At 62.6% G+C, this 57,671-nt stretch carries 43 protein-coding genes and 4 pseudogenes (2 of these 47 only partly in view); 11 read left to right on the top strand and 36 right to left on the bottom strand.

The window, feature by feature from the left end:
• Nucleotides 1-1,910: the 3' portion of a YhgE/Pip domain-containing protein gene (locus OMP40_RS21500; protein ID WP_277534428.1), read on the top strand. Its footprint begins 241 nt before the window's first position; the window shows 1,910 of its 2,151 coding nt (coding positions 242-2,151); the start codon falls outside the window, past its left edge; it ends in the stop codon at nt 1,908-1,910.
• Between the two features lie 34 nt (nt 1,911-1,944).
• Here OMP40_RS21500 and ppsA read toward each other — a convergent pair.
• The 3 genes and pseudogenes from ppsA to modA form a co-directional block, all read right to left on the bottom strand.
• Nucleotides 1,945-4,561, bottom strand: a pseudogene (gene ppsA, locus OMP40_RS21495) (phosphoenolpyruvate synthase).
• A 222-nt stretch (nt 4,562-4,783) separates the two neighbouring features.
• Complete coding sequence (modB, locus tag OMP40_RS21490) at nt 4,784-5,443, bottom strand: molybdate ABC transporter permease subunit (protein ID WP_277534426.1); 660 nt, start codon at nt 5,441-5,443, stop codon at nt 4,784-4,786.
• 12 nt (nt 5,444-5,455) lie between these two features.
• A pseudogene (gene modA, locus OMP40_RS21485) lies at nt 5,456-6,308 on the bottom strand (molybdate ABC transporter substrate-binding protein).
• Nucleotides 6,309-6,477: 169 nt separating this feature from the next.
• Here modA and OMP40_RS21480 point away from each other — a divergent pair.
• Nucleotides 6,478-7,480: pseudogene (locus OMP40_RS21480) on the top strand (substrate-binding domain-containing protein).
• A gap of 591 nt (nt 7,481-8,071) precedes the next feature.
• Here OMP40_RS21480 and OMP40_RS21475 read toward each other — a convergent pair.
• The 10 genes from OMP40_RS21475 to OMP40_RS21430 form a co-directional block, all read right to left on the bottom strand.
• Nucleotides 8,072-9,232: a response regulator gene (locus OMP40_RS21475; RefSeq protein ID WP_277534424.1), complete on the bottom strand. Its 1,161-nt coding sequence runs from the start codon at nt 9,230-9,232 to the stop codon at nt 8,072-8,074.
• Between the two features lie 19 nt (nt 9,233-9,251).
• Nucleotides 9,252-9,911, bottom strand: coding sequence for a sensor histidine kinase (locus OMP40_RS21470; RefSeq protein WP_277534422.1), 660 nt, complete (start codon nt 9,909-9,911; stop codon nt 9,252-9,254).
• Between the two features lie 636 nt (nt 9,912-10,547).
• Complete coding sequence (locus OMP40_RS21465) at nt 10,548-12,323, bottom strand: hypothetical protein (protein WP_277534420.1); 1,776 nt, start codon at nt 12,321-12,323, stop codon at nt 10,548-10,550.
• A gap of 269 nt (nt 12,324-12,592) precedes the next feature.
• The gene (locus OMP40_RS21460) at nt 12,593-13,243 is read right to left on the bottom strand and encodes a nitroreductase family protein (RefSeq protein WP_277534418.1); all 651 of its coding nucleotides are present in this window, start codon (nt 13,241-13,243) and stop codon (nt 12,593-12,595) included.
• A 162-nt stretch (nt 13,244-13,405) separates the two neighbouring features.
• Entirely contained in the window at nt 13,406-13,609 is a 204-nt protein-coding gene (locus OMP40_RS21455; RefSeq protein WP_277534416.1) for a hypothetical protein, read from the bottom strand.
• Complete coding sequence (locus OMP40_RS21450) at nt 13,596-14,684, bottom strand: alpha/beta hydrolase (protein ID WP_277534414.1); 1,089 nt, start codon at nt 14,682-14,684, stop codon at nt 13,596-13,598. The genes OMP40_RS21455 and OMP40_RS21450 overlap by 14 nt, the downstream gene beginning before the upstream one ends.
• A complete protein-coding gene (locus OMP40_RS21445) occupies nt 14,629-15,405 on the bottom strand; it encodes a hypothetical protein (RefSeq protein ID WP_277534412.1) in 777 nt (258 codons plus the stop codon). Before OMP40_RS21445 ends, OMP40_RS21450 begins: the two co-directional genes overlap by 56 nt.
• Before the next feature lie 490 nt (nt 15,406-15,895).
• Nucleotides 15,896-18,658, bottom strand: a complete 2,763-nt coding sequence (locus OMP40_RS21440) for an SLC13 family permease (protein ID WP_277534410.1) — start codon at nt 18,656-18,658, stop codon at nt 15,896-15,898.
• Between the two features lie 488 nt (nt 18,659-19,146).
• Nucleotides 19,147-19,521, bottom strand: a complete 375-nt coding sequence (locus tag OMP40_RS21435) for a DUF3898 domain-containing protein (RefSeq protein ID WP_277534409.1) — start codon at nt 19,519-19,521, stop codon at nt 19,147-19,149.
• Nucleotides 19,522-19,609: 88 nt separating this feature from the next.
• Nucleotides 19,610-20,527, bottom strand: coding sequence for a DUF3900 domain-containing protein (locus OMP40_RS21430; RefSeq protein WP_277534407.1), 918 nt, complete (start codon nt 20,525-20,527; stop codon nt 19,610-19,612).
• Between the two features lie 185 nt (nt 20,528-20,712).
• Here OMP40_RS21430 and OMP40_RS21425 point away from each other — a divergent pair, with 185 nt between their 5' ends.
• Nucleotides 20,713-21,333: a GyrI-like domain-containing protein gene (locus OMP40_RS21425; RefSeq protein ID WP_277534405.1), complete on the top strand. Its 621-nt coding sequence runs from the start codon at nt 20,713-20,715 to the stop codon at nt 21,331-21,333.
• A gap of 166 nt (nt 21,334-21,499) precedes the next feature.
• On the opposite strand, the gene OMP40_RS21420 is transcribed toward OMP40_RS21425, so the two are convergent.
• Nucleotides 21,500-22,183 carry a Uma2 family endonuclease gene (locus tag OMP40_RS21420; protein WP_277534403.1) on the bottom strand — a complete coding sequence of 228 codons (684 nt, stop codon included), beginning with the start codon at nt 22,181-22,183 and terminating at the stop codon, nt 21,500-21,502.
• Nucleotides 22,184-22,414: 231 nt separating this feature from the next.
• Here OMP40_RS21420 and OMP40_RS21415 point away from each other — a divergent pair, with 231 nt between their 5' ends.
• Nucleotides 22,415-22,786, top strand: coding sequence for a DUF3889 domain-containing protein (locus tag OMP40_RS21415; RefSeq protein ID WP_277534401.1), 372 nt, complete (start codon nt 22,415-22,417; stop codon nt 22,784-22,786).
• Nucleotides 22,787-23,105: 319 nt separating this feature from the next.
• On the opposite strand, the gene OMP40_RS21410 is transcribed toward OMP40_RS21415, so the two are convergent.
• From OMP40_RS21410 to OMP40_RS21360, 11 genes are all read right to left on the bottom strand, one after another.
• A complete protein-coding gene (locus OMP40_RS21410; RefSeq protein WP_277534400.1) occupies nt 23,106-24,386 on the bottom strand; it encodes an extracellular solute-binding protein in 1,281 nt (426 codons plus the stop codon).
• A gap of 55 nt (nt 24,387-24,441) precedes the next feature.
• Complete coding sequence (locus OMP40_RS21405; protein WP_277534398.1) at nt 24,442-26,037, bottom strand: response regulator; 1,596 nt, start codon at nt 26,035-26,037, stop codon at nt 24,442-24,444.
• Nucleotides 26,038-26,051: 14 nt separating this feature from the next.
• On the bottom strand, nt 26,052-26,987 hold the full coding sequence (locus OMP40_RS21400; protein ID WP_277534396.1) for a sensor histidine kinase: 936 nt from the start codon (nt 26,985-26,987) through the stop codon (nt 26,052-26,054).
• A complete protein-coding gene (locus tag OMP40_RS21395) occupies nt 26,915-27,886 on the bottom strand; it encodes a cache domain-containing protein (protein ID WP_277534395.1) in 972 nt (323 codons plus the stop codon). Before OMP40_RS21395 ends, OMP40_RS21400 begins: the two co-directional genes overlap by 73 nt.
• Nucleotides 27,887-27,909: 23 nt before the next feature.
• Entirely contained in the window at nt 27,910-28,722 is an 813-nt protein-coding gene (locus OMP40_RS21390; RefSeq protein WP_277534393.1) for a carbohydrate ABC transporter permease, read from the bottom strand.
• Nucleotides 28,723-28,734: 12 nt separating this feature from the next.
• Complete coding sequence (locus OMP40_RS21385; protein ID WP_277534391.1) at nt 28,735-29,655, bottom strand: carbohydrate ABC transporter permease; 921 nt, start codon at nt 29,653-29,655, stop codon at nt 28,735-28,737.
• A 93-nt stretch (nt 29,656-29,748) separates the two neighbouring features.
• Nucleotides 29,749-31,083 carry an ABC transporter substrate-binding protein gene (locus OMP40_RS21380; RefSeq protein ID WP_277534937.1) on the bottom strand — a complete coding sequence of 445 codons (1,335 nt, stop codon included), beginning with the start codon at nt 31,081-31,083 and terminating at the stop codon, nt 29,749-29,751.
• A gap of 1,206 nt (nt 31,084-32,289) precedes the next feature.
• Nucleotides 32,290-33,897 (bottom strand): family 16 glycoside hydrolase, encoded by a 1,608-nt coding sequence (locus OMP40_RS21375; protein WP_277534390.1) that lies wholly within the window; start codon nt 33,895-33,897, stop codon nt 32,290-32,292.
• 175 nt (nt 33,898-34,072) lie between these two features.
• Nucleotides 34,073-35,485: a 6-phospho-beta-glucosidase gene (locus OMP40_RS21370; RefSeq protein WP_277534388.1), complete on the bottom strand. Its 1,413-nt coding sequence runs from the start codon at nt 35,483-35,485 to the stop codon at nt 34,073-34,075.
• Between the two features lie 25 nt (nt 35,486-35,510).
• Complete coding sequence (locus OMP40_RS21365; protein WP_277534386.1) at nt 35,511-36,440, bottom strand: N-acetylglucosamine kinase; 930 nt, start codon at nt 36,438-36,440, stop codon at nt 35,511-35,513.
• A 61-nt stretch (nt 36,441-36,501) separates the two neighbouring features.
• Nucleotides 36,502-37,464 (bottom strand): LacI family DNA-binding transcriptional regulator, encoded by a 963-nt coding sequence (locus OMP40_RS21360; RefSeq protein ID WP_338131198.1) that lies wholly within the window; start codon nt 37,462-37,464, stop codon nt 36,502-36,504.
• A gap of 348 nt (nt 37,465-37,812) precedes the next feature.
• Between OMP40_RS21360 and OMP40_RS21355 the strand changes: the two genes are divergently transcribed.
• On the top strand, nt 37,813-40,353 hold the full coding sequence (locus OMP40_RS21355; protein WP_277534384.1) for a PAS domain S-box protein: 2,541 nt from the start codon (nt 37,813-37,815) through the stop codon (nt 40,351-40,353).
• A gap of 95 nt (nt 40,354-40,448) precedes the next feature.
• Nucleotides 40,449-41,603, top strand: a complete 1,155-nt coding sequence (locus OMP40_RS21350) for a winged helix DNA-binding domain-containing protein (protein WP_277534383.1) — start codon at nt 40,449-40,451, stop codon at nt 41,601-41,603.
• Nucleotides 41,604-41,812: 209 nt separating this feature from the next.
• Here the strand turns inward: OMP40_RS21350 and OMP40_RS21345 are convergent, their stop codons facing one another.
• Together OMP40_RS21345 and OMP40_RS21340 are read right to left on the bottom strand one after the other, a co-directional pair.
• On the bottom strand, nt 41,813-42,268 hold the full coding sequence (locus OMP40_RS21345; protein WP_277534381.1) for a threonine/serine exporter family protein: 456 nt from the start codon (nt 42,266-42,268) through the stop codon (nt 41,813-41,815).
• A 15-nt stretch (nt 42,269-42,283) separates the two neighbouring features.
• Nucleotides 42,284-43,045: pseudogene (locus tag OMP40_RS21340) on the bottom strand (threonine/serine exporter family protein).
• Between the two features lie 126 nt (nt 43,046-43,171).
• Between OMP40_RS21340 and OMP40_RS21335 the strand changes: the two are divergent.
• Together OMP40_RS21335 and OMP40_RS21330 are read left to right on the top strand one after the other, a co-directional pair.
• Nucleotides 43,172-44,218: a glycoside hydrolase family 130 protein gene (locus tag OMP40_RS21335; RefSeq protein ID WP_277534379.1), complete on the top strand. Its 1,047-nt coding sequence runs from the start codon at nt 43,172-43,174 to the stop codon at nt 44,216-44,218.
• 212 nt (nt 44,219-44,430) lie between these two features.
• Complete coding sequence (locus OMP40_RS21330) at nt 44,431-45,498, top strand: asparaginase (protein WP_277534378.1); 1,068 nt, start codon at nt 44,431-44,433, stop codon at nt 45,496-45,498.
• Nucleotides 45,499-45,663: 165 nt separating this feature from the next.
• On the opposite strand, the gene OMP40_RS21325 is transcribed toward OMP40_RS21330, so the two are convergent.
• The 3 genes from OMP40_RS21325 to OMP40_RS21315 form a co-directional block, all read right to left on the bottom strand.
• Entirely contained in the window at nt 45,664-47,067 is a 1,404-nt protein-coding gene (locus OMP40_RS21325) for a transposase (RefSeq protein ID WP_420872005.1), read from the bottom strand.
• A 432-nt stretch (nt 47,068-47,499) separates the two neighbouring features.
• On the bottom strand, nt 47,500-47,904 hold the full coding sequence (locus tag OMP40_RS21320; protein WP_277534374.1) for a GGDEF domain-containing protein: 405 nt from the start codon (nt 47,902-47,904) through the stop codon (nt 47,500-47,502).
• Nucleotides 47,891-49,051 (bottom strand): histidine kinase N-terminal 7TM domain-containing protein, encoded by a 1,161-nt coding sequence (locus OMP40_RS21315; protein ID WP_277534372.1) that lies wholly within the window; start codon nt 49,049-49,051, stop codon nt 47,891-47,893. Before OMP40_RS21315 ends, OMP40_RS21320 begins: the two co-directional genes overlap by 14 nt.
• A gap of 257 nt (nt 49,052-49,308) precedes the next feature.
• Here OMP40_RS21315 and OMP40_RS21310 point away from each other — a divergent pair, with 257 nt between their 5' ends.
• Nucleotides 49,309-49,893, top strand: a complete 585-nt coding sequence (locus tag OMP40_RS21310; protein ID WP_277534370.1) for a hypothetical protein — start codon at nt 49,309-49,311, stop codon at nt 49,891-49,893.
• A gap of 26 nt (nt 49,894-49,919) precedes the next feature.
• Here the strand turns inward: OMP40_RS21310 and OMP40_RS21305 are convergent, their stop codons facing one another.
• Entirely contained in the window at nt 49,920-50,828 is a 909-nt protein-coding gene (locus OMP40_RS21305; RefSeq protein ID WP_277534368.1) for an AraC family transcriptional regulator, read from the bottom strand.
• 117 nt (nt 50,829-50,945) lie between these two features.
• Between OMP40_RS21305 and OMP40_RS21300 the strand changes: the two genes are divergently transcribed.
• A complete protein-coding gene (locus tag OMP40_RS21300; RefSeq protein WP_277534366.1) occupies nt 50,946-51,752 on the top strand; it encodes a phytanoyl-CoA dioxygenase family protein in 807 nt (268 codons plus the stop codon).
• Between the two features lie 144 nt (nt 51,753-51,896).
• On the top strand, nt 51,897-52,838 hold the full coding sequence (locus OMP40_RS21295; RefSeq protein WP_277534365.1) for an NHL repeat-containing protein: 942 nt from the start codon (nt 51,897-51,899) through the stop codon (nt 52,836-52,838).
• On the opposite strand, the gene OMP40_RS21290 is transcribed toward OMP40_RS21295, so the two are convergent.
• The 5 genes in view from OMP40_RS21290 to OMP40_RS21270 are tightly spaced (at most 25 nt apart) and all read right to left on the bottom strand, a layout consistent with a single transcriptional unit that may run on beyond the window.
• Nucleotides 52,781-53,746, bottom strand: coding sequence for an SDR family NAD(P)-dependent oxidoreductase (locus tag OMP40_RS21290; protein ID WP_277534362.1), 966 nt, complete (start codon nt 53,744-53,746; stop codon nt 52,781-52,783). The genes OMP40_RS21295 and OMP40_RS21290 overlap by 58 nt on opposite strands.
• Nucleotides 53,747-53,771: 25 nt before the next feature.
• On the bottom strand, nt 53,772-54,851 hold the full coding sequence (locus OMP40_RS21285) for a zinc-dependent alcohol dehydrogenase (RefSeq protein WP_277534360.1): 1,080 nt from the start codon (nt 54,849-54,851) through the stop codon (nt 53,772-53,774).
• Nucleotides 54,848-55,825, bottom strand: coding sequence for a C-terminal binding protein (locus OMP40_RS21280; RefSeq protein ID WP_277534358.1), 978 nt, complete (start codon nt 55,823-55,825; stop codon nt 54,848-54,850). Before OMP40_RS21280 ends, OMP40_RS21285 begins: the two co-directional genes overlap by 4 nt.
• A complete protein-coding gene (locus OMP40_RS21275; RefSeq protein WP_277534356.1) occupies nt 55,822-56,556 on the bottom strand; it encodes a cyclase family protein in 735 nt (244 codons plus the stop codon). Before OMP40_RS21275 ends, OMP40_RS21280 begins: the two co-directional genes overlap by 4 nt.
• On the bottom strand, nt 56,553-57,671 hold the 3' portion of the coding sequence (locus OMP40_RS21270) for an alpha-L-rhamnosidase-related protein (protein WP_277534354.1). It continues 153 nt past the right edge of the window; the window shows 1,119 of its 1,272 coding nt (coding positions 154-1,272); the start codon falls outside the window, past its right edge; the stop codon is at nt 56,553-56,555. The genes OMP40_RS21275 and OMP40_RS21270 overlap by 4 nt, the downstream gene beginning before the upstream one ends.

Raw genomic sequence — 57,671 nt, 5'->3', positions numbered from 1 at the left:
TGGCGGACAACCCGAGCGTCGGATGGACGTTCGCAGGCCGGGCCGAGGCGATGCGGGGCGTGAAGCACGGCGACTACTACGCGGCGATCGTCATTCCGGACAATTTCTCCGCGAGCCTGGCCACCATTCTGGCCTCGGAGCCGTCGCCCGCGACGCTGGACTATTACGTCAACGAGAAAATCAACGCGATTGCGCCGAAAATCACTTCGAAAGGCGCCACCGGCATCGTGCAGGAGGTCAGTCAGAGCTTCGTCGAGACGGCGAGCGGCATTTTGTTCGGCTTGTTCAACGAAGCCGGAAGCGAGCTCGAAGCCAGCCTGCCGTCGATCGAAAGGGTGAAGGCGCTGCTGTTCAAGCTTGAGGCGGCCTTCCCCGAGATCAATGCCGCCGCGGATACGGCGCAGCGCGACGTCGGGCTCGCGAGCGGCGTCGTGGCCCAAGCGCAAAAACGCCTGCCCGACGTGGCCGCGCTTGCCACGGAAGGTCAGACGTTGGCGGAGAAAACCGGCGCCCTGCTCGCTCAAAGCCGCGCGGCGCTGGCGCAAATGGGGCCGCAGATCAAGCAGGATCTGCTGAGCCTGCAGCAGCTTGCGGGCGCGGCCCGCTCGGCGACGGCGCTGCTTCAGGCCGCGAACCCGGACCTGGATGCGGCCGCGACGGCGGCGACCGGTGCGGCGAAGCGGCTGCGGACCGGCGCGGACGTCGCCGGGCGTCTCGGCGGCCTGCTCGAGCAGCTGGACGCCATGTCGGGCGCGTCGGCGCTGTCCGCGCCGGCAGCCAAGCTGAAGCAGGCGCAAGCCGGCATGCTCGAGCAGGCGAAGCTGCTCGAAGGCATCGCGGAAGCGGCCGGGCGCGGCGAAGCGCCCGCGGAGGCGCTGGCAGGCCGGCTGAATGCGCTGGCCGGCGAGGGAGAGACGCGTCTGGGCGAGCTGCTCGGCGCCTACGACGGCGAGATCGCGCCGCGCATCGACGCGGCGCTCGGCAAAGCCGCGGACGCCGCCGACAAGGCGCAGGCCGTGCTCCAGGATGCGTCGGCCGCGATGCCCGACGCGAAGCGCGTGCTCGCGGACGCGGCATCGGCGCTGACCTTGGGCGGAGCGGAGCTGGCCAAGGCGAAGGCGGAGCTGCCGGCGGCGCAGCGCAAGATCGGCGAGATCGCGGACAAGATCCGCGCGTTCGAGAAGGACAACAACCTCGCGGACATCATCAAGCTGCTGCGCCATAACGCGCAAAAGGAAAGCGCGTTTTTCGCGGCACCCGTCCTGCTCAAGGAAAACAAGCTCTACCCGATCCCCAATTACGGGTCCGCGATGTCTCCCTTTTTCACCACGCTGTCGCTTTGGGTCGGCGCCGTGCTGCTCGTATCGGTCCTGACGGTCGACGTAGACGAGCCCGGCGTCTCCTACCGTAGCCGGCACGTATACTTCGGCAGATATCTGACGCTCGGGACGCTCGCCGTGCTGCAATCGCTCTGCGTCACCTTGGGGGACATCTACGTGCTCGGCGCCTACGTCGCGCGCCCGGGTTGGTTCGTGCTGTTCGGCATGCTGCTGTCGGCGGTGTTCATGCTGATCGTCTACACGCTCGTCTCGGTGTTCGGCAACGTCGGCAAGGCGCTGGCGATCGTCATGCTCGTGCTGCAGCTCGGCGGGGCGGGCGGGACGTTCCCCATCCAGATGGCGCCGCCCTTCTTCCAGAAAATTCACCCGTATCTGCCGTTCACCTACGCGATCTCCATGATGCGCGAAGCGGTCGGGGGCATTCTCTGGGACATCGTGCGCCGCTGCCTGGCGTTCACGGCCGCGTACGCCGCCGCCGCCCTCGTGCTCGGGCTCGCGCTCAAGCGTCCGATCAACCGCCTCCTGGCCGCTTCGACGCGCAAAGCGAAGGAGAGCCGGCTGCTGCACTGAAGCTCGGCGGCCGCTGCATGAAGGTCTGTCAGGTTCAGCCTTCCAACAGCTCGATATAGCCTTCTGAGCCGTTCACGCGGATCCGCTGCCCGTCTCGAATCAGCCTGGTCGCGTCCTCTACCCCGACCACCGCCGGCAGTCCGTATTCGCGGGCGATGACCGCGCCGTGCGTCATCAGTCCGCCTACTTCCGCGACGAGTCCCTTGATCGATACGAACAGCGGCGTCCAGCCTGGATCGGTGAAGGCCGTGACGAGGATATCCCCCTCCTCCAGCGCGGCATCCGCCATATTCAGGATCACCCTTGCCCGGCCTTCGATCACGCCCGCGGACACGGGCAGACCTGCGATGGCGCCCGCAGGGAGCCGGTCCCGCCGGTAACGGCCGCGGACGATCTCGCCGTCCGAGGTCATGACGCGCGGAGGCGTCAGCTTCTCGTACCACTTGTATTTCTCTTTCCGCTCGCCGACGATTTTTTTGTCCAGCAGCCGGGTACGCGCGACCTCCCGAAGCTCTTCGAAGGTCAGGTAGTAGATATCCTCTTTTTCGTCTATGACCCCGTCCTGCGTCAACCGTTCGGCTTCTTGAAGCATCGCCTGCTTGTATATAAAGTAACGGCTGACCATGCCGTATTTTGGATACTCGCGATAGCCGATATAGCCGCGGAGCAGGTCGATCCGTCGCTTTGTCTCTTCCGCCTTCCGATCGCCCTCCGGCAAGGCGCGCAGCCGCTCCAGGAGTTCCCGCTCTTTGTCCCGCGCCTCCCGAAGCCCCTGCTCGAACTTGCGTCTGCCTTCGTGCGGCGCGAATTTTTGGATATGCCCCAGTAGGATCGGCACCAGCTCGAGCGGCCGTTCGCTCCAGCGCGTTCGGGTCAGGTCGATCTCCCCCCGCGCACCGCATGCCGTATTTGTCCAGATAAGCTTCGATCGCCTCCCGCGATTCCCGGCCGCCCGGGAGCTCGGTGAGCGCCTCTAAAAAGCGGTCGTCGACCGCACGCTGTAAATAGGCGACGACTTGCGGATACGGACGGATCGCGTCCGCCACGTCCAGCAGCGCAAGGCCCATCTCCGAGGTGATGTTGTTCGGCACGGATTGCGACAAGACGTCCGCCGCGTTGCGCTCGCCGAGCCACAGCGCCATATGCTCGTTGATCCACGCGGCGGCATCCATGGCCGTCATAAATGTTTTCGTGCTGCGCGGGTCGAACAGCAACCTTTTTAATTCCTCGAGATCTTGTAAAATAAATTCAAACAAAGCCGGCCCGGACTTCGACCGGATCGCCTGCTTCAGCGCTTCGATCGAGGCTTCCCTTTCCGCGATCAGCCCGGAGACGATCGCAGGATCGAGCTCGGGAGGCGTTTGAGGGGCCGGCGGCAGCCCGAGGGCGTCGCTCCGAGGCCCGGTCTGCTCGTCCGCCGGCAACAGCTTCAAAAAGCCCTCCCGCTCGACCACGTTCGTGAGCGCGTCCTTGATGAGCGGATCCGCTTTTCCCAATACGTCGATCATCATCGTTCTGCCTGCCGACGTCGTCAGACGCGGCGTGACATCGACAAAGAGCCTGCCGCCTGCGGTGCGCATCGGCGCGTGCGTCGTCATCAGGTAGAACGACAGTCCCATCGGTTTGATCGGATCGGTCATCATCTGTTGATGGCCAACGGACAGATAGACGCGATTTTCCCGATCAGGCGCTTCGGGTATCGGATACAACGTCGTGATCGGACGGCTCTGCACGATGTAGAAGGTGTCTCCGGCCAAACACCATTCGATGTCCTGCGGGCTCCCGAAGCGTGCCTCGATCCGCCGCCCGATGCGCGCAAGGCTTACGATTTGCCCGTCGGTCAGCACCTGCGCATGCGACCGGTCGGCGTCGATCGGCCTTGTCTCCGTCCCTCCTTCTTCCCGCCCGCGAATTTCGAGCTTTTTGTCCGCAATCCGTTTGTGGACGATTGCCTCATCCAGGACTTGGTAATGGTCGGGCGTGACGAGACCCGACACCAGCGCTTCGCCAAGCCCGAAGCCGGCGTCGATGGACAGCAGCTTGCGATTGGACGTGACGGGATCGGCTGTGAACAAAATGCCCGACGCTTGCGGGAAGACCATGCGCTGAACGACGACGGACAAGTATACGCGGCTGTGATCGAACCCGTTTTGCATCCGGTAGACGACCGCCCGGTCGGTAAACAGGGAAGCCCAGCAAAGGACGATATGCCGGAGGACGGCATCCACGCCGACAACGTTCAGATACGTGTCTTGCTGGCCGGCAAACGAGGCATAGGGCAGATCCTCGGCAGTCGCGCTCGACCGCACGGCATAAGCGTGCGCTTCGCCAAGCCGCGAGAGCCGGCGCTTCACGTCCGACACGACTTCGTCGGGAAGCGTGAGGCCCGCCACGATCCGTCTCATTTCTTCGCTGACGCTGCCGATTTGCGCCTGATCTTCCGCGCGCAGCCGCTTCAATCGGTCGAGCTGCGCTTGATACGCTTCATGGCCCGCCACCGCCTGTTGAAAGCCGAGCGTGGTAACGCAAAATCCTTCGGGGACCTCTACGTCTTCGATTTTCGATAAAGCGCCCAAATTCAAACCCTTTCCCCCGACCAACGCAAGCTGCGAAGGATCCATCTCCTGAAGGCCCAGTACGAAAGAACGCATGCCTATCTCTCCTTCATCGCCGAAATAAAAAACGTTTGACAAGAGTTTGCCGACATGGTACATTTAAATTGTAAGATGCGATACATTTGACTTTATTTACAAAAACATAAAGCAGATTGATTTTATCATCGGATCTGCCTTTCCGCAATAAAAAAAGAACCTGGCGATTTGCGCCAGGTTCTTTTTTATTGCTGCAGTCGCGAAACGCGATCCTGCCGCGTCTCACTTCCTTGTACGTCCGGTGAACAGCAGCAGCAGGAACGAGATACCGATCACCGCCGACGTCCAGGCCCACGCCATCCCGGTATGACCGGCGTCCACTGCCACATAGATCGCAGTCGGAACGGTCTGCGTCCGTCCGGGAATATTGCCCGCGATCATCAGCGTCGCCCCGAACTCGCCGAGACCGCGCGCGAACGCCAACACGAACGCCGTCAGCAACGCATGTCCCGCAAGCGGCAGCGTGATATAGCGCAGCACCTGAAGCTCGCTCGCTCCCGCGACCCTGGCCGCCTCCTCCGCTTCGCGGTCGACGGAGGCGAAACCGTTTTTCATCGTCTGGTAGACGAGCGGGAAAGCGACGACGACGGAAGCGATGACGGCCGCCCACCACGAGAAGACGACAGGCGCGCCCGTCAGCCACTCGATGAACCGGCCCGCGCCGCTGCGCCTTCCGAGCAGGACGAGCAGGACGAACCCGACGACCGTCGGCGGCAGCACGAGCGGGAGCATGAAGGCGGTCTCGACGAGAGACCGGGCTCTGAACCGGCGCCTGGACAAGAAGCGCGCCGCGACGGTGCCGAGCGCCAGCGCGACGACGCTCGAGATCAGCGCGACCTGGAGCGAGAGCCGAATGGGCGGCCAGAACGCATGCCAATCCATCGGGTGCCGCGCTTACCCGGCAGCGGCCGAGAATCCGTACTTGACGAAGACGGCGACCGCTTCCGGCGTTTGCAAATATTCGTAGAAGCGCCCGGCGGCATCGGCATGCTTCGTCGCCTTGACGACGCCGACCGGGTAGACGATCGGCTTGTATTGCGCCGGGTCGACCGCGAAGGCGACCTTCACCTTGCCGGACGACAGCGCGTCCGTCTTGTAGACGAAGCCGGCGTCGGCGTTGGCCGTCTCTACGTACTGCAGCACCTGGCGCACGTCCTTGCCCTGCACCAGCTTGCCCTGCAAGCTGTCCCGCAGCCCTGCGGCCGTCAATGCGTCCTTGGCGTAGCCGCCCGCGGGCACGCTCTCGGGAATGCCGACGGCGACCTTTTTTGATTGCGTCGCCCGACAGGTCCTCCAGCTTTGCGACGGGGGCCGCCCCGTCCGAAGGCACAACGACGACCAGTTCGTTTTTCAACAGGTTGCGCTGTTCCTGCACCAGCCCCTTGTCTACGAGCGCCTGCATGTTTTTGGTTGCGGCGGACAGGAAAAGGTCGGCCGGCGCGCCTTGCTCGATCTGCTGCTGCAGGGCGCCCGAGGCGCCGAAGTTGAAGCTCAGCGTCACTTCCGGATGCGCGGTCTCGTACAGCGCCTTCAGCTCGCCGAGCGCGTCCGTCAAGCTGGCCGCCGCGGACACCGTGAGCTCGGTCTCCTCCGCGGACGGCGCGTCGGTTGAAGCGGCCGTTGAAGATGCGGTCGAAGAAACCGACGGCGAGCCGTCGGAACCGTTCGCCCCTCCGCAAGCGGACAATCCAAGCACGACGGCCACATAAACGATCCAAATCGCATTAAATCTCATTTTTTTTCGCATAGCGGCTCCACACGTCCCCACTAATTATATCTATTTATAATTAAACATAATTATATATAACCGAATATAAACTGTAAACGTCTGCGTGGAGCGTTCCGTTCGACCGTTGTGCTACAATAGATTCAACAATTCGCCTTGCGGATCCTCGCCTATAAGGAGCTTGCCCGATATGACCGCCAGTATCTCCTATACGACCGAAGAGATCGCCCAAATGCTCAAAATATCGAAGCTGACCGTCTACGACCTGATTAAAAAAGGCGAGCTGCCTTCCTACCGCGTAGGCAAACAGATGCGGGTCGATGCCGCGGACCTGGAAGCCTACAAGCAGCGCATGCGTTCTCCCGCCTTGCAGGCGCAGTCTCGGCACAGGCAGCCTGCGGAAGCAGCCGCGGAAGCGGAGACGCGCGGCGCGCCGCCGGCGCGGTCCGCAGCTCCGTCGCAACCTGCAGGTTCGGCGATTCGGCCGCTGGTCATCACCGGCCAGGATATGAGCCTCGATCTGCTCGCCAAGCATCTCGAGCGCAATCCGCAAGCCGGCGGCATGCGTCCGCTGCGCGCCTACGCGGGCAGCCTGGACAGCCTGATCGCGATGTACCGCGGCGAGGCGGACATCGTCAGCACGCATCTTTACGACGGCGACACCGGCGAGTATAACCTGCCTTACATCCGGCGCATCCTGATCGGAGCGCCGTATATGGTCGTGCGCCTGCTCGGCCGCATGGCCGGCTTGTACGTCCGGCAAGGCAACCCGCTCGGGCTCGCGGACTGGGCGGATCTGTCGCGGCCCGGCCTCCGGTTGGCCAACCGCGAACGCGGCGCCGGCGCGCGGGTGCTGCTCGAGGAGCAGCTGCGGGTGCGCGGCATCCGCGCGAGCGGCATCGCCGGCTACGCCGACGAGCTGACGAGCCACATGGCCGTCGCCGCGAAGGTCGCGTCCGGGGGAAGCCGACTTCGGCGTCGGCATCGAGAAGGCAGCCGCGTTCGTCGGGCGTATCGACTTTATCCCCCTCATTCAGGAGAGCTACGATCTGGTCGCGCTGAAGACGCCGGCCAATCTGCCCTGGATCGAAGGGCTGCTCGCCGAACTGCGCTCCGATCTGTTCAAGGGAGAGCTGGCCGCGATTTCCGGCTACGATCTGTCGCGGACGGGCGAGATCGTTCACGAAGAATAGCGCCGCGGCATGAGAAAAGCCGCCTGCGGCCTTTTTTTTACGTAATGGCGCAGCGTACGGACTGAGGAGCCCTTATTTTTGTTCCGATCGCGATTTGCGGCCCGCTCGCGGACCCAGGTGCCTCTATTGCGGGATTAGAGGCCTTTTTTTAGCCTGGATCCGGGTAAATAACGACTCTCCAGTCCGAAACGATCGCAATTGCACCGATTTGTACGAAATAGCGTCATCTGAGTCCGGTCTTCGCTCGGCTTGCCTTCTGTTACTCCCGAGTTATCATTTGCATCTCACGCTTACCTTGCCGCCTAACGTCATCGTAAGGTTAGCAAGTGCAGCCAGGAAGGGCGATTGGACGTGCGTTACTTGACGGGACTGTCGCGTACTCCGGGCCGAAGAGGCGCTTAAGGGCGTTACCTGTCAGTTTTTCGAATTTATGCTTTCTATCCTATAAAAAAAGAGACCCGCGTCGCCGCGGGTCCAAAGGTTCTTGCTATATCAAAGGGGGGGGGTTGAGAATATCTTATCCCCTTCGGCTTAAGCGCGCATGAGCGCAACCTGAAGTTTCGCTTAAAATTCGCCGCGCGAAAACGAACCTCAGCCCCGCTTCCGCACCCGCAAGCCCTCGTACAGACTCAGCGTCATGTCCGACGCCTGGATTTGCAGCTCGTCGAGCCTCCGCTCCATCTCTTCGTACACGCGGTACACCTCGTCGTGCTTGCCGCTGCCCGCGTAAGCCTTCATCAAGGTGCGATAGGCTTCCTCGTTGTAAGGCGAATGCTGCAGCAGCCTGCGCCCCGCGGCGATCATCCGTCCATAGTCCCGCTGCTCCTCATAGAGCTGGGTCAGCCTCAGCAGTTGCGCTTCGATGGCAGCCTCGGTATGCCGGATCTCGTCGTCCGCCCATTGGTAGTCCTCGCTGCGGAACAGCCGTCCGCTATACAGGTTGACCGTGCGCTCGAGCTGCTCCGCGTTGTTGCCGCCCGTCTGCAAAAGACCGGCCGCCGCGGCGACGAATTCCCGGTAGTCCGAACGTTCGAGCTGCGGGGCAAGAGAATATTTCTCGTCTTCGTAAATGACGGCGTCCTCCATGCCCATCTGGCGGAAGTCGCGGCGCAAGTAGCTCACGCAAGTATGCAGATAGACCTTGGCCTTCTGGTAATGCTCGTCGGGCCACAGCTCGTCAAGCAGCACGTCGCGGTGAATGCGGCTGCCGTAGTGGACGGCCAGGTACGCGAACAGCTCCTTTTCCTTGGATGTCCGCCATTTGAGCCTTCCCTTGCCTTCTACGGATACTTGTATCTCGCCGAGCAGCTGCACCTGCAGCCCCGCGGGCGGATTGTCCGCCGCAATCGCGCTTGTGGACGCCGGCTCCGGCGATTCGGACTTCCTGCGGGCGACCGCCCGCTTCACGCGCCCGACGGTCCGGTTGAGCCGGTCCACCTCGAGCGGCTTGAGCAAATAATCGAGCGCGTCGTTCTCGAATGCCGACACGGCATACCGGTCGTAGGCGGTCACGAATACGACCTGCGTATCGCAAGCCGCCGATCCGAGCCGTTCCGCCACCTCCAACCCGTTCATCCCAGGCATCTCGATATCCAGAAACGCGACGTCGGGCTTGAGGCGCGCGATCTCCGCGATCGCTTCGATGCCGTTGCCGCAGCGTCCGATGACCTTGACGTCGCCCGTCTGGTGGAGCAGCAGCTCCAGCAGGCTGAGCGCATGCGATTCGTCGTCCGCCAACAATGCGGTGATCATTAAGATTTCCCTCCTCTCGCTAGTCGTCCTTGATCGGCAGCCTGACGGTGATTCGCGTCCCGACGTCCGGCGCGCTCTCGATAAGCGGCCGGCTGCCGTTGAGATGAGCGAGGCGCTTGGCGATGTTCGCGAAGCCGACGCCGTCCGACTCGCCCCCGGCGGTATCCATCAGCTCCCGCACCTGGCGCTCGGCCATGCCGACGCCGTTGTCCTCGACCACGATCTCCACCTCGGAGCCGCGGCGCTGCACCGACAGCAACACCCGTCCCCCGCTGAGCTTCTTGGCGACGCCGTGGCGAATCGCGTTTTCGACGAGCGGCTGGATCGTCAGCGGCATGACCTTGAAGGACATGAGACGTTCGTCCACGTCCATCTCGACGGCGAGACGATTGCCGAACCGTTCCTTCTCGATGTCCACGTAGGCGCGGACCAGCTCGATCTCTTTGTACAGCAGGACGCTTTCTTCTTTATGATCCTCATGGAAAATAATCCGTAAATATTTGCTGAGCACCGCCAGCAGCTCCCCTGCGCGCGGGCCGTCCGTATAGCAAAGCGACATGATCGTGCCCAACGCGTTGTAGAGGAAGTGCGGCTTGATCTGCGATTGCAAAAACGCCATCTCGCTCGCGGTCGCTTCCTTCGCGAGCCGCTTCATCGCCAGCTGGGTGCGAATGCGCACCCGAACTTCCGAAGCGTCGAGCGGCTTGGAGATGAAGTCGTTGCCGCCGGCCGCAAGCCCCGCCTCGACGTCCGCCGGCGTCGTGCGCGCGGCGACGAACAGCAGCGGCAGCTCGATCGGCGTGTACTGCTTGCGAATCTTGCGGCTGATCTCGTAGCTGCCCCCCTCCGTGCAGCAGCACGTCGAGCAGGACGATGTCGGGCCGGGCGCTGCCCTCGAGCCGTTCCAGGGCCTCTTCCCCCCGAGCGGGCGGTCAGCACCCGGTAGCCTTCGCTGATGAGCAGGTTTACCATCAGCTCCAGATGAAGCGGCTCCTCCTCGACGACGAGCACCGTATAGACGCCGCCCGCCTGCCCCTGCGAAGCCGATCCGGCCTGCGTCCGTTCGCCGATCTCCCGCAGGATGACGCCGTCGCGATCGACGTTCGGGGGCTTGGACATCGGCAGCGCCAGCTCGAAGATGACGCTGCCGCGCGTTTGTTCGCCGGGCAGCAAGCGCATCTCGCCGCCCATCAGCCGCGTGAGCTCGATCGCCGCGGCCAGATTGGCGCCGTAGAAGCCCGGCTGACGGGACTTCGAGTCCGCCGTGATCCCGGCGCCCCAGACGATCGCCTCGATCTGGAGGACGGACATATCGTCACGCCGGTGACCGCTCACCAGGATGGCCGTCAGATCGTCGAACTTCATGCTGTAGTCGATCAGGTTGGACAGCACCTGCATGAGCCGGTTCTCGTCCGCCGTCGCGTAGCGGCTCTCCGGATCGAGACGATGCTCGAGCCGCACGGACTTCTCCCGCGCCAGAAACCCGTTCACCTCGAAGGCGATCGCCACGCAGGCGACCAGATCCACCGGCTTGAGCGAGACCTCCAGGTGGCCGTCCTTGATCCGGGTAAGATCGATAATGTCGTTGACCAGATTGGACATCCGGTATGCGGTATTGCGGATGATCTGAAGCTTGTCCCGGCTCCCTGATGCGTCTGTCCTTCGGCAGATGCGCGGAGCTGTCGAGGAGCGACTGGGACAGGTTCATGATCCCTTGCAGCGGCGTGTTCAGCTCGTAGGACGTCCGCAGCAGAAATTCGTCTTTCAACTGATTGGCCGCCTGCAGTTCCGCCGTGAGCTTGACCATCGACTGGTACGTCGAGAAATAATTTTGCGCGAGCATCGCCACAATAAAGATGACGAACGAGAGCCCCAGCACGTCGGACAGAATGGAAGGCAAAAACGTACCGTCGCCCTGGTTCACGAAGGCCGAGCTGATCTGCAGCAGCAGCAGCGATACCAGCGCCATCAGGTACATCTTGATCTCGCGCTTCGAGTAGGCCGCAGGTTTGCTGTAGAGACCGAGCACGTAAAGGACAAGCGACATGAGCAGCAGCATGAATATCAACATAATCCCGTCCATCAAAGGGGCGTACACGTGGTACGGCACCCAGACGATGACGAGGCAGAGCAGTCCGATCGCGCCCGCCGGATAGAGCAGAAGGCGCCGTGCCAAGCCGGTCGCGTAAGCATATGCCGTATACACGTAAAGGAACGGAATCGCGAGCAGAACGGACAGATCCTTGATTTTCCACATCATCTCGAAGGGCATGCCTGACAGCAGCTGGAACAGCATGCGCTGTCCGTTCATGACGATCAGCACGGCGAAGCACAGGAAAAACAAGCCGAACGACAGGAATGGTAGACGCCGTTGGAAAAAGAAATAGAGCGACAGCGAAAAGATGCCGAACAGCAGAAAAATGATCGCGCCGGCCCACTCGAACATCGTCTGCGCCGCCCGGGACATCTGAACGTCGTCGGAAAGTCCGAGCCGCAGGGGCAACGCGATGCCGCCGGTCGGATATTCGTAGTTCGCGACCTGGATCAGCAGATCGATCTTATCTCCCAACGCGACGAACGAGACGGTATAGGGGAAGTTGCCCGGCTCGTAGCTCTTGCGGGATGCGCCCGGCGATCCGGAGGACGCAAGTTCCTTGCCGTCCACGTACATTCGGTCCGCGAACCGGATAACCTGCTTGTGGATGGACAGGGTCCGATCGGTCGGCTGAATGCGGACAGACAGGCGATAGGTCGCGTACCCGTAGCCCTTCATGTCTTCGCCGTTCCAGACGCCCGGCACCTGGATGTAGCGCTTGCCCGCAGGCTGCCTCCCGTTCGCGAAGTCGGCGGGCGTCAGCAGCCGATCCGGATAAAACGCCCACTCCCCGTCCAGTCTGACCGTCCCGTCTGCGCGAAAGTCCCAAGCGGACAAATCGAGCGTCCCCCGCTCCGCCTTAGGACCTCCCTTGACGGATTGATGCATCCCGAACATCGCCGCGCCGAGGAAAATGACGACGATCGCAAGGCCGATGAGGAACCGGTCGAGTCCGCCCGCTATATTCTTGATGCCCTGCACACCCACGTTCTTCACCGCGCCCGCCGTCGAATTTGTTGCCGTCGATTAACAACTTTGTCGTTTTATACTCTATTGTAATTCCGATCGACTGTTATAGGTAGACTTTTATAGATGACTCGCCCTGCGCTTCGGCTCCCCTTCCGGGCGCAGCGTTTACTCTCTATTTTTACATCAAAGCGCTTAACAGCCGCTTAACCGTTCTGCCGACATTCTGACATCCTGATAGATCGCAAAAGGACGAAGCGGCGCGAGCCGCTTCGTCCTTTTCAATGCCAGACTATGTTTTAGTTCAGGCCCTGGCCGTTCCAGAACGTGATCTCGTCGAGCGGCAGGCGCGCCGTCGCTCTGCCCGGACCCACTCCCTTGCCCACCGCGATGAGCATGACCGGCACGAGGGTCTCGGGAATGTTGAATTCCTCGACGAGCCGTACGGCGTCGAAGCCGCCCATCGGCACCGTGTCGTAGCCGCGCGCTTTGGCCGACAGCATGATTTGCATGCTCACGAGTCCGCCGTCGACGAGCGCGATCTGCGTTTGCTTTTCCTTGCCGAGGCTGCCGTACATCCCGATCGCGCGCTCCGTGTATTGGTCGGCGAATTCGCGGGTCATCACGCCCTTTTCCACCGCCATGTCGTTGATCTGTCCAAGACGCTTGAAGCCTTCGCGATCCGCGAGCACCGCGATGACCGCGGAAGAATCGACGATCTGCTGCTGGTTGTTCGCGATCGGCAGCAGCTTCTTCTGGAGCTCTTTGTCATGGAAAACGAAGAAGCGCCAGGACTGCGTGTTGCTGCTCGACGGCGCCAGCGTCGCCTCCGCGAGAATCTCCTTCAGCTCGGCTTCCGGGATGCTCCAGTTCGGGTCGTATTGACGTACGGAGTGGCGCTCTCTGACAACGCTGGTATAGTCGGAGACGCGGGTGATCGTTTCGCTCATGATATTCCCTCCAAATAATGACTATGTCTATTTTGAACACAGTTAACGTCGCGAGCCGGCTGCAGCGGTATCGGGGACGGCTTTCAACTGTGCTATTTCAACCACAGTATACGACCGCCACGCATTAACTGTCAACACGCGAATTACAGTTCGCATGTCGGGTCACGAACCGCCGAAGCCGATATCGTCCAGCATGACTTTGCCGGGACCGTCGCCCAGCACGAATGCGATTCGGCTGACGGCAGCCGTCTCGAATGACGGATTCGCCTTCCTCCAGGCGTCAAGCGGCACGCGGTAGGTTTGGAAAACCGGCTCATACGGCTCCCTATATTTGCCGCCGTCGACAAGCGGCTCAAGCGTGCCCAACCGGGTGATTGAAACGCGAAAAAGCGGCTGCGGCGACGCGAAATCCGCCAGCGGCAGCTCCGAATAGACGCCTTTCGCGTCCGTGAGGCCGATGCGAATGTGCGAAGCCGCTGACGCCCGGCCCCCCCTGCACCTGCAGGTCCCGCGACAGATCCGCCATCGAGAAAGAAAGCAGCGCGTTACCGGCGTCGGATGCGCCTGTCGGCAAGGCTTTTTCCCAAGTCATCGTATATTCGCCGCCATTCGTCCATTGGAGCGAAAGCCCGTGCGTGCCTTTACCGCGCCGCTGACGGTCCAGCGCCTCGGCGACCTCCGCGGTCACGCCGGCGGACGCGATCCCGGCGATGCCCGCGCCCGGCATTGCGAAGTCGGCATCCTCGTCGTCGAACCGGACCCATGCCCGGAAGTCGCCGCTTTCGTACCGGCTGACGTATCGCGTGGCCGGAAGATACGCGCTTGCCGATCGATAATCCTCGAACAACGGTTTGTAAGCATCGTCTTGGAGCAGCGTTGCCTCCAGGAAGGCTGTCAGGTAGACTTTGGCGATCCGCCGCTGTTCCTCTCCGGGGAGGGCGGGCTTGCGGAGAAAAAGTCCCGCCGGCAGGGAGCTGTCGCGCCGGCCCCAGCTCTCGTTAAACTGCCCATGGTTGGCACCCTCAATGTAGAGAGAGGCCTTGAACGCCGAACCGGCTTGCCCGGCTCCATCGGTCGCGAACGTCGCGCGCATATACTGCCTGTCCCCGAAAAAATCGTTGATATCGGCATCGGACGCGCCCTGAAGCGTCAAATAAGAGACGTCGCGAAGCCGGGCTTGCTTGCCGTCCACGACGGTGTCCGTCGGCGCGATCGCCGCGACCGACACGATCCGGTAGTCCGAAGCCCGCGGCAAGGACGCGTCGTCCGCGAACCATTGCTCCCGGTCCGCCGCCATGGCGACGGCCTGTCCGCCCCGCGAGTGGCCGACCAGCGTTATTTTTTGCAAATCCGCCTTGCCGTAGAGCGGGGAGTCCGGATCCGCGTTAAAGTCGCGGAGCTGGCCGATATGCCGAAGCAGCATCCAGGCACGAAGCTTCATATCCTGATCCGGGATGCCCGACCAGACGGAATAATTCAGGAAGTTCTCGTCGACGGATACGACGAGGAAGCCTCGGCTCGCGAGCTGCTCGCCAAGATAGGCGTACCCCCCCGTCCGAATAATCCTCCATCGCGTGATTGCCGTGGACAATGAGCACGAGCGGGAACGCCCCGTCTCCCCGCGGCAGCCACACGCTTCCGTTCAACGGAAGCGACTTCGGGCCGAACCCCCAGTACCATTTGCGAAAAAGCGTCCAGTCCTTCAAATAGGCGGAAGCGTCCGCGGTCTTGGAGACGAGCCGCGCTTCCTCGCCGAACGCGGGACGCCGGTCGTCGCCGCTGCCGTAGGTGAAGGCGTCGTAGGCATAGCTGCCGGGCAGCGAAGGATCGCCGGCCGTGAATGGACGGAAGGCGCCGACCGCCGCACCGTCGCTCGAACCGTTGCTCGAAACGTCGCTCGCTCCGTCCGCGCCGGCTGCCGAATCGGCGTCGTCCATCGAGACATGGCGCGGCCAATTCGGCTTCAGCAGCGAAGGATCCGCCGCCCAGGCGATCGCGCCGCCTATTAGCGCCAGCGCAAGGATGGAAGAGGTCCGCAGGCGCGTGCCGGTGTCCCGTCCGAGCGCGGCGGCAAGGAGCCAGCCCGTCGCTGCGGCGGCGAACGTATACGCGCATGCCAATAAAAGCGACAGAACGGCGCCCATATCGCTGAAAAACAGCAAAAAAAAAGACGAGCGCGCCCGTGTACAGCAGTCCGCCGACCGTGGCGAACGGACCGGACAGCCGGGGAACGAACGTCAGCGCCCAGGCGACGAGCAGCGAGAATAAAGCGAACGCCGCCGTGTGCGAGGATACCGCCGACACGAGATCGACCGGCGTCCCGAAGCCGGTAGGTGCCCCCAGCATGCCCGTGCCCGCAGCGGCGCCGCCCGCGATCCAGAGCCCCGCGATCGCGCCGCGCCACGGGCCGCGGTCGCCGGCCAGCGCGCGTCCAAGCCGCCGCTCCGCCGGCAGCGGACCGCGGGCGCGGCGCGGCGTCGCCAGGCCGGCTTCTCTGTCGTCCATGCGCCCCCGCCCCTTTTCTCGTCTCTCATTTTCGATGAATCTATTCAATGACTCTATTATAATGCCGGCAAGCGACGCCAACCTACGACCAAGTTCAGGAACGGCATCGGAAACTCCGGCCTTCGCGTGCGCCGTCAGCTTCTGCCGTCAGCCTCCGCCGCCAATGAGCCCGAGCCATCTCCAATACGGCACGCAGGCGACGGTCAGCAGCAGCACGGCGAGGCCGTAGCCCAGCGCGGTCAGTTGGCCCTGGCGATGCGTGAACGACCGGCCTTCCGCGCTATAGTAGGCGGTCAGATAGGTCGGAGATTGGTAGGCGAAAAAGAACGGGTCGGTCGACAGCAGGATGACGAATACGAGTACCCAGGGGTGGATGCCCGCCTGCGCCGCCAAGCCCGCGGTCGACACGACGAGCAAAATGACGGCCGCATCGTCCCGAACGACCAGCGTCACGAGAAACGACAGCAGCACGACCGAGACGAGAAACAGCGTGGGCGACCCCGAAAAAGCGGCCATCCGGGCGCCGAGCGTGTCCGACAGCGCATGCACGACGCCGACCTTTTCGGCCACCTCGGCGAAGCTGAAGGCGACCCCGATGAACAGCAGGAACGGCCAATCGATGCCTGCCTTCAGCGTCTGACCGTCGAGCACGCCGAACATGACGAGCGCCGCGAATCCGAGCAGCATGACCCAGGCATAGTCCAGACCGTGCAACGGCTGCAAAATCAGCAGCGCGATCGAACCGAGCGCCGCGGCGGCCGTCACCCGCTCGCTCCGGGTCCATCGCCCGATGAGCTTCAGCTGATCGTCGAGCACTTCCGTGCGGATGGGACGCCCGGGCTCCCGGCGGCGGAAAGTCCAGGCCATGTAGACTGCCATCGCGCCGCCGAAGACGAGGAAGGCCGGCAGCGCGTAGATCAGCCATTGGAACCAGCTTACGCCCGCCGTCCCGCCGGCCATGCCGAGCGCCATGACGTTGGTGTAGGAGCCGGTCAGCACGAACGGAGCCGTAAAGCCGTAGAACACCATCGCCGTAAGCGACAGGCCCGCCATGCCGCGCGAGCGGTCGGCGAAGCCCATCGCTTCGGACAGGGTGCGCGCGATCGGCACGCCGAGCCCGACCTTGGCCGACGAAGAAGGAATCAGCGGATTGAGCAGCGCGCCGCTCGCGACGATCCCCCAGAACTGCCCGCGGTAGCTCGCCGGAAAGAGCTTCAGCGCAAGCAGGGAAAAGCGGTACAGCAAGCCGGATTTCGTAATGGCCGCGCCCAGCGCCAGAATGAACAGCATGTAGAGCCAACTGGGCGAGGCGAAGCCGGACAGCGCGATCGAAGGCTGTACGACGCCCCCGGCCACCCACAGCATCGCCATGAACAGCGCCACGAGGTAGTCCGGCACGGCGCGCACGATCCACATGACGACCGCCGCAAGGCCGATGCCGATGAAGTCCATGCCCTGCCGGGTCAGCCCGGGGAACGGATCGGCGAAGTGAAAATACAACAAGCCGGACAGCGCCAGCGCGAGGCTGACAAGCAACGGGAGACGGCCCCGCCCGAGCAGCGCGCCCGCTTGTTCGACGAGCCGCCTGTTCTGCTCGTCCCGAAGCTTGTCTCTGGCCGTCCGCAGGCTCTGCTCCGCGCTCTCCGGCTCGGTGCCGGCGACGGCCTCGGCGAGCCGCATGTATTCGAGCGCCTTATGCGGGCGCTCCGCCCGCCTGCACCACTCGGCGCCCCAGGCGTACAGGTCGGCCGTCTGAGCCGGATCGAAGCGGGCGGACGCCGTCTCAAGCGCGGCCTCGAACCGGACGTAGCCCTCTTCGCGTCCGCGCGCGAGGCAATCGTCCAGGTAGGCGGCGAACAGCCCCGGACGTTCGAACAGCCGCTCGTCGGGGCAGCGTGCCAGCAGATCCGCAAGCGGCAGGTCCGGCGGCAGGTCCGGCGGCAGGTCGGAAGGCAGCACCAGAGCCGCCTCGGGACGACGGCGAACTGCAGCGCCAGCTCTGCCGCGCGCAGGCGGCGGTCCGGGCGCGGCCTCCAGCGCCGCGGCTGCCTCTTCGCGCGGCTGCGCTGCAGCTCCGGACGCGCCCCATGCAGGCCCGCCTTCGAGCAGCGCGAGCAGCTCCGCCCAGGCGCCGCCATCCGACAGCACCGCGGCCGCCGCGGCCAGATCGCCCTCCGCCGCGTAATAGCGCGCGGCTTCATGCGTCAATCGCGCGCGCGCGCCATGTCCGTGCCGCTCGACGTACAACTCCGTCAGGACGGCTCGAACGGCCGGCATGACGGCGACGCGCGCCGGGCGCGCCGGATCCTGGCGGATCATCGCGCGAAGCTCCGCATCCGCCGCCAGCGCGGCATCGAAGGATGCAAGCCCCGCGGCGCGTTCCAGCAGCGGCTTGTCCGCGAACGGCAGCGCCGCCGCCGCGAACATCGCTTCCGCGACCCCGGCGGGCCAGCGCGCGGCCTGATGCCGGATGCGCGCGGTCTCCGCTTCGCGCGTCTCCGTCAGCCGCGCGTTCGTCTGCGTCAGCCTGCCTGACAGCAGACGGATAAAATACGCCGACAGCATGGCATGCTCCTCGATGAGCTGCCGGAACGTCTCTTCGCCGATCTCGAAGAGCTCCGTCTCGGCGGCCGCGACGGCGGTCGCGCTGCGCGGCTCTCCGGTCAGCAGCGCCATCTCGCCGAGCATGTCGCCCTCGCGCAGCACCGTCAGCGCCCGCCGCGCGCCCTCGTCCGTCTCTACGTACAGCGCGATCCGGCCGCGCAGCACGATGTACATCCCGTCCCCCGGGTCGCCCGCGCGGAACAACATCTCGTCCGCGCGCAGCGTACGCCGCTCCAGGCGACCGAGCACCTTGGCCAGGTCCACGTTGGACAGCCCTTTAAACAGCGCGATATCCGCTATGTTCACATGCATACCTCGACTTCGGAGTAAATGAATTTCTTTTAAAACCTGACCGTTGCCTATCCAGCGACATAACGGTCCGGAGCGCCGCTATTCGCCTCGCAGCACTAGTCCCCAAGCGAGCAACATAGCGCATTTTTGCGCTATGCGGGATATGTCGCTCCCGCGTTCGCGCCGACACACTAAGTTGCATCCGCAACATAGCGCATTTTTGCGCTATGCGGGCCATGACGCTCCCGCGTTCGCGCCGACACGATAAGTTGCATCCGCAACATAGCGCATTTTTGCGCTATGCGGGACATGTCGCTCCCGCGTTCGCGCCGACGCTAACTCTTATCCACGACATAGCGCAATTTTGAGGCATAACGGTCCGGAGCGCCGCTGTTCGCCTCGGAACTTCGTTCCCTCTTGTCTGCGCCCTATCGCTGCTGCCTCCAGATAAAACAAATCCTACACGCGGACGGCCGGGCTCACCATTGCCGAAAGTTAACGCCTTAATGCCCCGGGCGCGGGCGGCCGCGCATGCGGGCCAGCACCTGCTCGATGTCCTCCGGGTGGAGGAGCTCGATCGGGGACATGCCTTTCTCGAAATGGAGCCCGTCGGCCTCGATCAGCAGCACGTATTTGCCGTTCATGCGGGCGATGTGGATCGAATCGCCGTAGTCGCTCATCTTGGCCCGGACGGCGATATCGTCGGCTTTGAACTTCAGTTCCAGATCCGGCTGGTATTCGACGATATGGGCGGTCGCCCCCATGACGTCCTCGTGCGTCCACTTCTCCTGCAGCTGCCGCTTGTCGCCGGCCGCCCAGAGCTCGAACTCGCGCGCCTCCTGCGCCCAGCTCCCGCTGCCGCGCGCAGCCCGCGACAAGCCTCCGCCTCCGCTACCGTAGCCGCCTCCCTGACCGCCGCCATACGCTCCGCCGTATGCGCCGCCGTCGTCGCCATACCCCGCCGCGTCATAGCCCGGCGCGCCGTAGCCCGATTCCGCCGACGGATCGCGCTCGCGAACGGCCTCGTATGCGCCTTGTCCGCCGGCGGCATCCGCGCCGGCCCCGTCGCCCGCGGGCCATCCGGCATCCGGACCGGCCGCCAAGCCCGGCATCGCGCCCGCGCCCCCCGTCCGCCGCATAGCCGCTCTCGTCCTCCTCGCCGTCTCCCGACCATTTGCGCTCCATATATTCCTGCACCAGGCCCAGAACCTGATCGTTCACGATCTCCGGCTTCGACTTCTCGTACGAGACGTACTTCAGGAAGTCCTCGAAGTAGCGCGCGTGCGACGCCTGATGAATCTTGAGCTCGTAAGGCTCGAGCATCCCCTCCTCAGGCATATGGGGATACTGGATCGACTTGATGTTGCGCGCGCTGATCGCCATGTCGACCTTCGAGATCAGGCTGCGCTCGTCGGAGATGCGGGCGATCTTCGATTCGAAGTCGCACTTCAGCACGAACACGAACGGCTCGTCGAACAGCTCGTTGATCTTGGCCGCCGCCACGATAAACGCGCCGCCCCGTACCGCGCTCGTGTCCATATAGCTCCGCAGCACGTCGTCGCAGGCATAGTGGAACTGCTCCTTGGTCGCGGCCACGCGCAGCCGCTGGAACAGATTGTAGTTCGGGTTGCTCTCGGGCTCCTGCCCCGGCTCCATGACGAAGCGGCCGATCTTCGTCGGCGCCGCTGCGGTATCAGGGTTCACGTCGGCCTTGCGCTTCGCGATCCGCGTGAACTCCTCGTCGAGAAACGACTTGATCTCGCTATCCTCGTAGTCGTAGTGATCCAGCGTTTTGTAGTGCTTGTACCGCTTGTTCGTGTCGGTCTCCTTGGCGCTCTCCGACTGGATGACGAAGAAGGACAAATATTGTATGGAAAATCTCATTGGATACGGTCTCCCTGCTTTGATCGAATCGATCGCTGATCGGCGGCGCTCGCCGCCCTATGCCAAGTGTACCGATCGCGGCTTGGGCTTGTCCAGCCCCGGGGCGCTTTCGATGGCGCCGCTGACACCCCGTTGTCACCGGAAGTGCCTTAAGATAACGTTAAATCAAGCAAGGAGGTCCGTCCATGTCCGCTAAAATCGACTACAAAAAGCACGACAAAGCGCTCTATTTGCCTAAAGGGGAGCCTGTCATCCTCGACGTGCCCGCCATGCCCTTCGTCGCCATCGAGGGCGAGGGGGACCCGAACCGTCCCGCGTTCGCGCAGGAGACGGAAGCGCTGTACGCGCTGAGCTACGCCGTCAAAATGTCGTATAAAGGAAGCGATGCGCCGGAGGGCTACTACGACTACACGGTCTATCCGCTGGAGGGGATATGGAGCCTGGTGGATCTGACGCGGCCCGCTTCGGACAAAAGCAATCTGAAGTATACGCTCATGATCCGGCAGCCCGACTTTTTGACCGAGGAAGGGTTCCGATACTTTGTCGGCAAAACGGCGGCCAAGAAGCCGAACCCGCTGCTCGACAGGCTGAAATTCGTGACGATGGAGGACGGCCCGAGCTGTCAAATGATGCACGTCGGCAGCTACGACGACGAGACGGCCAGCTTCGAGCGCATGGAAGCCTTCTGCGAAGAGGCCGGCTGCCGGCGCGCGTCCAAGCTGCATCGCGAAATTTACATCTCCGATCCGCGCAGGACGGCGCCGGAGAAGCTGCGGACCGTATTGCGGTTTGCGGTGGCGAAGTAGGTCGTCAGTAAAAAACAGAAACCGCCGCATGCCTCTCGCGCTATCCTGCAAATGTACATCATGCAAGGCTTGCAAAGCAGGCTTTTGCCAGCCCGTGCCGCCTCCCGCCGTCGACCTGCGCGGGCTTCCGCTTCGATTAAGCGCCGGACAGGCTAGCCTGCTTCGCTCAGTTCAGCGCGGCCAGCCGCTCCAGCACGTCGCCCTTAAACAGCTCGTCCACCGCGAAGGAGACGCACGGGAACCGCTCCGAGACGACCCGGTCCTGTTCCTCGAACAGCTCTCCTACCCGGTAGCGTCCGTCGACGAGAATGAACTGCTCCAGCGTTCGCGCGGTCGGGTCGACGATCCAGTACTCGGATACGCCGTGCTTTTCGTAGACCGCATGCTTGCGCACCCGATCGCGCTTGCGCGAGCCGGGCGACAAAATCTCGACGGCCAGATCCGGGGCGCCCTCCACGCCTCGCTTGCTGACGATTTCCCAGCGGTCCTTGCTGACGAGCACAAGATCTGGCTGCATGACGTTGGTCCTGCTCAAAATGACGTCCAGCGGCGAATACAGCACGATGTAGTCCGAGGTACAGCTTTGCAGGAGCAGATGCAACTTGCCACTGATCGCTTGATGAAAAATATTAGGTCCGGACATCAGCTCCAGCTTGCCGTCAAAAATCTCGTAGCGATTGCCGTCGTCCGGCATGTCCGCGTAGATCTCGTAGGTCACGATCTGCTCGCGAACCTCGTCCGTCTTGCTCTCCCTGGTCTCCTTGTTCTCCCTGGTCTCCCTGGTCTCCTTGCCCTCCTGACCCGCCTTGCTCTCCTTGCCCGCCTTGCCCTTCTTGTACTCGTCGTTCATGGCCCGCTCCCTCTACGGTAAAAAAAGCGCCCCGTCAAAGCGACACGGACCCGTGCGCGGCTCTGACGGGGCGCTTCCCCGTGCGTTTATTTACCAATATTATGCTGCTGCGGTCGAACCGTGTCAATCCTAATTTTCGCTGCGCCTCGCCCGACCGGCTGGGCATCATCCGCTTCGGTTGGGGCATAATGGTACGGTCGGCAACCGACGATCAAGGAGGTCGCAGCTACGATGAGTCGACACTATTCCAAGTCTGCAACAGGTAAGGTTCGCCCAGGCTTCCTGGTCGCCTGCATTGCCTTGCTGGCAGCCGCCGTCTGGATCGGCCTTGCGGTTCGCGCCGGCCGCGCGGACGCCGCGGACACGACCTATCACAAATGGAGCCTCATCGCGATCGAGGAGACGAAGCACAAGTATCCGAAGGCGGCGCTGGTCGATTATTCGCACATCGGCAGAACGCAGCTCGAAGGCGGTCTTAGCGAGGAGAAGTTCAAGCTTTGGCTCCGCCAGGCCGACCGGGAGTTCGGCGTGTACGTGACCGTTCGGTTCAGCGACGCGGAGGATCGTCTGGTCTCGGTGGACATGAGAGAGACGCCTCGCTAGGGCAGAAGCCATGGATTCCCTTTTTTGACCAAAATCGCAATTTGTCGTTTGACGGCGCGCGCACGCGTTTAATTACACAATAAGCCATGAGGTCATTGGACGCGTCGTTCCCGGGCACCGCGCCCGGGCGCTGCTGCCGACTGCGCTTCGATCACGGCGGTACGATCCGCGGGTAGACGAACCCTAGACACAGCAAGCCCGCATAGCCGCCCTGCCCCGAGCAGGCTCCGGCCCATCAACTTTCTCGTTCGTCTCCCGTCGCAGTGCGCGACAAAAGACGGCGCACCCGGCCGCCTGGCGGTTCGGGAGCGCCGTCTTTTCAATTCGACAAAATCTCGTTCAGACGCCGCTCCGCCGCAGCCAGTCCGCTTGCCGGCTCCGCGCGGTTCTGAATGATGCTCTGCAGCTCCTCCGACAAGGCCGTCAACAACGCCGCATACTTGTCCGTCCGGGGCGCCGGCTTCACGGTCCGCTGCGATTGGACGAACAGCTTGCGATAAGGCAACGCCTGATAAGCCGCGCTTGTCATAACGGCCGTATTGGCCGGGATATGTCCCGCCTCTCCCCACACGACGCTGCCGATCTCGGAAAAGTACTTAATAAAAGCCATGGCCGCGTCGCGCTTCGCGTCGGTCGCGTAAGCCGGGATCGCCAGCGTGTGCGAGCTGCCCCAATGCGCCTCGCTCCCGAAAATCGGCGGCAGCGGCATAATGCCCACGTTTAAAGAAGGATTGGCCAGGTAATGCCCCGCTTCCCAGACGCCGCCGAACCACAGCCCCGCCCGTCCTTGGTCGAAGGAATCCCAAGGCGTCTTGTCGTTCAGATCGCTCAAGCCTTCGGCGAACAGCCGCTGGTAGAAGGCGAGCACCCGCACGGCATCATCGCCCGCGATCGCCGCCCGGGTGCCGTCCGGGCTGAGTAAATCGCCCCCCGCCTCGTAGTACAGGTCCAAAAACGGCTCCTGAAAATACGGCGTGTTCACGGCCATGGGCTGCACGCCGGGCACCCGTTCGCGGATCTGCTTCAACGATCGCACGAAGCCTTCGGGCGTGGCTTCCCCGAGACGGGGCGTTTCGTCCGCTCCGAGCAATCCGGCTTGCGCCAGAATGTCTTTGTTGTAGTACAGCATATGAAAATGCGTGTCCAGCGGAATCGCATAATGCTTGCCGCCAAACGCGACGCTGTGCAGGCTGGCCGCATCGATCTCGTCAAAACGAAAGCCGGCCTGCTCCGCCGGCCCGTCAAGCTCCGACAGGCGGCCCGCCTTGACGAGCGGCGACAGCCGGTCGGCGTGGACGACCGCGACATCGGGTCCGCTGCCGAAGGAGAGCGCGGTGCCGAGCCTGGCGTAGTATTCGTTGGACTCGAGGCGAAGCTGCTTCACGAACACGGCATCCTGCGAAGCGTTGAAGTCCCCGATAATGCGCTCGACGAATTCGCCCTCTCCTCCGCCGAACGGATTCCAGAAGGACAGCACCACGGGCGCGGGGCTGTCTTCGCTCGCTCCGGGCCATACGCCGCCGCCGGACGCGGGCGCGCCGAAGCAGCCCGTCAGCAGCAGGCACAGCGAGATTGCCGGCAAACCCGCGCGCTTTCGCATCGCGCCCTCACGCTCCTTTCATTCGTTTTCCCGTTCGGCAAACGGTTACAAATCTTCACGGCCCGATATCGTTCGATGCGTCCCGATGCAGGGCGCGATATTCCGAAGGAGACAGCCCCGTTATTTTTTTGAACACCTTCGAGAAGTACTTGGGATCCGGAATGCCGACCAGACTGCCGACGTCTCCCGTTCTCATCTCTTGCCTGAGCAGCTCTTTGGCGTTGTCGATGCGAATCCGCGTCAGGTATTCGAGGAAGCTCTCGCCGACTTCCTTCTTGAACAAATTCGCGAAGTAGTTTTTGCTCAGGTGCACGAGGCCGCTTATGAATTGGAGCGAAATCTCGCGGTCGTAATATTGCCGGATATACTGGGTCGCCTTGACGATGCTGTTGCGGTCGCTGTTGTACAGGCCGGCGATATGCCGCACCAGCGCTTCGAACGACTGCTTGAACCAAGCCCTGCTCTCCTCGACCGTCTCCAGCCTGGACAACTGGTCGTAATACTGCCTTTTCAGCTCCGTCACCTGACGGTCGTCGTTCGCCACGTCAGGCCATAGCGTCGTCAGGATCATGAGCAGCTCGAAGGTGATGATATGCGCCAGATCGGGATCGCGGCGAACGGACAACCGATCGAACAGCGTATCCAGGTACGCCGCGAGCTCGGCGGATTGGAACGCGTACACCATCGACTGAATCTGGCTGGTTCCGATGCGGATCGGCTCCGCGTGCTCCGCCGGCACGCGCTTGTCGTCGGCGCCGTGGACGATGACGCGGCCGCTTCCGAGGAACATTTTCTGCTTGGCGGCTTCCGCCGCCTGGGCGTAGGACGCCTTCAGCTCCGCCCAAGCCCCGATGCGCCCCCCGATGCCGATCGCCGCCTTCATGCCGCATTCGTCCCGGAGCAAGCCAATCAGCGCCTCCGCGCGCCGCTTGACGCGTTCGAGCCCCGCTCCCGCCGCATGCTTGCCCGCGTCGCACAAGACGCAGACGTCTCCTTGCTTGTCGACAAACGCTTCATGATCGCCGTCGTCCGGCGTCCATGTCCGGCCGATCGCATCCCTGACCGCCGCTTGCCGCTCCTCGAAGCCCTGCCCGGCCGAATGCACACTGATCAGCAGCACATAAGCCGAGCGAATCGGAGCCAGCCCGGCCCGCGCGGCGCGCTCGTCGCATTCGGCCGGGTCGCAGGCCGCGCCGTCCGCCAGCTCCGCCAGCAGCCGCTCTTTGTGAAGGCGCTCCGCCTGCGGGTCCGAAGCCTCCGCGCCGCGCGACGAGGCATACAGCTTGTCCTTCACGCTCAGCAGCGCCTGCTCGAAGTCGCGCGGCATCATATCCGATTTGATCAAATACTCGGAGACGCCGTGCTTGATCGCTTCCTTCGCGTATTGGAAGTCCTCGAGGTTGCTCAAAATGATAATTTTCATGTCCGGCGCGGTCTTGCGCACCTCGGCGATCAGCTCGATCCCGTCCATCACGGGCATCTTGATATCGGTAATGAGAATATCGGGCGGCTCGGTCCCGATCAGCGCCAGCGCCTCCCTGCCGTTGGCCGCCTCTCCCGCGAGCCGCAGGCCGATCTTGTCCCAATCGATCATGGACCGGATACCGTATCTCACGATCGGCTCATCCTCGACGATCATGACGCGATGCATGCGCTCCCTCCCTCTTAGGTCATCAAGGGCAGCCGAATCCGGATGCGCGTGCCCGCGCCGAGCTCGCTCTGTATCCGGATGCCGTATCCCTGCCCGCAGATGAGCTTGATCCGCTCGTCGACGTTGGCCAGGCCGATCCCGCCCGGCTTGTCCTTGCCGCCCCCCGGCTGCTCGAGCATTCGCTGCGCCGCCTTCGGGTCCATGCCGACGCCGTTGTCCGCGATCTCGAACCGGATGCCGCCGCCCGGCTCGCGGGCGCACGCGATCTCGATCCGGCCGCCGCTCTCGCGGCCCTCGAAGGCGTGCAGGATCGCGTTCTCGATCAGCGGCTGCAAGATGAGCTTCGGCGTGCGGAGGAGCCGGACCTCCTCGGCCATCTCGACCGACGTCTCGATGTTGAAGTTGAAGCGGAACTGCTGGATGCCGAGGTAGCAGCGGACATGCTCGATTTCCTCCTCGACGGTCACCGTCTCCTCGCCCTTGCCGAGACTGATGCGGAGAAGCCGGGACAGCAGGCTGACCATCTCCGCCGCGTGGTTCGCCTTTTGAATCAATGCCGTCCACTTGATGATATCAAGCGTATTATACAGGAAATGCGGGTTGATTTGCGCTTGCAGCGCCTTCAGCTCCGCCACCCGCTTCTGATCCTGCTCGACATAGACGGCGTTCAGCAGCTCGTCGATCCGCGCGACCATCGCATTGAAGTTGCCGCCCAGTTCGTCGAACTCGTCGTACCTGCGCTTCGTCTGGTAGCGCGTGGACAGTTCGCCGTCCATGACGCGCTTCATGAGCCGAATCATCTTGAGGATCGGCTTCGTGATCGAGCCGGCGAGCACGATCGCCGCGATGATCGAGAAGGCGATGCAGAACAGGGCGATTAGCAATATAATCTGCAGGAGCCTGTCGGAATCCTGGTACAGCGCGGACTTGGAAATGACGTTGACGACCATCCAGTCGTTTGTCGCGAGCTTTTTTGACGTTGACGATCAGCTTGTCGCCCCCCGTACTTCAGCGGAAACTTCAGCTCCCCGGCGCCCGCTCCCGCGATCTGCGCGTAGCCCCGCTCGCCGAGCACCTCGGACACGGATCGCCCGATCATCGCGCTGTCCGGATAGGAGACGAGCCGGCCGCCGCCGTCGACGATGAAGCTCTGCAGGTCCCGGTTGTTGCTCGCGGCCTTGGAGACGAGCTCCTTGATGACGTCCTCGCGAATGTCGAGCACCGCGGCGATGCCGAGCGGGCTGCCGTCCGATATTTTATAGAGCTGCTTGGCCAGCGAAAAGACGTACGTGCTCTGCGAATTCAGACTGTCCACGTAGGTGCCGTACCGCGTCGGATACCAGTGGAAATCGCCGTCGTCCAGCGTCCGAAGGAAGGGGCGCGACTCTTTTTCCGTACGCTCGCTCCAGCGGTAGATCCCTTTGATATAGTGCCGGTCGGATATGAACGAAATCGATTGCACGTCCTGGTTGATCGCCACGATCGTGGACAGCTTCGTGGTGAGCGACAGGCTGTCGAGGTCGTACTGCGCCGGATCGGCATCGCTCAGCTTGCGCAGCATCGAGACGATCTCCGCGTTGCCCAGCACCTGCATCATCATTTCCTTGTAGATGCCAAGGCGCGTGTCCAGATTGTCGGCGGTCTGATCGAGAAGATGCTCGGAATATTCGGTCGCCTTCTCGTTGATCGTCGATCTGGAGATCGAAAACGAAATAATCCCCATGACCACGAGCGGCGTCAAAGAGAACAGAAATAAAAGCAGCATCCACTTGGCGCGCATGCTGCTTTTCCATATGCGTATCGGCGGCCAAACGCGTCTCCGGAGAGGCGCTTCGGGTTCAAGGTTCATGCCTCCAGCCTCTTCTCTTGCGATTATCCCTTCACGCCGGACATGGATACCCCTTGCACGATGTGCCGCTGCAGCAGCACGAATACGAGGATGGTCGGGATCGCCGCGATCGCGCTGGCCGCCATGATCAGGTTCAGGGACATCGTATTATTCGACAGGAAGGTCGGCAGCCCTGCCGAGAGAATCATATTTTCCGCCGAGGTGATCGACAGATACGGCCATAGGAAGTTGTTCCACGATAAAATGAAATAGAAGATGCCGACGGAGATCATCGCCGAACGCGTCAACGGCAGACACACGCGCCACCACAGCCCGAAGCTGCGGCTGCCGTCGATCTGCGCGGCCTCCAGGTAATCCCGGGGCACGCCGTCCATAAACTGCTTGAGCAGCAGGATGCCGATCGGATTGGTCAGGCCCGGCAGGATGATCGCCCATATATTGTCGATGAGCTTGAGATGAAGCGCGGTCTCGTAGAGCGGGATCAGGATGGCCTCCGTCGGGATGAGCAGTCCGGACGCGATCAGGACGAAGAAAATGCCGCGCGTCTTAAAGGGAAGCTTGGAAAACGAGAAGGCCGCGAGCGAGCTGAACAACACGGCGATGATCGTCGTAAGAAAGCCGATGACGACGCTGTTCCACGTCCAGCGCAAAATTTGCGAATCGCGAATGACCTTCATGTAGTTGTCGGCGTTCAGGCCCGACCAGTCCACCCAATCGGACAGCGAATACACGGTCGCGCCGTCGGGCTTCAGCGAGACGAGCAGCATCCAGACGAGCGGAAAAACGAACAGCAGCGCCAGCAGCGCCGCCGCGATATTCAAAAGCCACCTTTTCATGCGAATCTCTCCTCATCCGTCTTTCCGGTCGGTCAATTTAAACTGGATCGCGGCGATCATCAGCATGATGACGCAGAAGACGATCGACTGCGCGGAAGCGAGTCCGAACATGTCCTTCTTGAAGCCGGTCACGTAGATGTAGCGGATCATCGTATTCGTCGAATCGCCGGGTCCGCCGCCCGTCATGATCTGCACCTGGCCGAACAGCTTGAGGCTGCCGATGACCTGGTAGAAAATCTGGATTTTCATGACGCTCGACAGGCCGGGCATCGTGATATGGCGGAACCGCTGCCAGGCGCCTGCCCCATCGATCTTGGCCGCTTCGTAATGATCGGGTGGAATCTCCTGAAGGCCGGCCAGAAACAGGACCATGACGAACCCGACGGTCCACCAGTCCGTCACGATCGTGATCGCCCACCAGACGAGCCCGCGGTCGGTCAGCCAGTTAAGCTCGCCTGCGCCCAGCAAGCCGAGCAGGGCGTTGACCGGACCGTTTTTCGCGTCGAACAGATGCAGCCAGATGAAGCTGATGACCGATACGGAGAGGACGTAGGGCAGGAAAAAGGCGGAGCGGATCGCCGTTCGGAACCAAATGCGCTCGTTGATGAGGAGGGCGAGAATCAGCCCTAGCGCGATGACGGTAGGCGTGCACAGCAGCACGAAGTAAAAGGAATGCCACAAGTAGACGTAAAAATCGGGGTTGTTGAAAATTTTATCGTAGTTCGCGATGCCGACGTACTTCTCCATTCCCCGTATGCCCCAGACGTGCAGGCTCATCCATATGCCGCGGCAGACCGGCCACAAATAAAATACGGCAAAAGGAATCAGAAAAGGAACCAAATACAATACGGCCTTCAATTCGGTACGCAGGCGCAGCGGCTCGCGTCTTCGCAAAGCCGCGGCAGCCCTGCGTCCGGTGATTTGCGTCTCCATTCGCCATTCTCCTCGTATGCAGGCTTGCTATGAAGCGGGAGAGTAGCCCGCAGACGCGTCCGCGCCATGCCGGTTCCTCTCCGCCTTTGCTCTTTAGTTGTCCAGCACTTCGTTAATCTGCTTTTCCATGTCCTTCAGTCCGTCCTCCGGCGATTCGCTGCCGAAGATGATGTTCTGGAGCGACTCCGCGATCGTCGTGACGATCGTCGTGTATTTATCCGTCTGCGGCGCGAACTTGACCGTCTTCTGCGCTTCGATGAACTGGTCGCGGTACGGCAGGCTCTTGTATTCGTCGCTCGCCGTGACATTGGCGTTGGCCGGCACATGGCCCGCTTTGCCCCAGGTCGAGCCTCCGACTTCGGAGAAATACTTCATGAACTTCGCGGACGCCTCCTGCTTCTCCGCCGACACGTAGGAAGGAACGACGAGCAGGTGCGAGCTGGCCCAATGCGTCTGGCTGCCGAAGATCGGCGGCAACGGCATCGCGCCGATGTTTTTGGAGGCGTCGCCGAGCAGCACGCCCGCTTCCCAGACGCCGCCGAACCAGAAGGCCGCCTTGCCGTTGCTGAAGCTGTCCCACGGATTTTTATCGTTCAGGTCGGCATATTTGTTTTTGTAGACGTCCATGTAGAACTTCAGCACCGACAGCGCCTTGTCGTTGTTGATCGCGGCCTTCGTCATGTCGGCGTTCAGGATGTCTCCGCCCGCCTCGTAGTACAAGTTCAGGAACGGCTCCTGGAAATAAGGCGTATTGACCGCCAGCGCCTGAATGTCCGGCACCTTGGATTGAATTTGCGCAAGCGTCTTCTCGAATCCTTCCGGCGTCATCTCGCCCAGTTTCGGCGTGCCGTCTTCGTTCAGCAGGTCCGCCTTTTTCAGCAGGTCCTTGTTGTAGTAGAACATATGGAAGTGCGTGTCGAGCGGCACGGCGTAGGGCTTGCCGTCGTACGTGACGCTCTGCAGGTTGGACGCCGTGATCTGCGACAGATCTAAGCCGACCTTGGAGGCCAGGTCGTCGACCGGTACGATCTGCTTCGCCTTCACGAACGGCGAGATGCGGTCCACGTGCGCCACCGCGACATCCGGTCCCTTGCCCGAGGAGAGCGCCGTGCCGAGCTTGGCGTAATACTCGTTGGACTCCAGGCGAAGCTGCTTGACGACGACTTCCTTTTGCGAATCGTTGAAGCCCTTGATAATCTGGTCGACGAAGTCGCCCTCGCCGCCGCCGAACATGTTCCAGAACGTGATCTCGACGGCGCTGCCTCCGTTGCCCGTGCTTGCGGCCTGGCTGGATGCCGGCGCGGATGCGCTGCCGCTCGCCGGCGCGGACGATGCTGCGTTGTTATTGTTGCTGCCGTTGCCGCAGCCGGCCAGCGCCAGCGTCAGCGCCATGCCCGTCGTCAGGAGCGTCGCGGATTTCTTTTTCATTTTCACGTATGAGCCCACCTTTATGAGAGATGCGTGCCGAGAAAGCCTCGTTGTAAGTGCTTTCTTCATGCTTAACTTTAACTGCGGCGAGGCATGCGATGAACCGACGATCAGCCGCTCCTGATGCGACAAAATACAGATGTTGCCGGCGGTTCCGGCAAGGCGGGGTGGACAATGTTAAGGTTGGTGGCGAAAATTACGGTCGGGCGTGGGGATGCGAAACCCTAGGTCGGGGGGCAGGACTGCGCAAGCTTTGGGCGAGGGGCAGGGGGGGCAACCTTCGGGCGAGGCGCAAAAGAAAGCCGTTCGGGAAAAGTCGTCGCTGATGATCCGCATATTTTCGAGCGTCGCAGGGGCGGCGTTAGTGCCTTTTGGCGCTTATCGGCACCTTTTCGGGCGTCGCAGAGGCGGCGTTAGTGCCTTTTGGCGCTTATCGGCACCTTTTCGGGCGTTACAGGGGCGGCGTTAGTGCCTTTTGGCGCTTATCGGCACCTTTTCGGGCGTTACAGGGGCGGCGTTAGTGCCTTTTGGCGCTTATCGGCACCTTTTCGGGCGTCGTAGGGGCGGCGTTAGTGCCTTTTAGCGCTTATCGGCACCTTTTCGGGCGTCGCAGGGGCGGCGTTAGTGCCTTTTGGCGCTTATCGGCACCTTTTCGGGCGTTACAGGGGCGGCGTTAGTGCCTTTTGGCGCTTATCGGCACCTTTTCGGGCGTTGCAGATGCGGCGTTAGTGCCTTTTGGCGCTTATCTGCACCTTTTCGGGCGTCGCAGAGGCGGCGTTAGTGCCTTTTGGCGCTTATCGGCACCTTTTCGAGCGTCGCAGGGGCGGCGTTAGTGCCTTTTGGCGCTTATCGGCATGGAGTTGCACGGTTATTCCGTGTTACTCTGCTATCGATCGGCACTTACTACGGGAATTGCGCGGTTTTTCCATGTTACTCTGCTACCGATCGGCACTTACTACGGGAATTGCGCGGTTTTTCCATGTTACTTCGCTACCGATCGGCACCTACTACGGGAGTTGCACGGTTATTCCGTATTACTCTGCTACCGATCGGCACTTACTACGGGAATCGCGCGGTTTTTCCGTGTTACCCCGTTCCGAAACGATAGCGATGCCCTCTCCCAGGCACAAAAAGCCGTCCCCAGGCCTGAAACGACCGGGAACGGCTTTGCTCGAATGCCGGAAATTTACCGTTTAATCCGGCCAATCAGTACAGATTGATATTGTCGAAGCTGACGCTGTTGTTGAAACCGCCGCGCACGCCGATCGTGCCCGCGGTGAAGGTCGAGTCCGTCGCGGTGAGCTTCGGTGTCGCCATGTCGCCAACGTAGACGCGAATGGTGCCGGCGTTCACGGTCACCTTCATGTGGTACCATGTGTTGGTCGCGATCGCCGTATTAAGCGTCTGCAGCGCCGTCCAGTTGTTGTTAAAGCGGCCCAGGAAGATGACGCCGTCCGAATTGATGCCCGCCGCATAGCCCGACTGCGCGTCGGGGCCGTTGCCCGGATTGGTCACGTTAAATACGAGACTGGCCTGACCGGCGTTGTTCAGCTTGATGTCGCCTTCCAACGTATAGCTTGCCTTCGACGGATACGGCGTCAGCAGCGCTTTGTCGGCATTGGCGGAAGTCACGTTATACGTGCCGCCGCCCACGTTCCAGGTGCCGCCGTACTTGACCCAGCCGTTGTCGTTGGCCGCGAAGTCGTTCGCGTAGGAGCCCGTCAGCGCGCCGAACCGGACCTGAATGTTATGCCCGCCCACGCTGCGGTCGACGGAGTCGATCATCGCAATCTCGTTCGTCCCCGTCTGGTAGAGCGCGCCCCACAGCGTATTGCCGAAGGCAGGGACGTCGTTGTTGTACCAGGTATTGCCGAAATCGTTGCTCAGCGACAGGACGTTGGAATTGGAGGTAAGAACAAGTCTTCCGTCGGTCAGCGACAGCAGATAAGGCCCGCCTTGCTGGTTCGTCGATACCATCGTGCCGATGCCGCTGGCCCAGGTCGTCCCGTCCGCGCTTTTCTTGGTGAAGATCCGGCAGTTTTGCGTGCCGCACACCTCATAGGAGACGATGTACTGCCCGTTCGTCATCTTCGTCCACACGGGCATGCCGGGACGCGCTCCCGCGTTCGAGGGGTCCCAGGCTACGTAAATCTCGCTGCCCCAGGATGCGCCGCCGTTCGTCGAGATCTTTTCGGAAATGATCTGGCTGTAGGACGGACTCTCCGTCACGTGCTTCTCGTTCGCGTACATGACGGCGACCGAGCCGTTGTCCAGCAGCTGCATGTGCGGTTCGTACACGCCCTTGTCGGGATTGCCCAGCGCGCCGGGCGCGCCGTTATTTTGATCGATCGTGCTCAGGTAGCTCCAGCCTGTACCGCCATTGGTGCTCTTGTACACGCGAAGCTGGTACGATTCCTGCCAGCGGACCGAGCGCATCGCGAGCAGGATGTCTCCGTTCGGCAGTTGGAGCAGCTGGCCGTTGTCCAGATCGCGGCCGTCCTCCCATAGCGTGGCGGCGAGCGTCCACGTCCGGCAATTGTCCGTGCTGCGGAACACCTGCAGCCGGGTGCCGCCCCAGGATACTTTGGTATAACCGTTATTGTCGTAAATGGCGGCGACCGCAAGCCACGTGCCGTCCGCCAGCTTGACCATGCGGGGGTATTCGGCGCCGAACGTGCCCGGATGGAGACCGCGCGCGTCCGTGCCGGCGTCCGTGAAGGTGTTGATGTTCGTGACGGTCGCGGACGTGCCCCACACGACCGGACCGTTAGCCGCAAACGCGGGAATCGCGGTCGCGACGATCGCCAAGCACATGAATCCCGCCAAAGAAGCCAACCACTTTTTTAATCAATGTCGTTCCCTCCTCATAAGAATCGAATGCTCGTAACCGCTTGCTACTCCGCCTTTTCCGACGCCTCCCTCCCTTCTCTCCCTAGAATGTAAGGGCTTTCGTTAATGAATGGTAAAAGAACCGCGCTCTCCCGAAAACCTAAAATCGTGCGGCATTGGGGGGAACAAAGTTACGGTTGTAATCAGCGCGCACGAAAAAGCCTCCTGCGCAGACTTGCTGCGACAGGAGGCTCTTGCTTGAGCCGCCGACTCTTAGAAAAAAAGCAGGCAGATAAGGACGGTTCTTCTCCAGCATCTCGTCCAGCAGTTGCTTGGCCACACGGACGGACGGCACGAGCGGATGCGCCGTCATCGCCTGCAGCGCCAGGTCCCTGTCGCCTTCCACGGCCGCGCGGATCGTGAGCCGCTCGTACGTTTTCACGGCATGGATGAGCCCCTTCGCCTGCTCCGGCACCCGGGTCACCGGCAGCGCCAGCGGACCTTGGCCCGTCACGACGCAGTTCACCTCGATGCAGGCGTCCGGCGGGAGAAAATCGAGCGTATGGCCGTTCGGCACGTTCAGCGTCTGAATATCGCGTTTGTCGCCGTAAAGAGATTCCATCAGGTTGACCGCCGCCTCCGAGTAATAGGCGCCTCCGCGTTTTTCCAGCTGCTTCGGCTTTTCCTGCAGGTTAGAATCCTTGTACAGCTCGAACAGCTCGTCTTCGACCTTCTTCACGACCTCGGCGCGCGTGCCGCCGCTCTTCAGCGACGCCAGTTGATCCTCGAGCATGACGTCCGTCATGTAAAAGTATTTGAGATAGTACGACGGCAGTCCGCCCAGCGAACGCAGGAAGTCCGGATCCCACTCGCTTGCCGGCACGTTTTTCCCGCTGTACGCTTCCCGATTGTCGAGCAGCTCGGGCAGCCGGTCGACGCCGTCGACCTCGATGCGCGTCACCCAATGCAAGTGGTTGAGCCCGACGAACTCCGTGTAAATGCGGGACGGCGTCGTGTCGTATTTGGCGGTCAGCCATTTGGTAAGACCGATCGGCGCGTTGCACAAGCCGATGCTGCGCACGTTGGAGTAGCGGCGGATCGCCTCGGTCACCATGCCGGCCGGATTGGTAAAGTTGAGCAGCCAGGCGTTCGGGGCCAGCTCTTCGATGTCCCGGCAAATGTCGAGCAAGGCGGGAATCGTCCGCAGCGCCTTCATCATGCCTCCGGGACCGGTCGTCTCCTGCCCGATGACGCCGTGCAAATTCGGAATGTGCTCGTCCCACTTGCGGGCTTCGAGCAAGCCGACGCGCATCTGCGTGGAGACGAAGTCCGCGCCCTCGATCGCCTCGCGCCGGTTCAGCGTCAGATGTACGCTGATCGGCAGGCCGGATTTTTCGACCATGCGCTTCGCGAGCGCCCCCACGATCTCGAGCTTGCGCCGTCCCGCTTCGATGTCGACAAGCCACAGCTCCCGGATCGGAAGCCGGTCGTAACGGTTAATGAAGCCTTCCACGATCTCCGGCGTATACGAGGAACCGCCGCCGATGACGGCCACCTTCAGTCCTTGCGCCATGCTTATCACCCTCCTGGTCAATCAATCAGATCGCTTCGAATTCCGCCGCGTCCTTCAGCGTCTCGCGCGCCGCCTCCGGCAGCGGGCCGTCCGCCTCGAACGCCATCCACAGCGCGCCGACGACCGGCTCGACCGCGAGCTTCACGACGGAAGCGTTCGGCGCCGCTGCGGCCGCCGCCCGCCGAATCTCGGCGTGCACGAAGTGGCCCTTGCCCCGCGTCAGGATGCTGCCGGCCATGACGACGTCGAACGTCTCATTTGTCATTCCGAGCCTGCGTATAATCGCAGCCGCTTGCCTGCCGAGCTCGTCGCCCTGCTTCCGCAAGATCGCCTGCGAGGCCGCGTCTCCGCCTTCGGCCGCCTCGAACAGCAGCTTCGCGAGGCGCAGCGGCGGCCGAAGGTCGCGGTCGAGATAATCGTGGAACATCTCCTCCACCGTTGAATAGCCCGTCTCCGCCAGCACGAGCGGCGTGAGCGCCGTCTCCGCCTCGCGTCCGTCCCAGGCGCGGATGACCGTGCGGAAAACTTCGACGGCCAGCGCCATGCCGCCGCCGAAATCGCCCGTCATATACGTGAAGCCGCCGACCTGAAGGCTCTCCCCGGCGGGATTGCGTCCCGCGCCGTTGGTGCCGCTGCCGCAGATGAGCACGACGCCGTACGGCCGGGTCGTGCCGGCGCGCATCGCGATCATCGTGTCGCAGTGAATCTCGTGCCGCGCGAAGCCAAGCTCGGCGATCATCGGACGAAGGATCCGGAAGTCCGCCTCGCGGTCCGCGCCCGCCAAGCCGAAGCAGGCGAACGCGACCTGCTCCCGCGAGATGCCCGCGTCGGCAAGCGCCGTCGCCGTCGCCTCCCCCGATGCTGCGCCGCGCGACTTCCCGATCGATCTGATGATTGCCGTTGCCGCTTCTCCCTTTCCCGACGACCCGTCCCCGCTCGTCCGCGATGAGCGCATACGTCTTGGATCCGCCGCCGTCGACGCCCAAATAATACTTCATCCTCGTCTCTCCTTCCCGCTATTCGTTCCCTGCGTGATTGGCCGCCGCCGTCGAATCCCTGACGATAAGCTCCGGATCGATCTGCACCGTCACGTGGCGCCGCTGCTGTCCCTCGATCGCCGCGAGCAGCAGCTCCACGCCCTTGCGCCCGATCTTGTCCGCCGGCTGTCGGACCGTCGTCAGCGCGGGCCGAAGCGCCGAAGCGAGCACCTGATCGTCGAAGCCGACGACCGACAGGTCGCGCGGCACGCGAAGCCCCGCGTTCTTGCAGGCGTCGACGACGCCGAGCGCGATATGGTCGTCCGCCGCGAACACCGCTTCCGGCAGGCTGCCCGCCGCGATCCAGGCCTCCGCGATCCGGTACCCCGAATCGATGTCGAACTCGCCGGGCTCGACGCTCCAGGGCGTAAGTCCCGCTTCGGCGAGCGTCTGCACGAATCCGCGTTCCCGATCCCGGCTGCTTAAAAACGCGCGCGGTCCGGCGATATGCGCGATCTTGCGATGCCCGAGGCCGATCAAATGCTTCGCGGCCTCGCAGCCGCCTTTAAAATTGTTCACGACGACGGACGGCGCCGACGGCGAGGGCTGCTGATTGTCCAGCAAAATGTAAGGGATACGCTTTTGGAGCAGCTCGAGCTCGTAGCCGTCCTCCTGCATCGGCGACAGCACGATGACGCCATCCACGCGATCCTCCTCGAAAAGCAGCCTGCCCGCGCCTCCGCCCGCTCCCGTCTCCACCGACAGCGCGAGGAAATAGCCCTGCTCGGCCAGCCGGTCGCCGATCTCCTTGACGACCGCGTCGAAAAACGAGTCCTGCAGCGTCGCCAAGGTGAGGCCGATGACGCCCGTTCGTCCCCTGGCCAGGCTGCGCGCCGCGGCGCTCGGGTGATAGCCGAGCTCCTTCATCGCCTGGAGTACCTTTTCCCTGTTCTTCTCCCTGACCGACGGCGCGTTGTTAATGACGCGGGATACGGTGACCACGGACAGTCCCGACTTTTTTTGCGACGTCGAAAATGCTGATTTTCACGGTGCCGCGCCCCTTTTCTTCAACAGCAGAGATCACAGCGCCGGCTGTACGCCGCGAACGCCGCCAAAGTTTAAACGCTTTAACTTTCATGCGATCATTTTAACCTAATTTCTTATTGAGATTCAACCCTATAAATTTAAGCGCTTATACTTTTCCGCGAACATTCCCTTTACATGATTTTAGCTGACGCCGCATGGCAGGATTATGAGCAGGCGCACAGAATTTATACAAACCGGCTTACGCGCAGTCACCCGAACCAGTCATCCGTGTCCAGTCCCCATACTATTAGGAGGCTTTCCGCCTTGTCCATAAAGCTTAAACTTACCGTCTTCCTGTCTCTTCTCGTCGCGGCGATCCTCGCGCTGAATCTGTCGATCACCTACTTCTGGTCCAAGGCGGGCATGCAGAAGTCGGCGATCGACCGCATGGACATTATCTCGAAGCAGATCGGCGAATCCATCAAATCGTACGAAGACGAGCTTGAGCGGCTGGAGAAAGCCCAGGAGGAAAAACTGCTCGCCGCCTCGATCGCGATTCGCAGCTCGCTGGATCCCGATATCGACAACGTGACCAACGAACAGCTCGTCAAGCTGACCGAAGAGCTTCAGCTGGAGGGAATCTCGCTCTGGGTGCGAACGCCGAACGACATCGTGGTCAAGAAGTCCTCGAAGCCCGGAGAGATCAACCTCGGCTCCAATACGATGGATTACTGGTACAGAGCGTTTCAGCAGCTGTTCGCGCGCGAGCCCGTCAATGTCGGCTTCGGCCGCGCGATGCCGAACTTCTGGTCGGGACCGTTCAACTTCGCGACCTCGGATCCCGACCTGATCTTGAAGTGGGGCGACTACTACGACGGCACGACGAACTATATGATCAACCCGTTCATGCGGGGAGACGTACTGGTCGACTTCAAGGACGCCGTCGGTACCGAGAAGCTGATCAAGCGGTTGCTGCAGGACAACGACGATCTCGTCGAGATTACCGGCATCGACCCGGCCTTTTTCGGAAAAGCGCCGATTATCAAAATTAAAAAGGGCAAGCCCGTCTACAATCTGGACGTGCGCGATATTGTGTTCGGCACCTACGCCTATAAGGACGACGCCGACGTCGAGCACGTGAATACCGCCATCACCACGGGGGAAACCGTAACGGCGAACAGCCGCGCCGGCGGCAAACGGCTGCTCAAAAGCTATATCCCGATTCACGGAGACAGAGATTATATCGTAACCGTGAGCTTCGACCGCGCCGCGATCAGCGGCGACCTCCACCGGCAGCTGCTGCTCAGCGGCTTCATCGGTCTCGCGCTGCTGGCCGCCACCGTCCTGACCAGCTATTGGCTGGCCGGCCTGATGATCCGCCCCGTGCAGCAGATTCTGCACAAAGTCAACGCGGTCGCCGAAGGCAGCTTCGACGAGCCGCTGTCCGTCGCCAGCAACGACGAGCTCGGCCGGCTGTCGGAACGCGTCAACACGATGGCGAGCAATCTCAGCACCTATACGAACCGCTTGAGAGACACGGCTGCGGAGCTGCGGAGCACCAAGCAATACCTCGAGTCGTTCGTGCACAACAGCTCGGACGCCATCCATGTCGCCGACCCGCTCGGGAACCTGATGCAGGTGAACGCCGCGTTCGAGAAAATGTACGGCTGGAGCGCCGCAGAGGCATTGGGCCGCAGACTGCCCGAAGTGCCGGAGGAGCTGCGGGAGGACGACGCCCGCATTTTGCGGAAGGTCGTCGAGGGCGGCTCGGTCGCCGACTGCGAGACGGTCCGCTACCGCAAGGACGGCTCCCAGATCGACGTCAGCATCACGGTGTCGCCCGTGCGCGACGAGCATGGCGAAGTCGTCGGCATCGCTTCCATCTCGCGGAATATCACCGAGCGCAAGGCGACCGAGGAGATGCTGAGACGCACGGAGAAGCTGTCGATGGTCGGCCAGCTCGCCGCAGGCGTCGCGCACGAGATTCGCAATCCGCTCACGACGCTGCGCGGGTTCGTTCAGCTCCAGCAGCAGACCGGCCGCATCACCCCGGTACACCTGGAGACGATGCTGTCCGAGCTCGACCGGATCAACTTCATCGTCGGCGAATTCCTCGTCCTGTCCAAGCCGCAGGCGATCCGCTTCCAGCTCATCGACATCCGCGACATCATGAAGGAGACGGTCGCGCTGCTCGAAGCGCAGGCGATCATGAACAACGTGCAATTCGAGCTGCGCGAGGCAGGCGAGCTGCCCTCGTTGAACGGCGAGCCCAACCAGCTGAAGCAGGTGTTCCTGAACGTGCTCAAAAACGGGATGGAGTCGATGCCGGACGGCGGCACGCTGCGCATCGGCATCTGGGCGGAGCGGCACGGCGAGGCCGAAGGCGAAGAGGCGTTCGACGGCCGCGATGGGGATGGCAGGAGCGCCGCGATCGGCGGGAGCGCTGGGATCGGCGGGAGCGATGAGATCGGCGGGAGCGTTCGGATGGGCAAAGGCGATGGCGTTGGCGGGAACAATGCGGTTGGCAAAGGCGCCGGAGTTGGCGGGAACGTTGCCGCGGCGGAGGCTGCGGCGGCCCGCGAGCTCGGGACCGCGGCGTCGGAGACAGGGACGTTTGCCGGGATGGCAGGCCAGTCCGACCCGACGGCGGAAGACAGCATCCTGATCGTCATCGAGGACGAGGGCTTCGGCATTTCCGAAGAGGAGCTTAAGCATCTCGGCGAACCATTTTACTCTAACAAAGCGTCGGGGCATGGCCTCGGGCTCATGGTCAGCCAGCAGATTTTGGCGGGACACCGGGGCACGATCCGCTACAAAAGCGCGCTGGGCCAAGGAACGCGCGTCGAGATCCGTCTCCCCTATTGAAGGCATTCCTTCCTGACAGACTGCTGTCAGAAAGCATGCGTTATTCTTCGGTTAAGCGACGAGGCGCGAACGCCTCGGCAAGGAGGGCGAACCCCATGAACGAACGTGCGCCAGAACCGAGATCCCAATCGCACAGCCCCGCTGCCGCTCCCACGCTGGACCGCCGCGCGTTGAACCGGGCGCTGCTGGCCAGGCAGCTGCTGCTTCGGCGGGAACGCATGACCGCGCTCGAAGCGCTTGAGCGGCTGTGCGGTCTGCAAACGCAATCCCCGACGGCACCGTATTTCGCGCTCTGGGCCCGGCTTGAGGCATTCGATCCGGCCGAGCTCGAGGGCTTGCTTCTGGAACGCGAGGCGGTGCGGCTGGCTTTGATGCGGGCCACGCTCCACCTCGTCTCGGCCCGCGACGCTCTCGCGCTGCGCCCGCTGCTCCGACCCGTGCAGGATCGCGGCCTGGCCGGCGCCTTCGGCAAACGGCTCGCAGGCGTAGATTTAGACGCGGTCGCCGCATTGGGACGCGAATGGACCGCGGAGCGCCCGCAGAGCTTTGCCGAGCTTGGCACGCGGCTGGCCGACCGCTGGCCGTACAGCGAACCCGAGGCGCTCGCGGCCGCTGTACGGGCGCGCGTGCCGCTCGTGCAGACGCCGCCGCGCGGCCTGTGGGACCGCAGCGGGCAGGCGCTGCATACGCCGCTCGAGGCGTGGACAGGCGGGCGACAGGAGGCGGCCTGCACGGACGAGACGCTCGTCGTGCGCTATCTAACCGCTTTCGGGCCGGCATCCGTTAAGGATATGCAAGTTTGGTCGGGCCTCACGAAGCTGAAGGATGCCGTCAGGCGGCTCGGCGGGCGGCTTGTCCGATTCCGCGACGAGGAGGGAATCGAGCTGTTCGACTTGCCGGAGGCGCCCCGCCCGGACGGTCTCGCGCCAAGTCCGCCGCGCTTCCTCGGCGAGTTCGACCAGATGCTGCTCGCATACGCGGACCGTTCCCGCATCCTGAGCGAGACGCACAAGCGGCGCGTCTTTACCGCCAACGGGCTCGTGCGCCCCGTCTTCCTGCTGGACGGCTTGGTCGCCGGCAAGTGGGACATTCGGGAGCGGGGCGGCGAGGCGCTGCTGCTCGTCGAACCGTTCGCCCCGCTGTCGGCGGGCGACCGCGAAGCGCTTGGTGTGGAAGGCGCCCGCCTGCTCGCGTTTGCGGCGAGAGGTAAGAGCCACGAGATCAGGTTTGTTGACGGAGTGGCGGACTGAACGGGAGAGGCCGGAGAGCGGTGGCAAGCGTTGCGAATGGCGGTGGTTGCGAATGGCCGGAGTGACTGGAGCGACTGGAGTGGCGGGGTTGCACAGTTCTTCCGCACAACTCAGCTCCTGAACGCGCGCCTTCCGCATCGATCGCAAACAGGCCTCGCCTTATCCGGCGAAGCCTGTCTCCTGTCTCCTGTTTCCTGTCTACCTAAGCTTCAGCCGGCCCGCGACATTCCCGCACGCGCACGCTTGACCAGTTGATTGACGACCTCGGAAAATACGAGCCCGACCGCGATCGCCCCGGACAGCATGAATGCCTTGGCCCCCAGCTCGACCGCGGACATATAGTCGTTCTGCACGACCCGCAGCATCGCGTCGTAGGCCATGCCGCCCGGCACGAGCGGGATGATGCCGGATACGCTGAATACGGTGACCGGCACCTTGAAGCGGATCGCCTGATAATGGGCGATCAGGCCGATGAGCACGGCGGACGCCCAGGTCGCCGCGATCGGCCCGGCGCTGCCCTGGTCCAGGCCGTAGTAGACCAGCCAGCCGACCATGCCCGTCAGGCCGCATTGAATCAGGCTCCGCTTCGGGATCTGAAAGATGACGCCGAAGCAAGCCGTCCCGACGAAGCTAGCCACGCATTGAGAGATGTAATCTGCGATCATGAGTCGCCCGCCCCCTTATCCGTTCAGCGCCAGGGCGATGCCGATGCCCGCGCCGATGGCGAAGGCCGTCAGAAACGCCTCCGCCCCCCTTCGAAATGCCCGACACGAGATGCCCCGCCATTAAATCGCGAACCGCGTTCGTGATGAGCAGCCCGGGCACGAGCGGCATGACGGACGCGATCATGATCGTGCTGTGCTGCTGACCGATACCGAGCCGCACGACCAGATAGGACAGCAGGCCGACGGCAAGAGCGGCGATGAGCTCACCGAATAGGCGGATCGAGCTGAGCTTCGCCACCCGTCCGAGCAGCCAGAAGCCCGTTCCGCCGCATAGCATGGCCGCCGGCATGTCCGCCCAGGTCCCCTGGTACAGGATGAGAAGCAGCCGCTTGCGAGCGCCGCCAGCACGAGCTGCACGCGCAGCGGGTAAACGGGCATACCGCGCTGGACTTCCTTGAGCAGGCTGCAGGCTTCCGCAGGCCTCAAATGTCCGCCCGCGATGCGCCGGGAGATATCGTTCACTTCGGTCACCTTGTTCAGGTTGGTCGACCGCTGCGAGATGCGGACGAGCCGCGTCGCCGACTCCGAGCCTTCGATGGCGAACATGATTCCCGTCGGCATGACGAAGCTTTGCGGACCCTCCGCGCCGTAGGCGGTCGCGATCCGTATCATCGTGTCTTCCACGCGATACGTTTCCCCGCCGTTCTCCAGCATGATCTTGCCCGCCAGCAGGCACACCTCGACGATCTCCGCGCTTCGCGCGTTCATTGGTTCCATCGAATCGAATCCCTCGATCTCCGCCACCTCCCGCGCCGGCTCGGCCCAACGAGCCCTCCGCTTGGAGATTGGGTACTTGTAAAGTAGTATGGGGTTAGAATAAGATGCAAACGGGGTGAGCGTCAAATGGCAGTCCTTCGTATGGCGGACGGTCCCGTCGTGACCGTCGGTCATGTCAAGCCTTCCCGTCCGGATTTCCAGGTCGTGGGCGCGTTTAATGCAGGCGTCGCCACACTTGAGGACGAGGTCATCTTGCTGCTTCGCGTGGCCGAGATGCCGCTGCAGCCCGAGTCGGGCGCCGTGCTCGTGCCTATGCTGGGCGAGAATGACGGCGAGCTGCGGCTCGTCCGATTGTCGGCGGACGATTCGAATTACGATTTTTCCGATTCGCGCGTGATCAAGGGCTACGACGGCTCCTACGCCTACCTGACTTCGATGTCGCATCTGCGCGTCGCCCGCAGCCGGGACGGCGTGCGGTTCGTCGTCGACGAGCAGCCCGCGGTGTTCCCGACCGGCGAAGACGAAGCCTGGGGCATCGAGGACCCGCGGATCACGCAGATGGGCGATCAATATTATATTACTTACAGCGCGGTCAGCTCCCGGGGCGTCGGCGTCGGGCTGGCGGTCACTCGGGATTTCGCCGCCTACGAACGGCTCGGCATGATCCTGCCGCCGGAAAATAAAGACGCCATGTTTTTTCCGGAGCGCATTAACGGCAAATACTATATGCTGCACCGTCCCGTGCCGAAGTCGATTGGCGCGCCGGAGATGTGGGTCGCGGAATCGCCCGACCTGCGCCATTGGGGCGGCCATCGGTATTTGATGGGCCTTCGTCCCGGCCACTGGGACGGAGGCCGCATCGGCGGCGGCGCCGTGCCGATCAAGACCGATGGCGGCTGGCTCGCGCTGTACCACGGCGCCGATGCCGACAGCCGCTACTGCATGGGCGCTGCCCTGCTTGACCTTGCGGATCCGGCCCGCGTGCTGGCCCGCTCCCGCGTGCCGATTCTGGCGCCCGAAGCCGACTACGAGGTGAACGGCTTTTTCGGGAAGGTCGTCTTCTCCTGCGGCGCGATATTGGCCGGCGACACGATCCGCATGTACTACGGGGCGGCCGACGAAGTCATGGCGCGCGCGGACATTCCGCTCGCGGATATTTGGGACAGCTTCTGAACGAACGGCCGCTGCGGCGCCGCAAGCGCCCTGACCTGCGATACCTGACCTGCGATACCCGACCTGCGATACCTGACCTGCGATACCCGACCTGCGGCATGACCGGTGCCTTGATCTGCGCTGCGCAAACCGGCCTTCGCGGCCTGACTTGCGCGGCCAGACTTGCGCGACCCGGCCTGCGCGATAAGATAAACGGAAAGGAAGTTTCCCCCTTGCCAGCTAATTCGTCCGATAAAATACTCGTCCTCTTCACCGGCGGCACGATCGGCAGCCGGCGCGGCGCGAACGGCATCGACGTCGACGCGTCGGGCTCCTACTTCCTTATGGAGCAGTATGCCCAACTCGCCGGAACGCGCGAGATCGATTTTGACACTGCGCAGCCCTGCAACCTGCTCAGCGAAAACCTCGTGCCGGCCGACTGGGTTGCGCTCGCCGCTGCGGTTCACGCCGCGTACGGAGGCGGATATGCGGGCGTCATCGTCACGCACGGCTCCGATACGCTTTCATTTTCGTCGGCCATGCTGGCCTATCTGTGCTGCGACGCGCCGTTCCCGGTCGTGCTGACGGCCGCCAACTATCCGCTCGACGACGCCAGAAGCAACGGACTCGCCAACTTCGGCGCATCGGTCGACTTCATCGCGGACGCCGGACTGCCCGGCGTATTCGCGCTGTTCGGCGACGACCGCGGCGATTCGGTCGTCTACCTGGGCACGCGCATCACGCAGGCGCTGCCGTTCACCGATCAATTCGACGCGCCGTACGGGGCGCCGTTCGGCCGAATGCGGGAGGGCCGCTTCGATGCGAACCCGCATCCGATCAATCCGGCGCCGTCGACGCTCGCGCGCCCTGTACCGCCTACCCCGCCAACGCCGCAGGCGCGAGACGAAGCCTGGCCGGCCGTGCTCTACATCAAGCCGTATCCCGGCCTGGATTACGGCGCGTACGACTTCGACGCCCGACGTCCGCGCGCCGTGCTGCACGATACCTACCATTCGGGCACGGCCAACGCGCGGGACGGCGCGGAGCGCCGATCCCTCGTCTCGTTCATCTCCTATTGCCGCGAGCGCGGGGTGGACGTCTACCTCGTGCCGATGCGCAGCCCCGAAGGGGATATGTACGCCTCATCGTCGCATCTGACCGCAGCGGGCGGGATCGCGCTCGGCGACATCTCGTCCGAGGCGGCGCTGATGAAGCTGCTCCTCGCTTGCGCCGTATCCGCGGACGCCCGCGAGGTCGAACGCTTCGTGCGGACGCCGCTGTTTTTCGAGTATATGGCATAGCGCGCAGCGAAAAAGGGGCGCCGTTTCGAGCTTTCGAGTACCCTTTGGCGGCGGTCTGCAACAGGTTCGCGAGCCGAAAACCTGCATATAAAGTCAATTTCATAATTCATTTGGTGATGGAGCCAAGCATGAGGCCAATGTTGGGGAAGTCCTTTTTTTTTGAGGTTAAGCGGCTGGTTTTGCTTCGCGGATGCGCTTGTTTAATTTATCTATTGCAAGTTTGCATACATTGTATGTGAGACAACTTAAGTCCATATCTACGAATGCACGTCTTTTAAGCTTTCGCGTCGTGCCTAATTCCAGATAAAGTTTTAAATAGGCAAAGACACGCTCAACCGCGGTCCGCTGTTTAAATAATTGATGGAACTTTTCACTGCCTCGCCCAGGTGCAGTATATCTACGAACATCCTCTTTTACTTGTTTTTTTATCACCTTTTGGCAGCCGTCGGCTTGAAACGGACAGGCTGCGCATTCTTTGGGTGCTACAAATTTAACAGTATCCCGAGTCGCATCATAGCTATCGTAGCGGTACGAATGACCTTGTTTGCACGTTGGGCGCAAGTGCTTATCTACACCATCCGGCAGTTTGGTGCGATGAACAAGCGGAATAAGCGAACATGCACCTACATCTCTAACTTGCTGGTAAACGGGCTCGCTATCGTAACCTTTGTCGCCTAACACGTACTTAGGCTGGAGTGTTGGGAACCGCTCTTTTAATCGTTTAAGCAGCACGATCGCCGGACGTTGGTCGTTTACATGAGCCGAGCAGTTTACGCCAGTCACAATATACTGACTCTGGCAATCCACTAACAAATTGAGCTTGTAGCCGTACCAATATTTTACGCGTCCGTTTCCGCGGGGATCGCCTTTTGCTCCTACACTTGGATAGGTCGGCATGTCCGCGATGAGTTCCTCGTAGCTGCAAGACAACATCCCCGCAACTTCCTTTTCGAAGTGTGTTAACGAAGCTTCATAGGCCTCGACTTGCGCACGCCACGCGGCCTCCTCGGCTTTGGGGACGCGCCCGCGTTTGACACGCTTGGGTTTCTCGGGCTTGGGGGCTGGCTGCGGGACATGGCTGACGGCGTCCAGAAAAGCAGGCTCTTCGCTGTCTTCTACCTCCTTGGGGAGAATGGACGGGGCCGGTTTAGACGCGTCAATTTTGGGGTTTCGGTCAAAGGCTTCCACATGCGAAGAGTCCACCGCCATGCTTTCACCTTTCAGGAAGCCTTCTGTAATCGCTGCATCCACCGTAATATCGATGACCTCATGCAGGATACCGGACTGCTGAAGTTTGGTGAAAAGCCTGGAATAGGCGGCTTGGCTCGGTACCCGATCAGAGCCTGTAAAGTGACAGCGCAATCTGAATTCTGCACTGCTTTTCAGACGGTTGACCAGGTCCTTGATGAAGCGAATATGCTCGATTTTGCAAAGGATAAGCGAAAAGATCATCGCTCTGGTGTTCAAGCTTTCGGGCCGACCACGTCGTTTGAAGCTACTGATGGCGTACAAGATTTTCGCAATAGGAACTTCTTCCAAAATGAGGTCGTCTTTTGACGCCGGGGACATTTTTAGAAGGGTCTCAAAGGAAAAGAGCTCTTCCTGTCGAATTGGTATCGTAGGAGTACTTCCTTTCTTTCTCGTTTTGGGTGGCTAACCTTAATTTCGAGAATGTGGGGAGGTACTCCTCTTTTGGTGCGCCAAAAAAGTCAGTCGTAGCAAGGGGTTTGAATTATGAAATTGACTTTATATACATGTATTTTCTATCGACCGGGGGAAGCAGGATAAAAACCTGCAAATATGCAGGTAAATTCAAAGCACAAGCCGAAAATGGGGCCGAAAAAAAGAAAATAAATGCGCATTTGCAGGTTTTATGTTAAAAAGGCCGGCATCGGGCGGAAATAGATGTAAATTTGCAGGCTTAGCGGTGAAAGCATAACATGGGCGAAAAGCGGGCAATGCGTAACGCGCTCGGACGCTGTCGACAATTAGCGAGCCCATTTAGGTATGGACCGTCGTCCGGCCGCCCTCGCGCGTCGCATTGCGTCCGAGACGCTTCGCCTCGTACAAGCCGGCGTCCGCCCGTGAGTAGAGCGACTCGAACGATCGATCGTCGGGCCCGAGGGTCGCGGTTCCGATGCTCGCGGTGATGCCGAACGTGCCGCCGAGCCCGTCCGCGATCTCGATCCTCCCGATCCCCAGCCGAATGCGCTCCGCGCATTCGAACGCTTCGCACGCGTTCAGTCCCGGCAGCGCCAAAGCGAACTCCTCGCCGCCGATGCGGCCGAACGGCCCAAGCCCTCCTGCCGTCTCGCGCACCGAATCGACGAACGCGCGAATCGTCCGATCCCCCGCCAGATGGCCGAACCGGTCGTTCACGCTCTTGAAGCTGTCAATGTCGAGCACGAGCAACGAGAGCGCCTCCCCCTTGCTCCCGGGCTTGCTCCAGCACGCGCGTCAGCTCGTCGATGAAGCCGTTCCGGTTGTAAATGCCCGTCAAGCCGTCGGTCACGGCCGCTTGCCGCAGCGCAAGCTCCCGCCGGCGCTCCTCCGTCCGATCCGTCAGCACGGACAACGAGCCGAGCAGCACGCGGTTCCGATGAAGGATCGGCGTGATCTTGGCGGTGAACTGCCGCTCGTCCTCCCCCTCGCCCAGCGCGAAGTCGAACGATACGATCTCGACGCGATCCCGGTGCGCCGAGAGCCAACGCTCCGAAGGCAGCGGCGTATCGGAGACATGCCTTCTCTGCCACATATCGTCATGCATTCGAAGCATGCGCCGCGCTGCGCCGTTCAGATCCTGAAGCCGTCCGTCCGCATCGAGCACGACGATCCCTTCGCTCATCATGTCGAACAGGCGATTGCGCGGGAAGGGAACCGAATCGAACAGGTGATAGCGAAGCACGCCCCAGCCGACGATCATCAGTCCGGGCAAATAAGTGATGCCGATCGAAGCCGTATAGCCCTGATAATCGAGCAGGCCCGTGCCGCGCAAAAACGCAAGCACCGACGGCAGATACATGCCTACGATCAGATACAGCAGCTGCCGTCGCTGTACGCCGCGCGTGTAAAACACGCTGCGGACGAGGACGTACAGTCCGACGAGTGAGACAAGCAGCGAGAAGCCGTAAATCGCCTGGTTCAGCATCGTCCGCTGAATGACGAGGATCCCCGCTTCATTCAAGTAAACCTGCACGCGCATGAGATGATGGAACGAGTCGGTATAAATAAGTATCAATCCTGCGGTCGGAATGGCAAGCATAAGGACGACGGTCTGGCGAGTCAGCTTGGAGCCCTCGCGCGTGTACGTCAAGGCGAGCCACAGGACCGAAAGCGGGGCGTATAGATAGCCGATCTGCTGGACGTTGCGCCATAGCAGCTTGTCCGCAAGGCCGGGCAGCAGTTCTTCCCTGCCGGATGCGAACATGATGATCCCGGTCAGCGCAAACAACGCGAAAAGCGGAAGCGCCCCGGGCATCTTCCGCACGCGATAGGCATAAACGACTCCCGAGAGCGAGAGCAATCCGCCGAATAAAAACAACCAGGCCGCCATGGAGAAGGCACCTCCGTTCAGGCTTTTATTATAACACCCGACGCGCAGGTTCAATGGATATGTTCGACAAGTTTCGTGCAAATATGATACCGCTACGAAAATCCAGTTCCGCCTTATTTTAGAATGCGCTTGCGCAGCGACAGGTTAACCGCGTTTTCCAGATATTGAACGATCGTTAATTTGCGTCAAAGTGGAACATTTGTCCCGCACCCTCCGTCAAGAGATCAAAGACCAACTCGGAAACGGTGGTGCCTCCTATGTCGATCAAACTCTTCGGAACCGTCCTGCTCGCAGCCGTCCTGCTCGCCGGCGCTTTGCTCCTAAACGGTCCTTTGACGCCTTCATTCGCCCTGTCTCCCGCCGAACAAATCGTGCCGCTCCCGCCCGTCCATCTCGATCTTCCCGCGAACGGGCAGGAAAACGGCACGGACGGCCCCGCCGTTCAAGGCGACGCCGCCCGCCTGCTGAGCCTGATGAATTCGGCCGATGCGATCGCGACCGGGACCGTCATCGCGGAAGCCCATGCCCTGGACGGCAACTCCGCCGTGACGACGCTCGAGGTGCGCGACTGGCTGAAGGGCGGCACCGCCCGCTACATCCGCATCGTTCAGTCGGTCGGCTCGGGCAGCTCCCTGTTATGCTCGGGAGAGAGCTACCTGCTCATGCTGCGCGCCGATCAGGGCCAGGCGCCGGACGTCTATCGCATCGCCGGAAAAGCGGGCGAGGGCAAGTTCGCCCAAACGGGCGGCGGCTGGACGAACGACGATCCGCTGCTGACGACGGCGCTCCAGAACTGGTCGCAGAAGCAGCCTGCCGCGCTGGCCAAGAAACTCGCGGCCTGAGCGGTTTGAACGGCGCGTACGACAGATTATTGCGCAGGCCAGGAGATCGACGAGGCGTACCGGCTCGGGGACATGCCTTCCGTCTTTTTAAACAGCTTGCTGAAGTAATAAAGATCTCCGATGCCGACGCGGACGCCCACCTCTTCGATCGAGAGCTTGCGCTGGGCGAGGAGCTGCTTGGCCCGCTCCATGCGCAAGCGGAGCAGGTAGGCCGAGACCGTCGTGCCCGTCGCCTGCTTGAACAGCGTGCCGAAGTACTTGGGCGTGAAGCCGGCTCTGCCCGCGAGCAGCTGCGCGTCGATCCGCTCCGCATAGTGCGCCTCCATGTACTGGATCGCTTCAAGCACCGTATCCGCGTGCGGATGTCCGATCCGCACGCCTTCGCGCGTCATCAACTCCTCGTACACCAGTCCGAGCAGCCGCAGCATGGCGGACTTCAGCCGAAGCCGCGCGCCGACGCCGGCGCGGTTGAAGCAGTCGTTCAATTCCTTGAACGTCTCGTAAAAGCCCTTCACGTCTCCGACCGCGATCGCTTCGGGAATGTCAAGCTCCGAAGGCTCGACGGCCGGCCTTTCGTGCAGGCGTCCCGCCTTCTCTTCCTCGCCCTGCCCCATATATACCGCATACGGGGAAAACTCGTGTCCTTCTCCCAGGTACATATAATCGAAATGAACGGCAAAGCAGTCCATCGGCTGCGCTCCGACGATCTCCATCGCATTGCTTAGATGCGGCCGGATATAGAACAGATCTCCCCCCTTCATCGCATGCACGCGGTCGCCAAGCCACAATCTGCCTTCGCCGCTGACGACGAAGATGAACTCGTAGTCGTAAATATGCCGGTCGTCGTTGCGGGCGCCGGGCGCGATCTCGATCTCGTGCACGTAGCGGACATAAGGCGACAGCAGACGGTAATCGATTTTCTGCGAGACGGGCATGTAAGCGCTCCTTATTTTTCGACCTTTTTACAAATACGGCGAACTGCTATCCATCCACCGCGACTCCTTTACCCATTATGCTTGAACTACAGCAAATCACAAGGAGGCTTCATCGCGATGACGACTCAGACGCAAGTACAAACGCCTATCACGCAAGCGCATATCGACTTCTACCGGGAGAACGGTTTCGTGCAGGTGGACAACATGATCTCGCCGGAGGAACTGGCCGAGCTGCGCGAATATTTGGAAGAAGCGATGCAAAACGACGGGGACCGCGCCGTCAACACCGACAAGAAAGGCGGTCTGTACTACCGGGTATTGAACCAGAAGGTTAACGTTTGGCGCGATCATGCCGGCATGGGCCGCTACACCGCGCATCCGCGCTTCGCGGAATCGGCGAGACTGCTGGCCGGCGTATCCGGCATGCGGCTTTTCCACGACCACGGTCTCTGGAAAATGCCGGGCGACTCCAAGGAAACGCCTTGGCACCAGGACACGCCCTACTGGCCGGTCAACGAGAAAAATCCAGGCATGATGTCGATCTGGCTGACGCTCGACGACGTGGACGAGCGCAACGGCTGCATGGCTTTTGTGCCGAAATCGAATCGATTGGGTAAATTGAAGGGCATCGATCTGACCGACCCGCAAAACATTTTCGACTACGTGGAAGGCGGCCAGGCGGACGCGCAGAAGCCGGTCGTCGTACCGCTCAAGGCGGGAAGCTGCACGTTCCACGACGGCCTGACCTTCCACTACGCGCATGCCAACTCGACGGATCGCCCGCGGCGCGTGCTGGCCATCATCTTCATGCCGGACGGCGTCACCTACAGCGGCGACGCGCATGTCATCACCGACGGGGCGGGGCTGGAAAAGGGCCAACCGATCGCAGGTCCGCGCTTCCCGCTGCTCGCCCGGGAGGGCTGAGCCCATGTGCAGGCCGAACGGATGCGCCGGGATCTGCCCCGGCGGCTGCCGACGGGAAGAAACGCGAAGCGGACCGGAGACGACGGGCCGCGGCAATGAGACCGCCGGCGCTAGCGGCGACAAAAAACGAAAGGCGGACCGAAAATGACGGATTTGCGCAAGAACGGCATCCGGGAGGCGGCGAATTACGCGCCGCTTTCCGAATGGGCCAAGCTGCCCGAGGGCGTCGCCCTCGGGTATACGCACGGACTGGCCGAGGATGCGGCTGGACGAATCTATGTGTTTAACATGAGCCGGCATGCGGTCGCGATCTTCGAGCCGAACGGCGAATACGTCGGTTCCTGGGGCGAAGAATACGCCGCCGGCGCCCATGGCCTGTGCCTGGACCGCGAGGCGGACGGCGCGGAATATTTGTACGTGACGGACATTCGCAGGCATCGCGTCGCCAAGCATACGCTGGACGGCCGCGAGATGCTCGTACTGGACGTTCCGCCTTTACCCGAGATTTATGCGACGCCGGACCAGTATCGCCCGACCGACGTCGGCGTCGCGCCGAACGGCGATATCTACGTGGCTGACGGCTACGGGGAATACCTGATTCATCGCTACGGCAAAGACGGACGCTGGCTGCAGAGCTGGGGCGGACGCGGGGACGCGGAGGACGGGAAGCTGCACGAGCCTCACGGCCTGTGGGTCGAAGGCTCCGAATCCGGAGAGACGACCGTCTACGTCGCGGACCGCAGGCATCGGCGGTTCGTGCAGTATGCGGCGGACGGCGAGCTGCTGCGCGCGTTCGGCGGCGATTACATGCTGCCGTGCGACCTGGTCGGGGCGGGCGATTACTATTGCATTCCCGATCTCAACAGCCGCGTCGTCGTTGCGGATCGCGAATTTAACGTCGTCGCCCAGCTCGGCGAGGCGGGTTCGCTCTGGCAGGACGCCAGATGGCCTGCAATCCCGCCGGCCGAATGGCCGGAGCGCGGGTTCGTGTCGCCGCACGCGGTGCACGTGGACGGCGATGGCGCCATCTACGTCGTGGAATGGGTGCTTGAGGGACGGATCACGAAATGGGTGCCGCAAGCCTGAGTCGATGTAAAAAGCTGTCCGCCGCGTCGCAAGCGCGGGGACAGCTTTTTTTGCGTGGTTGATCGGCGGCTGGCGGCGGTCTCGGGCGGCCCCCGCGAGGCTGTAGAGTAACTTTTTACAGCGCCATTTATCCGCCCATTGCTCAAATTGCCGTAAAGCCCCCCGTCCACCATCAGATCGCTGCCCGTCACGAAGCTCGCGTCGTCGGACGCGAGAAAGGCGACCGCGCCGGCCACCTCCTCCGCCCGGCCTTGACGGCCAAGCATGTGCAGCTTGGAGACGCGCGCGTCCTCCTCCGCCGGATCGATCCCGAGCAGCTCGCAGGATTTCTCGAAGGCCTCGGTGCGAATGTATCCGGGGCATACCGCGTTCACGCGAATGCCGTCCGGCGCCAGGTCGTACGCCCAGCACTTGGTCAGCCCGCGCAGCGCGAACTTGGTGGCGTTGTACGTGGCGAACTGCCGCTGTCCCACGAAGCCGCTGACGGAGGACAGATTGACGATCGAGCCGCCTCCTGCGGCTTTCATCAACGGCACGACGGCCCCGGTCAGCGCGGAAGTGCCCTTTACATTGACGTCGAGAATCCGGTCCCAGTCGGCGGACGTCGCCTCGACGCCCTTGAACACGAATGCCGCCGCGTTGTTCACGAGCACGGCCGGATGCACGCCGTCCTGCTTCCATCGCTCCGCCAGCGCAGCGATCTGCCCGGCGTCCGCGAGATCGATCCGTTCGAAGCGAACCGGATGCCCCGTCTCGGCAGCGATGCCTTGCGCCGTATCCGCGCCCGACTCGCTCCGGTCGAGCAGCCATACGTCGCAGCCTTCCTCGGAGAGCCTGCGTACGATCGCCTCGCCGAGTCCCTGCGCGCCGCCGGTGACGACGGCCGTCTTGCCTGCCAGTCCCCGCATCTCCCTAGCCCCCCTATCGATTCAGTTAAATGCCGCCGTTCGGCTTAACGATGATCTTGCCGTAAGGACTCATCCCGCGGTCCAGCGCCTCGAACGCCGCAGCGGCCTCCTCCAGCGCGCACGCTCCCGTCCACCCGTCCATGCGAATGGCGCCGGATGCCAGCAAGCGGACAGCCTCCGCGAAATCAGCTTCGCTGTACGTGTACGAGCCAAGCAGCGCCAGCTCTTTGCGCACGGCCAAGTTCATCGGCATCGGGCTCTCGTCCTGCCCGAGTCCGACGAGCGCGACGCGCCCGCCCGCGCTCGCGAGCCGGACCGCCGTCTCCCGCGTCTGCGCCACCCCGACGCAGTCGACGACCGCCTCCGGGCCGTCCTCGCCGAACAGCGCGCGGCAGGCGGACGCGGCGTCCTCCGGCGCGCAAGGCTCGCCGCCCAGCTCCCTGACGAAGGCCAGCCGCGTCGCAAGCCGGTCGGAGACGAGCGCGCGCGGCGCGCCCATCGCCAGCGCCGCCTGCAGCGTGAGCAGGCCGATCGGGCCGGCGCCGAGCACGAGCAGCCCGCCGGAGGCGCGGCTGTCCGCCCCTGCCAGCCGGATCGCGTGCACGCAGACGGCCAGCGGTTCGGCGAACGAGGCCAGCGCGGCGTCCATGCCGTCCGGGACGACGGTGACGCTGGACGCGGGAACCGCTACGTACTCGGCGAAGGCGCCGGGACGGTGAATGCCGACGATGCGCCGCGCGCGGCAGACGTTGGGCCGGCCTTCGAGGCAACGCGGGCAGCTCCCGCAGGCGAGCAGCGGATTGACGACGACGCGCCGGCCGACGAGGTCGGCGGCGGGCACAATCGCGGTCGCGGCGTGCGGGACAGTCGCGGCTGCCGCGACAGGGGACGCTTCGGCCGTTGCGGCGACCGCCTCGCCAGCGAATTCGTGCCCCATGACCAGCGGCGCGCGGCGCACCGCGCTGTGACCGCGGTAACCTTCAAGCTCGCTGCCGCAAATGCCGACCGCCTCTACGCGGACGAGCACCTCCCCAGGGCCGGGGACGGGTCGGTCGACTTCTTCCACCGCCAGCGAGAGCGGGCCGTGCCAGACAAGCGCCCTCATACGCCGACCCCGTTGACGACGTGCTGCGGGCTGCCGCCCTCCAGCACGCGCCGGACCTCCAGCGCTGCATACCGTTGAAGACGGACCAGCGAGCTCTCGGAATACCATGCGCAGTGGCTCGTGAGAATGCAGCTGTCGATCGCCAGGAGCGGATGCGCCGCAGGAACGGGCTCCTCCTCCAGCACGTCGAGCGCCGCGCCCGCCAGCTTGCCTTCCCGCAGCGCCCGCACGAGCGCTTCCGTATCCACGACGCCGCCCCGCGACGTGTTCACCAGATGCGCGCCGGGCTTCATCGCGGCGAACGCGCGGTCGTCGAACAGGCGGCGCGTCGCCTCCGCGAGCGGCAAATGAACGGAGACGAAATCGCTCTCCGCCAACAACGTTTCCCAGTCCACGCTTGCCGCATCATGCTTGACGAACAGCTCCGGCTTCGCGTACGGATCGTACGCGATCGTCTGCAGGCCGAACGCCTGCGCCCGGCGGACGACCGCCCGCGCGATATTGCCGAAGCCCGCCACGCCAAGCTTGCGCCCCTGCAGGCCGACGATCGGCCGGCGCGGCGCGATCTCCCAGACGCCCTGCCGAACTTGCGCCGCCACCTGCGGAATCTTGCGGACCGAGGCGAGCAGCAGCGACATCGCATGATCCGCGACCTCCTCGATCGCGTAGTCCGGCACGTTCGCCACCGGAATGCCCTTCGCCCGCGCCGCTTCCAGATCGACGTTGTCCACGCCGATGCCGTACCGCACGATGACCCGGCAGCGCGTCATCCGTTCGATCGCCTTTGCCGTCACGGGCGCCCACTGCGTCAGCACCGCATCGGCGTCCGCGCACAGCTCCGCCACCTCGCCGGCCGTCCGGCATCGCCCGGACAGCAGCACCGCCCCCGTGCCGGCCAGCGCTTCGGCCTCCGGCGCCAGATCGGGGAAGCCGCTGTCCGTGACCGCGACCCGCCAGCTTGCTTGCTCCGTCATGACCGCGCCTCCTCTCCCGCTTCATCATGGCTCGATTGGGCCGCATTTTCGCCGGATGCCTTCTTTTCCGCCAGCCCGGTCTCCCCGCCGTCGTCCACCATGCCGACCGCCCGGATCGGCGCGCCGTCCCTTCCCGCGATCTTGAGCGGCGCCGCCATCAGGAAAAATTCGTCCCGGCCGATCGCACCCAGGTTCGCCAAGCCTTCTACGATGACGATCTCCGCCCGCAGCAGCGTCTTGTGCACCGGGTCGAAGTCGGTCGGATTGGGCGTCGGCACGTCCATCCCGATGAGCGCGATGCGCCGGTCGGCCAGCCACTCCGCCAGCTCCAGCGTCATGTACGGAAAATCGCTGAAGTAATGCTTTCGCGGATACTGCAAGTGCCAGTCCGTGCGGTAGACGAGCCGGGTCCCCTCGCCGATCCGGTCCGCATAAGGCGCGAAGTCCGCCACGCCGATCGGCTCTTTCGGACGTTTGTGCGACAAGTCGACGAGCAGCGCTTCCCCGATGCAGCGATTTAGATCGAGACGGTCCACCGTATTGCCCTCGTTCAGAAAATGGAAGGGGGCGTCGAGATGCGTGCCCTGGTGCGTGCTCATCGACAGCTGCGAGATGTTGTAGCCGATCGTGTCCACCGTGTTGTGGACGATGACGGCGCATTTCGGATCGAAGGCGAACGTCGGCGCCCCGTGATAGATGTCCATGGACAGGTCGATCAGTCTTCGCGTCATGGCTGCGAGCCTCCTTGTGGATGCCATTGGGATGTGAAAAGATAGCGCCCGGACGCGACCCGGTACGTCTCGCAGTCGCCGAGCCATCCCTGCGCTTCGACGCCTTCCGCTTCGGCCGCGGACGCACCCGATTCCAGCACGGCGGTCCCGTCGTCGGCCGGCACGTGCACGATCGCCGTCCCGCCCGCGGGCACCGTCACCGCCAGCTCAAACGCGCCGCCGTCTCCGAGCCGCCAATCGACCTCGTAACGGCCGCGGATCGAATCGTAGCCGCACTTCGCCCACGTGAATCCGCCGAGCGGACGCGGCCGCAAGATGGCGCGGCCGAAACCCGGCGCCGACGGATCGGGGGCGATGCCGCCGACGTGCTTGTAGATCCATTCGCCGACCGCGCCGAAGGCGTAGTGGCAGAGCGAATTCATGCCCGGCCGCTGGAAGCCCCGTTCCTCCGTCCAGCCGTCCCAACGCTCCCAGATCGTCGTCGCGCCTTGCAGCACCGAATACAGCCACGACGGATAAGCCTTTCGCGTCAACAGGCCGAACGCCAGATCCTCGCGTCCCCCGTCGCTCAGCACGTCCATGAGCAGCCGCGTACCGTGGAAGCCCGTGGCCGCCATCACGCCCGCGGACTCCACCTTGCTCGTCAGATGCGCCATCGCGGTCTCCCGCTGCGCCGGGGGCAGCAAGTCCCAAGCGAGCGCCATGGCGTACACCGTCTGCGTATCGCCTTTGATGCGGCCGTCCCGGTCTACGAATTCGCGCTGGAACGCTTGCTTGATTCGCCCGTGCAGCGCGTCGTAGCGCTCCGCGTCGGCCGCTTCGCCGAGCTCGCGCGCGATGTCGGCCATGATCGCCGCACCGTTCGCGTAGTAAGCGGTGCCGAACACGTCGTACGGCGTCGTCGAGAGCGCGTCGATCAGCCAGCCGAGCTCGGCCTTCGCCTCCTCGTAAGGCCGCTCGGGCAGCGACAGCCAATCGCCGTATTGCGGCGCGTCGCGGCGGATGCCGTCCGGGTACAGTGTCTCGTTAAAGTCCATCCAGCGGCGCAGCGCCGGATAATGGCGCCTCAGCACCTCGCGGTCGCCGTACAGCTCGTGCAGCAGTTTGGCGATGAT

This window comes from Cohnella rhizosphaerae (genome assembly GCF_029525575.1).
GTDB classification, from domain to species: Bacteria; Bacillota; Bacilli; order Paenibacillales; family Paenibacillaceae; genus Cohnella; species Cohnella rhizosphaerae.
The sequence above is the reverse complement of the archived record's forward strand: the minus strand, read 5'-3'. Positions and strand labels throughout refer to the sequence as shown.

Coding starts and splice junctions, on each gene's coding strand:
- OMP40_RS21410 (WP_277534400.1), bottom strand. CDS start 24,386: ATGCGAAAGCGCGCGGGTTTGCCGGCAATCTCGCTGTGCCTGCTGCTG.
- OMP40_RS21420 (WP_277534403.1), bottom strand. CDS start 22,183: ATGAACGACGAGTACAAGAAGGGCAAGGCGGGCAAGGAGAGCAAGGCG.
- OMP40_RS21290 (WP_277534362.1), bottom strand. CDS start 53,746: ATGCGGGGACTGGCAGGCAAGACGGCCGTCGTCACCGGCGGCGCGCAG.
- OMP40_RS21395 (WP_277534395.1), bottom strand. CDS start 27,886: ATGAACCTTGAACCCGAAGCGCCTCTCCGGAGACGCGTTTGGCCGCCG.
- OMP40_RS21450 (WP_277534414.1), bottom strand. CDS start 14,684: ATGAAGCTTCGTGCCTGGATGCTGCTTCGGCATATCGGCCAGCTCCGC.
- OMP40_RS21460 (WP_277534418.1), bottom strand. CDS start 13,243: ATGAGCGAAACGATCACCCGCGTCTCCGACTATACCAGCGTTGTCAGA.
- OMP40_RS21345 (WP_277534381.1), bottom strand. CDS start 42,268: ATGATCGCAGATTACATCTCTCAATGCGTGGCTAGCTTCGTCGGGACG.
- OMP40_RS21310 (WP_277534370.1), top strand. CDS start 49,309: ATGTCGATCAAACTCTTCGGAACCGTCCTGCTCGCAGCCGTCCTGCTC.
- OMP40_RS21375 (WP_277534390.1), bottom strand. CDS start 33,897: ATGTGCTTGGCGATCGTCGCGACCGCGATTCCCGCGTTTGCGGCTAAC.
- OMP40_RS21335 (WP_277534379.1), top strand. CDS start 43,172: ATGGCAGTCCTTCGTATGGCGGACGGTCCCGTCGTGACCGTCGGTCAT.
- OMP40_RS21275 (WP_277534356.1), bottom strand. CDS start 56,556: ATGACGCGAAGACTGATCGACCTGTCCATGGACATCTATCACGGGGCG.
- OMP40_RS21285 (WP_277534360.1), bottom strand. CDS start 54,851: ATGAGGGCGCTTGTCTGGCACGGCCCGCTCTCGCTGGCGGTGGAAGAA.
- OMP40_RS21400 (WP_277534396.1), bottom strand. CDS start 26,987: ATGGTCGTCAACGTCATTTCCAAGTCCGCGCTGTACCAGGATTCCGAC.
- OMP40_RS21350 (WP_277534383.1), top strand. CDS start 40,449: ATGAACGAACGTGCGCCAGAACCGAGATCCCAATCGCACAGCCCCGCT.
- OMP40_RS21295 (WP_277534365.1), top strand. CDS start 51,897: ATGACGGATTTGCGCAAGAACGGCATCCGGGAGGCGGCGAATTACGCG.
- OMP40_RS21390 (WP_277534393.1), bottom strand. CDS start 28,722: ATGAAAAGGTGGCTTTTGAATATCGCGGCGGCGCTGCTGGCGCTGCTG.
- OMP40_RS21305 (WP_277534368.1), bottom strand. CDS start 50,828: ATGCCCGTCTCGCAGAAAATCGATTACCGTCTGCTGTCGCCTTATGTC.
- OMP40_RS21475 (WP_277534424.1), bottom strand. CDS start 9,232: ATGATCACCGCATTGTTGGCGGACGACGAATCGCATGCGCTCAGCCTG.
- OMP40_RS21365 (WP_277534386.1), bottom strand. CDS start 36,440: ATGCGCTCATCGCGGACGAGCGGGGACGGGTCGTCGGGAAAGGGAGAA.
- modB (WP_277534426.1), bottom strand. CDS start 5,443: ATGGATTGGCATGCGTTCTGGCCGCCCATTCGGCTCTCGCTCCAGGTC.
- OMP40_RS21385 (WP_277534391.1), bottom strand. CDS start 29,655: ATGGAGACGCAAATCACCGGACGCAGGGCTGCCGCGGCTTTGCGAAGA.
- OMP40_RS21325 (WP_420872005.1), bottom strand. CDS start 47,067: ATGTCCCCGGCGTCAAAAGACGACCTCATTTTGGAAGAAGTTCCTATT.
- OMP40_RS21300 (WP_277534366.1), top strand. CDS start 50,946: ATGACGACTCAGACGCAAGTACAAACGCCTATCACGCAAGCGCATATC.
- OMP40_RS21415 (WP_277534401.1), top strand. CDS start 22,415: ATGAGTCGACACTATTCCAAGTCTGCAACAGGTAAGGTTCGCCCAGGC.
- OMP40_RS21425 (WP_277534405.1), top strand. CDS start 20,713: ATGTCCGCTAAAATCGACTACAAAAAGCACGACAAAGCGCTCTATTTG.
- OMP40_RS21280 (WP_277534358.1), bottom strand. CDS start 55,825: ATGACGGAGCAAGCAAGCTGGCGGGTCGCGGTCACGGACAGCGGCTTC.
- OMP40_RS21370 (WP_277534388.1), bottom strand. CDS start 35,485: ATGGCGCAAGGACTGAAGGTGGCCGTCATCGGCGGCGGTTCCTCGTAT.
- OMP40_RS21405 (WP_277534398.1), bottom strand. CDS start 26,037: ATGCATCGCGTCATGATCGTCGAGGATGAGCCGATCGTGAGATACGGT.
- OMP40_RS21315 (WP_277534372.1), bottom strand. CDS start 49,051: ATGGCGGCCTGGTTGTTTTTATTCGGCGGATTGCTCTCGCTCTCGGGA.
- OMP40_RS21430 (WP_277534407.1), bottom strand. CDS start 20,527: ATGAGATTTTCCATACAATATTTGTCCTTCTTCGTCATCCAGTCGGAG.
- OMP40_RS21380 (WP_277534937.1), bottom strand. CDS start 31,083: ATGAAAAAGAAATCCGCGACGCTCCTGACGACGGGCATGGCGCTGACG.